The sequence below is a fragment of the Streptomyces sp. NPDC002793 genome (genome assembly GCF_040295485.1).
In the GTDB taxonomy this organism is placed as follows: Bacteria; Actinomycetota; Actinomycetes; order Streptomycetales; family Streptomycetaceae; genus Streptomyces.
In genome coordinates, this window is the sequence record NZ_JBEOVL010000006.1 from 57,672 (window position 1) to 115,342 (window position 57,671).

Sequence of the window (57,671 nt, forward strand, 5' to 3'; positions counted from 1 at the left end):
ACAGTCAAAAACTGTCAAATTCGTTCACACGAATTACACGTTCTGTTACGCGAGTGGGAAATCACCGACGGCGGCACACAGGGTGCCGCCGTCGATGACGCATTGAGCAGGTCCGGGCCGGGACCTGCTCAGAACAACGTGATCCGCTGCCCCACCCCGAGCTCCTCCGCCCTGCGGTGCACGGCGTCGATCAGACCGACGTCCAGGATGGACATGCCGAACGGGTTGCTCAGTACGTGCCCCTTCTCCGGTCGCACCGCCGGCACCTGGCCCAGCAGCACCTCGCCCAGCGTGCCCTCGACCGTCCGGCCCCGCCCGGAGCCTTCCGCGCCGGCTCTGACGAGCCTCCCCTCCGTCATGAGACGGCCCATGATCCGGCGCGGGTTCTCCTCGATGAGGGTCAGGTCGTCGCCGTACACCGCCTCCGCGCTCGCGTAGACCTCCTCGGTGAAGTCGTCGAGGGACACGTGCGCCAGGAAGGTGCCCGGCGTGATCCACGCGGCCGGGATGTACGGGCTGTCGCTGGTGGTGACCGTGACGACCACGGAGGTCGCCCCGACGGCACGCTCCGCGGAGTCGGAGACCGTGACCTTCAGCCCGGGGTGGCGGTCGGCCGCCCAGCGGACCAGCTCCTCGGCACGTTCCGCCGAGGAGTCGTGCACGACCACCCGGCGGGCGTCGGGGAACGCGCGGGTGAGCAGGTCGAGATGGGCGCGGGCCAGCGTGCCCGCGCCGATCAGGGTGAGGCCGTCCCACGCGGCCGGCCCGAGCGCACGGAGACTGGCCATCGTGTAGGCCGCCGTGCGGACGGCGCTGAGGTAACCGGCCTCCGCGATCAGCTTCGGGCGGGCCGTCTCCGGGTCGAAGACGAAGCTCAGACCCCCGGCGCGCTCCATGCCACGGGCCGGGTTGCTGACCGAGGCGTTGATCAGCTTCATCCCGTAGACGGATCCCTCGGGTCTGTGCAGGGCGCCCAGCATCGCGATGGCTCTGCTGTAGGCGTCCTCGCCGTTGCGCCAGGACAGATAGCCCTCGGCAGGTATCTCCGTCCTTCCGGTGGCCTGGTCACGCAGGACCTGGGTGATGACCTCCACCGGGTCGATGCCGTCGAGGCAGGCCAGTACGTCCTTGCGGTCCAGGAAGAGCAGGTTCTCCTGCGACATGGATGTCCCTCGTCTCGTGTCGGTGCGGGGCAGGCGGTCCGGGGCCGCGAGGCGCCCGCGACCAGGAGCCGGCGGGCACCGCGCCGGGCGGTGGTGGCCGACGCGCTCCCCGAGGCCCGGTGCGGTCCGGACGGGAGGCGGCGGAGCGCCGTGACCTGCCGGCCGTACGGTGACCGCCGGCTCGCCCACCCGACCCGGGCCGGAGTGCCCCGGGGCGCGGCGGCAGAGCCGTCAGCGCCGGACTATATCCGCGCCGACGGGGCCTCGGGGTGGCGCCGGACACGCGGTCAGCATTCGGTCAGCGGCCTGTCAACCCCGGCGGATTAGCTAGGTGCCGTGACCGGAAATGGGCTCGCCGGCCGGGACAGGCCGGCGCCCGGGCCGCGCGTACGCCCTCGCACCGGGCGCGCCCGACGCGTCAGGGCAGCGGGCCCGTCCGGCCGCAGCACTGGTGCCGGCGCGTGGACGGAGGCCGGACCGGCCGAGGCTGGAAGGAGCTGATCGGCGTGACCACACTCGTCGAGGTGTCAACGCACTGGCCTTCGCAGGTTCCCCTTGCGAGCCGCCAGGGCGCACTGGACCTGTCGGATGTCGAACTACGGCGCTACCACAGGGCGTTCGGACTCTCGGACATATGCCGGGACGAGACACGCTCCGAGACCGAACTGCTGACGTCCGCCGTGGAGAAGCTGAGCTCCCTGCGCGGCCGGGAGGACCAGGTCCGCTATCTCATCCGGGCGCGCACCCAGTGCGCCCCGGCCCCGTATCCGGACAGCGCGCTGCACGAGGTGCGCCGCGACTTCGGACTGAACCGCGCGTCGGCCTTCGCACTGACCGAACACGCCTGCGCCTCAGGGCTGTCCGCCGTGGACCTGGCCGGCATGATGCTGGCCGACGACCCGGACCCGGACGCCCTGGCCCTCATCCTGGTCGGCGAGCCGGCCCGTTCGCCGTACGCCCAGATCCTGCCGGGCATGGGCGCCACCGGAGAGGGCACCGCGGCCGTCCTCGTGTCCCACCACGGGACCCGCAACCGGGTGCTCGGCTTCGCCTGCCGGACCCTGTACACCGGCGACCCGAGCATGGTGATGTCGGCCGGGGCGCTGGACCGCTTCCGCTCGGTCTACGCCGACGCCGTGGTGGAGACCATCGCTCGCGCGGTGGCGGACGCCGGGACGGACATCGGCGACATCGCCCTGCTGCTGCCGCACAACGTCAACCGCATCGCCTGGGTGCGCATGGCCGACCGGATCGGCCTCCCGCTCGCCCGGATCTTCCTGGACAACGTGCCCAGGACCGGCCACTGCTTCGGGGCCGACCCCTTCCTCAACTTCGAGACGGCCCGGGCCCTCGGCCGGATCCAGCCGGGCGACCGCTGCCTGCTGGTCTCCGTGGGGCTCGGTGCCACCTACGCCGCGATGGTGGTGGAGCACTGACATGCCCGAGAACGGACACATGGACCAGCCCGGGGCGAGCGCCCGCGAGGAGGCCGCCCCGCCCGGCTTCGGAACGCGGCTCAAACACGCCGTCACCGGGGACCCGTCGACACCCCTGGTCTTCCTGGGCAACTTCGAGGTGGAGGAGCAGTGGGCCCGGGGGGAGGCCGGCCTTCCCAGGCTCTCCGCCGAGGGCGGCGTGGCGGTCGTCAACCGCATGGACGAGTTCGCGCTGCTGCTCGGCGGCCGGGACGACCACGTGATCCTCAAGTCCGCGCCGGACCCCGGCTACCTCCGCCACCTGGAACGGCTCGGCCTCGGACTGCCGACCGTCCACGTGGTGCGGAACCAGGTCCCGGCACACATCGTCACCCAGGACGCGCTGGCCGATCCCGGCCTTCTCGTGACCCTGCGCGAGCTCGGCACGCGGGGCGCACGCCTGCTGCCGCACGGCGCCTCCGCCCTGGAGGAGGAGCTCGCCGACCGGGCGGGCATCCCGCTCGCGGTGCCGGGAGCCGCCGTCAGCAAACCGGTCAACAGCAAGGTCTACAGCCGTCGGGCGGCCGACCTGCTGGGGCTGCGCCAGCCACGGGGCTGGGCCTGCGCCTCCCTGGACGAACTCGACGCGGCCGTGGAAGCGGCCACCGCCCTGCTCGACGAGGGCCGCACCCTCCTCGTCAAGGAGGCCTACGGCGTCTCCGGCAAGGGGATCGCCGAAGTCGCCGACAGCCGGCGGCTGGCCCGGCTGCGCACCCTGATCGACAGGTCCGCGCGGAAGTCCGGCACCGACCGGATCGCGTTCGTCGTCGAGGAGAAGGTGGCCAAGCGGGCCGACCTGAACTACCAGTTCACCCTGGGCCGGGACGGTGAGGTCCACCTCGACTTCGTCAAGGAGGCCCTGACCGAGGGCGGCGTGCACAAGGGACACCGTTTCCCGCCCGCGCTCTCCGAACGGCAGCTCGACGAGATCGGCACCGCGGCACGGCTGCTCGGCAAGCAGCTCGCCGCCGACGGCTTCTGGGGAGTGGTCGGGGTCGACGCGATGGTCGACCCCGAGGACGGCGTCTACCCGGTGATCGAGATCAACGCCCGCAACAACATGTCCACCTACCAGACCCGGCTCCAGGAACGCCTCGTCGGCCCCGGGCGGTGCGCACTCGCCCGGCACCATCCCCTCCTCCTCGACGCGGAGCTGGACTTCGCCGCCCTCAGCCGCTGCCTGGGCGACCTGCTGCTCGACCGGCCGGACGGCAGCGGCTTCGTCGTCAACAACTTCGCGACCGTCAACGCCGGTGCCACCGGCGGGGGTCCGTACCACGGCCGGCTCTACGGCCTCGTGGTGGCGGACTCGCCCGCCCGGCTGGCCGCGCTCGACGCCGCCGTCGAAGAACGTCTCCGCCGGTTCGGTCCGCCTCTTCCGGAAGGTATCCGCCATGACCGATGAGTTCGCCGTACAGGGGCTGGGCATCGGCGCCCTGGCCGAGCAGTTCGGCACCCCTCTCTTCCTCTACGACGGCGCCGCGCTCCGCCGACGCGCCGACGACCTGCGGGAACTGCTCCACCCGCGCCTGGAGGTGTTCTTCTCCCTCAAGGCGAACCCGAACATCTCCCTCTGCGCCCTGCTCCACTCCCAGGGCGTGCGCGCCGAGGTGTCCTCGATGACCGAGCTGCGCACCGCGGTGCGGGCCGGCGTGGAGCCGCGCGACATCGTCTTCCTGGGGCCGGGCAAGAGCCGCGCGGAGATCACCGCCTGCCTGGAGCTGGGCATCCACGCCGTCATCTGCGAGTCCTTCGGCGAGCTGGAACTGATCGAGGAGGTGGCCGCCGGGCTCGGCACCGTCGCCCCGGTGGCGCTGCGGGTGAACCCCGCGTTCGCGGTCAAGGGATCCGGGCTGACCATGGGCGGCAAGCCCCGCCAGTTCGGCATCGACGAGATCCAGCTGATGGAGCACGCACCGCTCGCCGGCCGCCACCGCCATCTGCGGCTGATGGGGGTCCAGGTCTACCTGGGGACGCGGATCCTGAGCGAGGAGACCATCGTCCGGAACACCGAACGGATCCTGGAACTGGCCCCGCGCATCGCCGGCCACCACGGCTTCGAGCTGGAGATGGTCGACATCGGCGGCGGCCTCGGCGTCGCGTACTTCGACGGCGAACGCGACCTCGACCTGCCCTTGCTGGCCAAGGACCTCAACCCGGTCCTGGACGCGTTCGGCGCCCGCAACCCCGACACCCGCCTGATCATGGAGCTCGGCCGGTACCTGGTGGCCGAGAGCGGGACGTACGTGGTGCGGGTGCGGTACGCCAAGACCTCGCTGGGCGAGAACTTCGCCGTGACGGACGGCGGCACCAACCACCACATGGCCGCCGTCGGCATCGGCTCCTTCGTGAAGCGCAACTACCCGATCCGTCTGCTGAGCCGTGGCGGGGCACCCGCCGACGAGACCTGGAACGTCACCGGGCCGCTCTGCACCCCCAACGACACCCTGTGCAAGCGGGCCGCGCTGCCGGCCCTGCGTGAGGGCGACCTGCTCGGTGTGGAGCGTTCCGGCGCCTACGGACCGAGTGCCTCCCCCGTGCTCTTCCTGGGCCACGGCCACCCCGCCGAGGTCCTGGTCGACGAGGGAAGGGCCCACCTGGTCCGTGAGCCGGACACCGCCGACGACCTCCTGCGCAAGCAGCGGCTGTACCGCCCGTCCGGTTCCGCGACCGGCTGAGCCCGCGGCCCGCACCCCCGCCCACCTCACCCGAACATCTGGAAAGGCCACTGCCATGACCGAGACAGCACAGACCCCGGCCGTCGACCGCGCCCGGATCGCCGCCGCCGTCACCGAAGCGCTCGGCGACGTACTGGAACGCGACCTGACCGGCCTGGCACCGGACACCGAACTCTTCGGCGAACTGGGGCTGGACTCGACCGGTGTGCTCGACCTGCTGCTGCGTCTGGAGGACCTGACCGGCTGCGAGTTCGACACGGACGAGCTGGAGATGGGCCACTTCGCCACCGTCGCCTCGCTGACGGACTTCGTCCTCGCCGAGACGGGATCATGACGCCGGCAGCCGTCGGCCCTGTCGTCACCGCCGTCGCCGCGTGCCGCCTCACCCCCGGGCACCGCCGCTTCGGCGAGCGGGTGGAGGACCTGGAGTACGCGCGGAGCCAGGCGGAGCAGGCAGGGGCGGCCCTGCGCCCCGGCCTCGCCGAGCAGCCGGCGGGCAACACCTTCGAGGACATGGGCGCCGCGCTGCTGGCCGCGTCGGCGAAGGCCTGGACGGCGGGTACCGCCGGGCACGTCCCACCGGCGGGGCCGGTCGACGTGGAACAACCGGTCGACCTGCTGGTCCTCGCCCACACGGCACCCGACTTCACCCCCACCACCCTGGCCGCCGCGGCCCTCGCCGAACGGCTCCCCGGGGAACCGACGGTCCTCGGCGTCACCGAGCAGGGCCGGAGCACGCCGTTCACGGCCCTGAGGCTCGTCACCAGCCACTGGCGGCGGCACGGCCACCGCAGGGCGATGGTCATGGTCTTCGACCAGTCGTTCACCCCGTACGCCAACGAGGTGCCCGACGTCTGGCGCGTCGACGGGGACGGGGCGGTCCTGCTGGTCCTGGAGGCGGGCCCGGACGACTCGTCCGGCTCCTACCGGGTCCGGCAGGAACACGGCGTGTCCCCGCAGCGCGCGGCCGGCCGGCTGCGCGCCCTGCTCACGGAGGCGGACCCGGAAGGCCGCGCGCGGGTGCTGGCGGGCTCCGGCATCGCGCCCGGCTGGATACCGGCCGGACGCGGCCCCGTCCGGCGCGGCCCGGAGGGCCGGCCGTCCACCGGGGTCCTCGGACTGCTGCCCGGCCTCCCCCGGGACGACGACGCGCGCGCGCTCCTGCTCGTGGAGTACGACAGCGAACTGGGTGATCTGTCGCTGTGCCGGATCGAAGGGCCCGGAGCATGACCACACCCGTGCGTGACGGAACGCCTCCGACGACGCCCGGAGCCCGCGTACGCGACCTCGCGCGCACCCAGGGGGCGGCCCCCGCGCTGCGCGAGCTCCTCGGACCGCCCGACCCGGCCGTTCCGCCCCACGCGCCGCACGGCTTCGCCGTCCTGCCTCAGGAACACGCCGAACTCGCGGGATACGCGGGGCGATCCGTCGAGGCCCTGCGCACCTACGCCCTGCCCGGCGGGCCGTTGACGCTCGTACGCGTGGACCGGGTCGGCCCCGGTGACCGGTGCGCCCCGCCGTTCGACGCGGCGGCGCTGCTCTGGCTGCGGCTCGGCCTGGCCGAGGCGTTGCGCCGCGCCTGCGTCGAGCACCTCCGCGACCGCCCGAGCGGTGACAGCACCGTGCTGCTCCAGCCGCTGGTGAAGGCCCAGCTCGCGGAGGCCACCGCGGCGCAGCTGGAGCTGGCCGCGTGGCTCGGGGAAGGCGCGGCGGACGACGTGCCGGCAGCGCGGCTGCGGGGGCCGCACGCCCAGGTGACCGAGAACGGGCGGGCCCTGCTCCGCCTGTTCGGCGCCCATGGGTTCCTGGCCGACGGCCCCGGCGGCGTGGCCCATCTGTCGGAACTGCTGGCCGACGTCCACCAGGACACGGAGGGAGCCCGGTGACCGCGTACGGACCGGACGAACGGCTGGCCGCCCTCGGCCACCAGGCACGCGAGTGGAGCGCCGGCTTCCGGGCCGGCGCCCTGGCCCTGGACGAGGACCCCGACCGCGTCGACGGCTTCCTCGACCTGCCGGGAGTGCGGTGTCTGAGCACCTTCGGCATCCCGCCCGAGTACGCCCCTCCGCTGGAGGTCGGACGGCACCGCTACAGCGGCACCACCGCGCTGGAGCGGGCCGTTCTCACGGAGAACCTGGCCCGGGGCGACATGGGCATGGTGCTGGCCGCGCCCGGTGTCTCGATGTCCGGGGTGCTCATGGAGCAGCTCGGCGACCACGAGCAACGGGACCGGTTCTACGGCACGGTGGCCGCCTCTCCCACCTGGACCTCCTTCGCGCTGACCGAACCCGACCGCGGTTCGGACGCCTCCGCGATCACCACGGCGCTGCGCCCGGGGAAGGACGGCGGGCTGCTCCTGACCGGGGCGAAGCGCTACATCGGCAACGCCTGCCGGGCACGCTACGTCTCGGTGCTCGCCCGCACCCGGCCGGGTCCGCTCGGGGTGACCGCCGTGCTGGTGGACACCGTGAGCCCCGGTTACCGGGCGGAGGCGCTGCCGACCCTGGGTCTGCGCGGCGCCGGGCTGTCCGCGGTCCGTCTGGAGGACGTGGAGGTGGAGCCGTGGCAGGTCCTCGGCCGGCACCTCTCGCCGGCCAGGCGGGGGATCTGGAGCTGCGTCCAGGTCTTCAACCGGCTACGGCCCACGGTCGCCGCGCTGGCGTTGGGGGTGGCCGCCGCCGCGCACGACTACGTGGTGCTCCGGCGCCCGGCCGCCACCGGTGCGGACCGTGACCGGATCGACGACCTGGGGACGCGGATCTCCGCCACCCGGGCCCTGGTGCACCGGGCGGCGGCGGACGTGGACGCCACGGGCCGGGGCAGGGTGGCCTCCGCGGCCAAGGCCCGCGCCTGCGCGCTGGCGGAGGAGACCACACTGGCCGCCTGCGATCTGCTCGGCCCCGCGGCCAGGGCGAACCATCCGGAGCTGGACAAGCTGGTCAGGGACGCCAGGGGAGCCGAGTTCATGGAAGGCACCCGGAACATCCAGCACCTGAACCTGTTCCCGGGACTGCTGGCGAACGAGCTGGAGAGCGACCTCCGGTGAAGCACGGGCGGGTGCCCCCCGGACACCCGCCCCTCCGGTCGTGCGCCCCGGACGGTCAGGCCCGTTCCAGGTAGGTGAGTACGGCCAGGACGCGCCGGTTCTCATCCTTCGACGGCGGCAGTTCGAGCTTGGCGAGGATGTTGTTGATGTGCTTCGCCACCACCTTCTCGGTGATGACCAGGGCCGCTGCGACGGAGGCGTTGGAGCGGCCCTCCGCCATGTACGAGAGCACTTCGCGTTCGCGGTCGGTCAGGCGGGCCAGGCGTTCGTTGCGGGCGTTGTGCGTCATCATGCCCGAGACGACCTTGGGGTCCATCACCGTGCCGCCGCCCGCCACCTGGCGCAGGGCCGAAGCGAACTGCCCCCCGTCGAACACGCGGTCCTTGAGGAGATAGCCGACCCCGCCGCGCCGGTCGGCCAACAGCTCGCGGGCGTACAGCTGGTCCACGTACTGGGAGAGGACGAGCGCCGGCTGGTGCCTGCGGGCACGGGCGTGCAGCACGGCGCGCAGTCCCTCGTCGGTGTGGGTGGGCGGCATCCGGATGTCCACGAGGGCGATGTCGGGGCGGTGTTCGTCGAGGGCTTCGACCAGGTCGGGGCCCGTGCTCACCGCCGCCACGATGTCGAACCCGTTGGCCTCCAGCAGCTGGGTCAGCCCAGCGCGGAGCAGGTACTGGTCCTCGGCCAACACCAGACGCATCGTCGGTCCCCCCGCATCCCCCGGCCCGGTCACCTCGCGGCCGGACACCGGTCGGAAGCTATCAACGGGGCCGGTCCGGTACAAGCCCGTTCCGTGGTAAGTGTCCGGTCATCCAGATGTCAGCGCTCCTTGTCAGGATCAAGCCGCCCTGTATCCGCCGTCATCTGGCAGGTGCGTCATCAACGTCATATCCCGACCCCATGAATTCAACTCCGGTGATCTCTTCATCGATCTCGAAGAGACCGTCGGCGCACGCCTGATGCTGAAATGCGAGGGATTCAACTTCGCGGGTTCCATCAAGCTGAAGGCCGCCCGGTCCATGGTCGACGCCGCCGAGCGGTCCGGCCTGCTGGGACCCGGTTCCACCCTGGTGGAGAGCTCGTCCGGAAATCTCGGCGTCGCCCTGAGCCTGGTGGCCGCCAGTCGCGGATACGGTTTCATCTGCGTCACGGACTCCCGCTGCACGCTGGGCGCCCGGCAGATGATGCAGGCGCTGGGCGGGCAGGTGCACATCGTCACCACGCCCGATCCGGTGCACGGTCTGCTCGGTGCCCGCATCCGCCACGTACGGGAGCTGTGCGCGTCCCGCAGCGACGTCCACTGGCTCAACCAGTACGCCAACCCCGCCAACTGGCAGGCCCACTACCAGTGGACCGGGCCCGAGATCCTCTCGGCGTTCCCCGCCCTCTCGGTGCTCTTCGTGGGTGCCGGGACCACCGGCACGCTGATGGGGTGCGCCCGGTACCTCAGGGAGTACCGTCCCTCGGTCCGGATCGTGGCGGTGGACGCCGTCGGATCCGTCACCTTCGGCAGGCCGCCCGGAGACCGGATGATCCCCGGGCTCGGCACCGGCGTACGGCCGGAACTGCTGGACGAGTCCTTCGTGGACGACGTGGTCATGGTGGCGGAGCCGGACACGATCCGCGCCTGCCGCCAAATGGCCGGCAGGGGCTTCCTGTTCGGCGGCTCCACGGGGACCGTCGTCAGCGGCGCCGTCTCCTGGCTCGCCCGGAACCCGCTCGGCCCGCTCGCCGACGCGGTGGCGATCTCCCCCGATCTCGGGGACCGCTACCTGGACACCGTCTACCAGGACCAGTGGGTGGCCGACATCTACGGACCCACCGTGCTGGAAGACGCGCCCACCGCCGTCGTCTGAACCCCGGCCGCCCGTACGGCGTGCGGCGCACCATCCGTCCTTCCCGACCGGAGCTCGCCTTGACTTCAGCCAGCAGCTTTCCCCTGACCGGCGCACAGACCGGCATCTGGTACGACGAACAGTTCACCGAGGGCCGTCTCGCCTACCAGATGGCGGACTACCTGGACATCTCAGGGCCCCTCGACGAGGGGCTCCTGGTGCGTGCACTGGAGATCGTCCTGGACGAGGCGGAATGCACACGGGCGCGCTTCGACGAGGTGGACGGCAGGCCCGTACAGCGGATCGTGCCCCTGGACGGGCTGCCGCTGGACACCTTCGACCTCATGCACCACCCGGACCCGTTCGCCGAGGCGCGACGGCTGATGGAGGAGGACCTGCGACGGCCGTTCGCGCTGCGCGGCGGCCTGCTGCTGAGGATGAGCCTCATCCGTGTGTCGGCCGGGCGTTCGCTCCTGTACCTGGCCATGCACCACCTGCTCTCCGACGGCTACAGCCGAGTGGCGGTGTACCAGCGGCTCAGCGCGGTCTACAGCGCCCTGGTCGACGACGAGCCGCCGCCCGGCCGGCCGCTGCCCCCGCTCGCCGTGCTGCTGGAGGAGGAGACCGCCTACCTGGAGTCCCGCGCCGTCGAGAAGGACGGGGTGTTCTGGCAGCGCCACACGGTCGACGCGCCCGCACCGGTCAGCCTGGCGTCCGGCGACCCCGTGCCGGGCACCGAACTGCGCCGGCACACCGTCGAACTGGACGCAGGTGCCGTCGAGCCGCTGCGGGCCGCCGCCGCCTCTGCCGGGGTCACCTGGCCCACCTTCGTCATCGCGGCGGCCGCCGCCTACACCGCGAAGTCCACCGGGTCGGACGACGCCCTGCTCACCCTGCCGGTCACCGCCCGGCTGACGGCCAGGGCCCGCTCGGTCCCGGGGATGGTGGCCAACTACCTTCCCTTCCCGGCGCGTCCGACGCCCGGGACCACCGTCGGTGAGCTGCTCTCCGACGTCTCCCGCACGCTGGCCCGGACACTGCGCCACCAGCGCTACCCGGCCGACCGCGTCCGGCGCCACATGGGACTGCGCAGCGACGACCGCCGGCCCTTCGGACCCTTCGTCAACGTCCTCCCGCAGGAACCCGAGCTGCGGCTCGGCCCCTGCGAGGCACGGCTGCGGAACATGTCCACCGGGATCGTCGACGACCTGATGATCACCGTCCTGGAGGGTTCGCACGGCACGGTCGAACTGCACCTGAACGGCAATCCCGCGCTCTACGAGGACGAGGAGGCCGCCGCCCACCTGCACCGCTTCGCCGCCTTCCTGTGCCGGCTCGGCGCGACCGACCCGCGTACGCCGCTCGGCAGGATCGGTCTGGTCACCGCCGACGAGCAGGCCCTCCTCGACCGTCTGGGCACCGGGCCCGTGCCGGCCGCCGGGGGCGCGGGGGACCTTCCGGTGGTGGCGCGCCTGCGGGAGTGGGCCTCGGCGACACCCGCCGCCACGGCCCTGCGCGACGACACCACCGAGGTGTCCTACTCCGCGCTGGCCGTGTGGAGCGACACCGTCGCCCGCGAGCTGCGGGCCGCCGGAGCGGGCCCCGACACACCGGTCGGCATCCTCGCCGAACCCGGGGCGCTGTTCACCGCCTCGGTGGTCGCCGTCCTCACGGCGGGCGCCGCCTGGGTCCCGCTGGACGTCCACGCCCCACCGGCACGCGCCACCGCGCTCGCCCACGAAGCCGGCCTGCGCCACCTGATCACCGACCCCGGGCACACGGAACGGGCGGCGGCGATCGCGGCGGAGACGCCCGAGCGGGACGGCGCCCCCGTCCGCGTACACCTCTGCACGGCTGAGGGGCTCACCGGCGGTGTGTGGCCGGTGGACGGCCTCGGCGCGGTGGACGAACAGCCGGACGACCTGGCCTACGTCATCTTCACCTCGGGCTCGACCGGCAAGCCCAAGGGCGCCATGGTGCACCGCGCCGGCATGAACAACCACCTCGTCGCGAAGGTGGAGGACTTCGGCCTGACGGCGGGCGACCGGCTGATCCACAACGCACCGGTCACCTTCGACGTGTCCGTCTGGCAGATGCTCGCCCCGCTCCTGACCGGCGGGACCGTGCGCTCCGTCTCGCGGGCGACCGCGGCGGACCCGGACGCGCTGATGGCCACCGTGACCCTGGAGGGGATCACGGTCCTGGAGGTCGTCCCCACCCTGCTGCGGGCCGCGCTCGACACGTGGGAGCTCGACGGGAAGGCACCGGACCCCGGCCCCCTGCGGCACCTCGTCGTCACCGGTGAGGCACTCCCGGTCGACCTGTGCCACCGCTGGTGGACGTTCTTCCCGGACATCCCTGTCACCAACGCCTACGGGCCCACCGAGTGCTCCGACGACGTCACCCACGCCCGGCTGCTCCCGGACGTCCCCATCGGCACGACCCGCACGCCCATCGGCGTCCCGCTGCGTGCCACCCGCCTCCACGTCCTCACCCGGGATCTGCTGCCCGCGGCGCCCGGTGTCCCGGGCGAGCTCTACGTGGCCGGCACCGGTGTGGGGCGCGGCTACCTCGGTCAGGCCGCCAGGACCGCCGCCACCTTCGTGGCCGACCCCTACGGCCCGCCCGGCACCCGGCTCTACCGCACCGGCGACCACGCACGGTGGCGCCCCGACGGCATGCTGGAGTTCATCGAGCGCCTGGACCACCAGGTCAAGGTCCGCGGCCACCGTGTCGAACTGGGTGAGATCGAGGCCGTCCTGCGCACCCTGCCCCAGGTGGCCGACGCCGCGGTGGTGGCCACGACCGGCGCGAGCGGCCACACCCGCCTGACCGGATTCCTCGTGACGGCCCCGGACGAAGTGCCCGCGATACGCTCCGCCCTGGCCGAGCTCCTGCCCGACTACATGGTCCCGGGCCGCTTCGTCCCGCTGCCCCGCTTCCCGCTCACGCCCCACGGCAAGGTCGACCGGGTGGCCCTGACGCGCACCTCGACCGCCCCGTCCGGGGCAACGGCCGACGCCGTGACCGCGACCGCTGCCACGGACGCCGCACCGGAGCGGCCGGCCGGCAGCCCCGAACACACCCTGACCGCCCTGTTCGCGGAGATCCTGGGCCTCACCGGCGTACGCCCCGACGACAGCTTCTTCGCGCTCGGCGGGGACTCCATCACCGCCATCCAGCTCGTCAGCCGGGCCCGCGCGCACGGCATCGGGCTCACCCCTCGGGACGTGTTCTCCCTCAAGACCCCGGCGGCCCTCGCCGGGCGGGCCTCGGTCACCCGTGACGAGCCGGTGGCCCCGGACGACGGCACCGGCGAGGTGGCGCCCACCCCGATCATCGCGCAGCTGTACGAGGACCTGGCGGGCCTGTCCGACGCGGTGGCCCGCGAGTACAGCCAGTTCGTCGTGGTGCGCGTCCCCGGGGAACTGGACGCGGACCGGCTCACCGTGATGCTCCAGGCACTCCTCGACCGGCACGACGTCCTCAGGACGCGCACCGGCGAACCGGCGCCGGGGGTGCGGACCCTGCGGGTCGCCGAGCCGGGTTCCGTGGACGCCCGGGAGCTGATCACCACCGTCGGCACGGACGACGGGACGGAGGAGGCGACGGCCGCCGCCGCCGAAGCCGCGCGCCGCCGCCTGCGGCCCGAGGACGGGATCCTGCTCCAGGCCGTGCTCCTCCCCGGGCGGCTGCTGCTGCTCGCCCACCACACCGTGGTGGACGGGGTCTCCTGGCGGATCGTCGTCGGGGACCTGGAGGCCGCGTGGACGGCCGTACGGGACGGACGCGCACCGGCACTCGCGCCCGTGCCCACCTCCTACCGCCGGTGGTCGACGATCCTGGCCGAACAGGCCCGCAGCCACCGCAGGCTGTCCGAACTCCCGTACTGGACCGCGCGCACGGCCGGTGTCCTCGCGGCCGGCGGCCGGCCCCTGGACCCGACCCACGACACCTACGGGCGGGCCGGCCGGCTGCGCCTGGAGCTGTCCGCCGAGGAGACCGCGACCCTGCTGACCGAGGTGCCCACCGCGTTCCACGGGGAGATCAACGACATCCTCCTCGGCACCCTCGCCCTCGCCCTCGCCGACCGCCGGACGGCCGCGGACACCTCGGCGGCCGTCATCGAGGTGGAGGGACACGGCCGCGAACAGATCGACGACCACGCCGATCTCTCCCGCACCGTCGGCTGGTTCACCACCGTCTTCCCGGTACGGATCGACCTCGACGGCCTCGACCGGGAGGAGGCACGGCGCGGCGGGCCGGCGCTCGCCGGTGTCGTCAAACGCGCCAAGGAGGAGCTGCGGGCCGTCCCCGACCGGGGCATCGGGCACGGCATGCTCCGGCACCTCGACCCGCGCTCCGCCCGGCTGCTGGCGGCGACGCCCGTCCCGCAGGTCGGCTTCAACTACCTGGGCCGGTTCCGGACCGGCGACTCCGGCGCCTCCTGGGCGCTGGAGGGCGGCGGCACGGTGGTCGGCACCGGTGTCCACCCGGCCATGCCCCTGCGCCACCCGCTGGCGGTCACCGCCGCCACCGAGGACCGGGACGGCCTGCCCCGGCTGGCCGCCGACTGGCTCTGGGCCGACGACCGGTTCACCGAGGCGGAGGTCCGCGAGGTGGCCGAGGGCTGGTTCGCGGCGCTGCGCGCGCTGCTCCGGCACTGCGCGCGACCGGGCGCGGGCGGGCTCACCCCCTCCGACGTACCGCTGGTGGCACTGGACCAGGACGAGATCGACGCCGTGGAGCGCGTCGCCGCCGAACAGGGCGACGGGCCGGTCACCGACGTCCTGCCGCTGGTGGCCCTGCAGCGCGGGCTGATGTTCCAGTCCGGTTCCGGCGACGCCGGCCCCGACCTGTACACCCTCCAGATCGGGGCCGATCTGGCCGGCCCGGTGGACGCCGGGCTGCTGGAGGACTGCCTCGCCGCCGTACTGCGCAGGCACCCCGTGCTGACCGCCGGGTTCCGGCTCTCCGGGCGCGGCCGGCCGCTCGCCGTACTCCACGGCGGGCTGCGCGTCCCGCTGGTCCGCGTCGACCTCTCCGGGCTCCCGGCGGAGGAGGCCCTGGCCGAAGTCGGCCGGGTCGCCGCCGAGAACAGGTGGCGGCGGTTCGACCTCTCCCGGCCCCCGCTGATGCGGTGGACGCTGGTCCGGCTGGCCGACGACCGGTTCCACCTGATCTGGACCCTGCACCACATCCTCGTCGACGGCTGGTCCATGCCGCTGCTCGTACGCGATCTGCTCGACTGCTACGCCGAAGGGGGACGCGACCCGTGGCCGCGCGCCGCGGTGCCCTTCCGCACCTACCTGGACCGGCTGGCCGGGCAGGACCACGAGGCCGCACGGCGGCACTGGCACGCGGCGCTCGACGGGGTACCGGGGCCGACCCTCCTGTGGCCCACGGCGGCCGGCCGGGCGCACACCGAACCCTCCTCGCTGCCGCTCCACCTCACCGGGACGGAGACCGACACGCTCACGGCGTTCGCCTCGGCACGGGACGTCACCGTGAACACCCTGGTCCAGGCTGCCTGGGCGATCCTGACGGGAGACCTGACCCGACGCGACGACGTGGTGTTCGGCGCCACGGTCTCGACCCGCCCCGCCGAACTGCCCGGCGTCGAGACGATCGTCGGACCGTTCCTCAACACGCTGCCGGTCCGGGTGGTCCTCCGCGCCGAGGAGTCCGTCGTGGTGTTCCTGCGACGGCTGCAGGACGAACAGACCCTGCTGCGTGAGTACGGACACGTGGGGCTGGGCGAGGCCATCGGCGGTAGTCCGGCGCTGGCCGGCACCGGCGAGCCGTTCGACACGGCCCTGGTGTTCGAGAACTTCCCGACGGGTGGGACGGCGGCGGAGGGACGAGGACCGCGGATCACCTCCGTCACCGCCCGCGACGCCCGGCACTACCCGCTCAGTCTGGTCGTACGGCCCGGGCGGCGGCTGGAGATCCGCTTCGACCACGCGCGGGACGTCCTCGGCGAGGAGGCGGTGGCCCTGGTCGCCGCCCGGTTCCGCACGGTGCTCACCTCGCTGGCAGCCGACCCCGAGGCGCCCGTGGCCCGGCTCCGCGCCGGCGAGGAGGAAGCCGCACGACTGGCCGGGGAGCTGGGCGTCACCCGTGCCGAACCGTCCGCCTCCACCGCACCGGGGCCGGTACGCGCCCCCGGTGCGCCGTCCCGCTCCGCCCGTCCGGACGCAGTCCTGGAGAACCGGATCCGCGCGCTCTTCGCCGAGGCGCTCGGCCACGACGCGGTCACCGGCACCGACAACTTCTTCGTCCTGGGCGGTGACTCGATCACCGCCATCCACCTCGCCAACCGCGCCCGGCAGCAGGGCATCGCCCTCACCCCCCGCGACATCTTCGAGCACCGGACCCCGGCCGCCCTCGCCGCGCTGCCCGCCGCAGGCCTCCCACCCGCCGACCCGGAGGACCCGCCGGCCCAGCCCGCCCTGCTGACGCTCGACGAGGACGAGATGGCCGAACTCGACACAGAGCTGGAGCCCCGATGACAACCGCCCCGAGGAAACCGAGCACGAGCGAGTTCCTGCCGCTCACTCCGCTGCAGCACAGCTTCCTCGTCCATGCCCAGGCCGGTCCTGACGTGGACGTCCACGTCCTGCAACTGGTGGCCGACCTGGCCGGCCCCCTGGACGCGGCGGCGCTGCGGGCCGCGGTGACCGGACTGACGGAACGTCATCCGGGTCTGCGCGCGTGCTTCCGTGACCGCCGCTCGGGCGAGCCCGTACAGATCCTGCCCGCGGCCGTCGACGTGCCGTGGGAGGAGATCGACCTCACCGGGGAGCCGGACGCCGGACACTCCCGGCTCCTGGACGGGATCACCGAGGAGGACCGCGTCCGGCCCTTCGACCTCGCCCGGCCGCCACTGCTGCGCTGCACCCTCGTACGGCTGCCGGACAGCCGCTTCCGGTTCCTGTTCACCGTGCACCACATCCTGGTGGACGGCTGGTCCATGCCGCTCCTGCTCGACGACCTCTTCGCCCGGTACGCCACCGGCGAGGCGCCGCCGGGTACGCCTCCGCGGTTCAGGGACCACCTCGCCTGGCTGGCCGCGCAGGACCTGGAAGCCGCCCGCGGAGCCTGGGCCTCCGCACTGGCCGGGATCACCGGCCCCACCGAGGTCGTGCCCCTCACCGGGGAGCGGCCGGCCCGACTGCCCGACACGGCCGTCGCGCTGCTCGACGGGGCCGCCGCCGAGCGGCTGGCGGCCTGGGCCAGGACGCACCGGCTGACCCCGGCGACCGTGGTCCAGGGCTGCTGGGGACTGCTGGTCGGTCAGGAGAGCGGACGCACCGACGTGGTGTTCGGCGTGGTGGACTCGGTGCGCGGCACCGGAGTGCCAGGCGCGGAATCCATGATCGGCATGCTCGCCAACACCGTCCCGGCCCGGCTCCGGCTCGATCCGGGGCGTCCGCTGTCCGCCGTGCTGGAGGACTTCCAGCGGGAGCAGGCCACACTGCTCCCGCACCGCCATCTGGGGCTGGCCGACATCCAGCGGGAAGCGGGGGCCGGCCGCCTCTTCGACACGGCCGTCATGTTCCAGAACTTCCCGCTCCCCGCCCCCGGCGCACTCGCCGAGGCCACCGGTGTCGACCTGTTGCGTGCCGGGATACGCAACGCCACCGAGTTCCCGCTGTCCCTGGTCGCCCTGCCCGGCCCGGCCCGACTGGAGTTGACCCTTCAGTACCGGGCGGACCTCGTCCTCCCGGCACGCGCCCGGGCCCTGCTGGCCCGTCTGGTCCGGCTCCTGGAGCGGATCGGGGAGAGCGACGGCGTCCCGCTGGCCCGCCTGGACCTGCTGACGCCCGACGAACGCGACCGGATCCTGGTGGACCCCAACCGCACCGAGCAGGAGGTCCCCGCCGGGCTGCTGCCCCGGTGGCTGGCCGAGCGGGCCGCCGCCGACCCGGACCGCCCCGCCGTGCGGTACGGACCGACCGTCCTGACCGCGCGCGAGGTGGAGGACCGTGCCAACCGGCTCGCCCGGCTGCTGCTGGCGCGCGGAGTGCGCCGCGGCGACCAGGTCGCGCTCCTGCTGGAACGTTCCGCCGACCTGGTCGTCGCCGCACTGGCCGTGCTCCGGGCCGGAGCCGCCTACGTACCGCTCGACCCCGACCATCCGGCCGGGCGGACCGCCCGGATCCTCCAGGACGCGGCGCCCTCGCTCCTCGTGGTCAGCGAGTCGACCACCGCGGCCCCCACCGGCACCGGGACCCCGCTCGTCCTCGACGCCCCGGACACCCGGGCCGCGCTGAGCCGGACCTCCCCCGCAGCCGTCGAGGACGCCGAACGCGGCGGCCCGCTCGATGCCGGTCTGCCCGCCTACACGATCTTCACCTCGGGCTCGACCGGCCGCCCCAAGGGCGTGGTGGTCTCCCACGGCGGCCTGGTGAACCTGCTGTCCGACATGGCGCGGCTGCACTCCCCCGGCCCCGGGGACACGTTCCTCGCCGTGACCACGTTCGGCTTCGACATCGCGATGGTCGAACTCTTCCTCCCGCTGCTCACCGGCATCCCGCTGGTGATCGCCGACCGCGCGACCGTACGCGACGCGCCCGCCCTGGCCCGGCTGGTCAGGGAGAGCGGCACCACCCTCATGCAGGCCACACCGAGTCACTGGCAGGCGCTGCTGGAGGCCGACCCGCAGGCCCTGGCCCGGGTCCGGGTCATCACCGGCGGCGAGGCCCTGCCCGAGCCGCTCGCCGTCGGCCTGCTGCGCGCGGCGAGTTCGGTCCTCAACCTCTACGGCCCCACCGAGACGACCATCTGGTCCACGGGCGCGCCGGTGACCGGGGACACCACCGGCGCCCCGCCGATCGGCCGGCCGATCGCCAACACCCGCGCCTACGTCCTGGACACCATGCTGCGCCCGGTGCCGGCCGGTGTGACGGGTGAGCTCTTCCTCGCCGGCAGCGGTCTGGCACACGGTTACCTCGACCGGCCGGGACAGACCGCCGAACGCTTCGTGGCCGACCCCTTCGGGCCGCCGGGGACCCGCATGTACCGCACCGGCGACCTCGCCCGCTGGGACGAACGAGGCCTGCTGCACTGCCTGGGCAGGGTCGACCACCAGGTGAAGATCCGTGGCCACCGCATCGAACTCGGCGAGATCGAGGCGGCACTCGTCGAGCAGCCGGAGATCACACGGGCCGCGGTGGTCTCACGGGACATCGCCGGAACAGGGCGCACCGGGGACCCCCGGCTGGTCGCCTATCTGGTGCTCGGCGACGAACCGGTGGGCGACACGGTGCTGCGCGAGCGGCTCGGCCGGGTCCTGGCGCCGTACATGATCCCCTCGTTCTTCGTCCGCCTCGACGCGTTGCCGCTCAACCCGAGCGGCAAGATCGACCGGGGCCGGCTGCCCTCCCCCGACGTTCTTCCGGAGGCCGTCGCCGTGGCCCGGGACCCGCGCGAGGAGATCCTCTGCGGCGTCTTCGCCGAGGTCCTTGGTCTGGCCGGTGCCGGACCCGACGACAGCTTCTTCGACCTCGGCGGGCACTCGCTGCTGGCCAACAGGCTCGTCGCGCGGGTCAGGGCGGTCCTGGGCACGGACCTCACGGTCCGGGACGTCTTCCAGCGGCCCACACCCGCGGCCCTGCTGCGCGGCCTGGGCACCGACGCACCGGCACCACCTCCGCCGGAGCGGGGCGAGCGGCCGTCCTTCGTACCGCTGACCCACACGCAGCGGCGGCTGTGGCTGCTGAACCGTCTCGACCCCGACGGCACGCAGTACAACCTCCCCTACACCGTCCGGCTGACGGGCGGTCTGGACGTGGCCGCGCTGCGCGCCGCGCTCGGTGACGTGACGGACCGGCACGAGATCCTGCGTACCGTCTGCCCGGTCCTGGGGGACGAACCCCAGCAGTTCGTCGTCCCGGCCGCCGACGCCCGGCCCGCGCTCCCGCCCGAGGAGGCCCCCGGTGACCCGGGCGCGCTGGCCGCCCTGCTGACCGCCGAGGCGGACCGCGCCTTCGACCTGACCGAGGACCTGCCGTTCCGGGCACGGCTGTTCGCCGTCTCCCCCGACGAGCACATCCTGCTGCTGGTGGTCCACCACATCGCCTTCGACGGCTGGTCGGCCGACGTACTGGCCCGCGATCTGTCCGCCGCCTACCGGGCCAGAGCCACGGGAGCGGAACCGGCGCTCCCCGAACTCCCGGTCCAGTACGCCGACCACGCACTCCACCAGCGGAACGCCCTGGGCGCGGCCGACGACCCCGGCAGTCCGCTCGGCCGGAACCTCTCCTACTGGACGTCCACACTGCGGGGCGCGCCACGGGAACTGCGGCTGCCGGCCGACCGCCCTCGTCCCGCGATCGCCGGACACCGGGGCGGCGACGTGCACTTCACCGTGCCCGGTCCGGTCCGCGACGCGCTGAGGGAACTGGCCCGCGACGCCGGAGCCACCTCGTTCATGGTGGTGCGCGCCGCCCTGGCCACCCTGCTGACCCGGCTCGGCGCCGGAACCGACATCCCGCTGGGCTCCCCGGTCGCGGGCCGGCGCGACGACGCCCTGCACGACCTGATCGGCTTCTTCGCCAACACCCTGGTCCTGCGCACCGACACCGGGGGCGACCCCACCTTCAGGCAGCTGCTCGGCCGGGTGCGGGAGACCGACCTCGACGCCCACGACCACCAGGACCTGCCGTACGACACCCTCGTCGACGCCCTCCAGCCGACACGCTCGCTGTCGCTCCAGCCGTTCTTCCAGGTGATGCTCGTCTACCAGAACACCGAGCAGCGTGAGCTGTCCCTACCGGGGGTGACGTCCACCTTCGTGGAGACCGGCAGCCCGACCGCCATGTTCGACCTCACCTTCGAGTTCTCCGACCGCCCCGCCCCGGCCCCCGGACGGTCCGGCACGCTGTCGGGACGCCTGGAGTACGCGGCCGACCTGTACGACCGGGAGACGGCGGAGACCCTGGTGGCCCGCCTCCTGCGGCTGCTCGCCGCCGCCGTGTCCGCCCCGGACACCCCGCTGAGCCGCCTGGACGTCCTGGCTCCGGACGAACGCGTCCGGATCCTCGACCACTTCGGCCGCGGCGACCTCACCCCTCCCGCGCCCACCACCACCCTGCCCGCCCTGTTCGAACACTGGGCCGACCTGCAGCCCGACAGCGCCGCCCTGGTCCGGGACGACGGCGAACTCACCTACGGCGAGCTGGACGACCGCGCCAACCGTCTCGCCAGGGAACTCGCCGCCCGGGGCGCGGGACCGGACCGCACCGTGGCACTGGTCCTGCCCCGCGGCCCCGAACTCCCTCTCGCCGTACTGGCGGTGCTCAAGACAGGCGCCGCGTACCTGCCCGTCGACCCGGCCCATCCGCCCGAGCGGATCGCGTACGTACTCGGCGACCTGGCCACCGAACTGCTCGTCACCTCCCGACGGGTCCTCGGCTCCGGCGCGCTGACCGGGGCGGGCGTGCCACGGGCAGGATGTGTCGTCCTGGACGACCCGGACACCGTCACCGCCCTGGCGGCGCGGCCCGCGCTGCGGCTCACCGACACCGACCGGGCCCGCCCGCTGACACCGCTCGACCCCGCCTACGTCATCCACACCTCCGGCTCCACCGGCCGTCCGAAGGGGGTGGTGGTGTCCCACGGCACCGCGGTCAACCTCGCCGACGACCACCGGCACCGCTTCGGCGCCGGGCCCGGAACCAGGGTGCTGCAGTTCTCGTCGTTCAGCTTCGACGCGGCGGTGTGGGAGCTGTGCGCCGCACTGATGACGGGCGGCGCTCTCGTCCAGGCCGGGGAGGAGCGGCGCATGGGTGGGCCCCTCGCCGACTTCCTGACGGAGCACCGGGTCAATCTGGCGGTCCTGCCGCCCGTGGTGATCACGGCGTTCCCCGCGGACTGCCGGCTGCCCGACGACCTGATCCTCGCCACGGCGGGCTCCGCATGCCCCGCGGAACTCGTCGAGCGCTGGGCCCCACGGCTGCGGCTGTTCAACCTCTACGGGCCCACCGAGGCCACCGTGTGCGTCACCGCCCAGGAGGTCCCAGCGGCGGCCGGAGGCCGGCCGCCGATCGGCCGGCCCATGGCCGCCCACCGCGTGTACGTCCTCGACGAGACGCTCTCCCCGGTCCCGGCCGGTGTCCCCGGCGAGCTGTACGTCGGCGGCGAAGGGCTGGCCCTCGGGTACGCGAACCGCCCGTCGCTGACCGCGGGCAGATTCGTCGCGGACCCCTTCGGGGAGCCGGGCAGCCGGATGTACCGCACCGGTGACCTGGTCCGCTGGCTCGCCGACGGCAGTCTCGACTACCTCGGCCGGACCGATCAGCAGGTGAAGATCCGGGGCTACCGCATCGAGCCCGGCGAGATCGAGAGCGTACTGACCGCCCACCAGGACGTGTCCCAGGCCGCGGTGGTGGTGCGTACCGAGCCGTCGGGAGGCGAGTCCCTGGCCGGTTACCTGGTGGCGGTCGAGAACCGGCGCGTCGACACCGCCGGGCTGCGGAACCTGCTGACGGGCCGGCTGCCGGACTACATGGTGCCCTCGGACCTCGTCGTGCTGGACTCGCTCCCGCTCACGGTGAACGGCAAGCTCGACACCACGGCCCTGCCCGCCCCGCAGCGGGCCGGCGGGCGGGGGCGGCTCCCGGTCACCGCCACGGAGAAGGCCGTGGCCCGGGCGTTCGGCGAGGTCCTCGGCGTCACGGACGTCGGCGCCGACGACGACTTCTTCGACCTCGGCGGCAACAGCATCGGCACCGTCCAGTTCGCAGCCAGGGCCGCGAAGGACGGCGTCGCCCTGGCAGCGGCCGACGTCTTCACCCGCCGGACCGTCGCCGCCCTGAGCACCCTCGCCGACGGCCGGGACACCGTCCGGCACCTCACCGGCCAGGTCTCCGGCGCGGGCCGGGGTCCGCAGGAGGACGTCTTCGCCACGCTGCTCCCGATCCGGGCCACGGGCATCCGGGACCCGCTCTTCTGCCTGCACGGCGGCCTCGGGCTGAGCCTGCCCTACCTGGGACTCGCCGCGCACATCGGCGAGGAACGGCCCCTCTACGGCCTCCAGGCACCGCAGGCGTCCGGCGGCGTCCCGTCGGACACCCTCGAAGCGCAGGCGGAGGGCTGCCTGGAACAGATCCGCGCGGTCCAGCCGGCCGGGCCCTACCACCTGATGGGCTGGTCCTACGGCGGCCTCCTCGCCCACCGGGTCGCGCTGCGCCTCAGGGAGGAGGGCGAGCGGGTGGCCTACCTGGCCTGCCTCGACGCCTTCCCGTACGACGCCGTGGCCGACGGGCCGCCGGCCGGACAGGAGGAACTGCTCTCCCGATTCCTGGAGTACGTCGGCCACGACGGCGGCCAGGGCGCCCCGCCCGGCACCCACGAGGTGGTGGCCGTACTGCGCCGGCAGGGCGGCGTCTTCGCCCGGCTCACCACGGCCGACGTGGAGAGGCTGATCGCGGTGATGGGCCACCACGCCGAGCTGGCCACCCGTTACGCACCCGGCCGGCTGGACGGTGACATGACCCTGTTCGTCGCCACGGCCGGTCCCGCGGCGCGGACCGCCGCCGCGGCCCACCGCTGGGCGCCCCACGTGTCGGGCCGGATCACCGTCCATGAGGTGCCGTACGTCCACGAGTACTTGATGCACCCCGAACCCCAGGCCGAGATCGGCCGTGTCCTCGACACCGAACTGCACAGGAGTGCCAGTTGAGTACAACCATCACGGGCCGCGCCCCCGTGTCCGCCGTACTGCCCCTCACGGAGATCGTCGTCCTCGCCGGGCGACGGCTGCGTCACCTGGGCCGCGCCCCCGGCCGTCTGGTGGGCGTGGCGCTCAACCCCCTGGTGATCCTCATCGCCGTGGGCTACCTGTTCAAGAACGCGATCGACGTGCCCCCGGGCGAGCGTTACCAGGACTACCTGATGGCCGGTACGGCGATGCAGGTCGGCCTCGCCTGCATCGGCCCCACCGCGGTCAGCGTCGCCCTCGACCTGCGCACCGGGCTGATGGACCGTTTCCGCTCCCTGCCGGTCTCCCGGCCCGCGGTCCTGGTGGCCCACGCGCTCGGCGACTGGCTCATCGGACTCGCGGTGCTCGTCCTGGTGGCGCTGGCCGGACTGGGCATCGGCTGGCGCCCGCAGGGTGGCCCGCTCTCCATCGCCGCCGGCTTCGGGGTGGCCGCCGCCTTCATCCTCGTCGCGGTCTGGGCCGGCATCGTGCTGGGTGTCCTGGTGCGCAACGCAGAGTCGATCGACTCGGTCGGTGCCCTGGTCCTGGTGGTGTGCACCTTCCTGTCGAACGCCGTCCTCCCGACCCGGAGCCTGCCCGGCTGGCTCCAGCCCGTCGTCGAGTGGAACCCGGTGAGCGCCTTCGCCGACAGCTGCCGCCACCTGTGGGGCACCCCGGCCCGGTCGGCGGGCGGTTTCCCCGTCGACCACCCGTATCTGACCGCCACGATGTGGGGCGCGGTGCTGCTGTCCGCCGCGGTCTGGATCGGGCTCCGCCGCTTCCGGGCGACCGCCGAGTAGCCCGGCAGCACCCAGGCCGCAACGGTGCCCGTGGCGTCACGGCGACAGGAGTGTCAGTGGTCGTTCCTAGGGTGAACCCATGACGTCGACCACTGCCGCAACCGTCCAGCGAGCTGGCTGACCCGGGATCTGGAGGCGTAGCACCCACTGCGGGGGACCGACCGTCGCGGCGGGCGTCTCGGACCGGCAGGGGTCAGCCCGCCGAACCCGCACCCTTCGCGCCGTCGCCTTCGGCGTCCGCGCGGGCGCTCTCCCACGCCCGCATCAGCATCTGCTCGTCCGCGTCCGGCGCGGAGTCCTCGGCGCGCTCCCACCCGGCACCCCGCACCTCGGTGTGCAGCTCCTCCATCCGCTGGTCGAGCTGGTCGGCGAGTGTCGCCGCTTCGGTCAGGCTGGCGACGATGTGGGCGGGCACGGAGCCGTCGTACGTGTAGTAGATCTTGTGCTCCAGGCTGGCCCAGAAGTCCATGGCGATCGTCCGGACCTGTACCTCGACGGTCACGGGAACGGGTCCCGTACTGAGGAACACCGGGATCTCGATCAGCGCGTGCAGGCTCTTGTAGCCGTTGGGCTTGGGGTGCGCGATGTAGTCCTTCACCAGGAGCACGCCCACGTCGGTCTGGGAGGTGAGTGCGTCGAGGACCCGGTAGGTGTCGGCGATGAAGCTGCAGGTGATGCGCACGCCCGCGATGTCATGGAGCCCCGCCCGGATCGCCTCGGGCGTCGGCTCGATGCCGAGGCGCGCGACCTTCCGCAGGATGCTCGCGGGGGACTTGACCCGGGAGCCGACGTGCTCGATCGGGTTGTACCGGTGCAGGTGCAGGAACTCCTTGCGCAGGATCGACACCTTGGTCAGCACTTCGTCGACGGCGAACTCGTGCTCCATCTGGATGCGCTGGAAGTCCTTGCGCATCCGGCGCGCGAACGCCAGGTCGGTCTCCTTCGGCGGCTCCCCACCTGCGGGGTGCGCGGATGCCTGCGCCGGGTCGGCCACGGTGGTGCTCCTCTCCCGGGCCGGGAAGCCTGATCCGGAGTCGGCGGGCGCGATGTGTGATCGCGTACGGGGTCCCATGCTCGCAGACGGTGACGGCGAACTCCTGCAGGAGGGCCCTCGGCGTCAGGGCCATCCACGGCCTCGCCGGGTCGCGGTACGTCCGTCGGGCGCAGGCCCTTGCGGCACCGGTACCGGACAGGCTCCTCAGCTTCAGCGGATGCCGTCGAAGTCCGCGCCCACGACGAGAGTGACGGTGCCGGACGCCGCGTGCGGGTCCGGTTCCGCCGTGACACCGGGCACCCGGGAAGCGAGCACCCCGGCCTGCTTCTCGAGGCCCAGGGGGTAGGTGACCGCGGTCTTCGCCGCGGCGGCCGGAGCGTTGCCGGTGCCGGTGATGCCGTAGCCCGCCGCCCTCAGCGTCTCGGCGACCTCCGCGGCCTGGCCGGGGACCCCGCTGCCGTTGAGGACCTGCACGTGCACCGTCGCGGCGTACACCGGCGCCTCGGAATCGGCCGCCAGCTTCTCCTTGTCGGCCTCCTGGTCCTTCGTCAGCGAGGTGAACAGGTCGGCTGCCTGCGGGTACTGCCACACCACGTTGGCCGTGTCGGACGGCACGTCCGCCACGCGTCCGTAGTTGGGCACGGTGAGGAAGGTCAGCCGGTCACTCGGGATGCTCTTGATCTCGTTCGCGAGACCGGTCAGCGGCTTGATCCCCGCCAGCCTCTCGTCAGTGGTCAGCGACTTGGTCACCGAGTCCAGGAAGTCGTACAGGGCCGTCGGATCGGTGAGCTTCTGCTGGGCCTTGGCGGCGAGGGCCTGCATGAACTCCTGCTGGCGGCCGATGCGCCCGAGATCCGAGCCGTCACCGACGCTGTAGCGGGTGCGGACGTATCCGAGGGCGTCCTCATCCTTGACGGTCTGGCACCCGGCCTCCATGTCGAGGTGTGCCTTCTCGTCGTGTATCGCCGTCTCGGGGCAGACCTCTATACCGTCGAGGGCGTTGACCATGCCCTTGAAACCCTGGAAGTCGACGGACATGAAGTGGTCGATGCGCAGGCCGGTGGACTGCTCCACCGCCTTGATCGTGCAGGCTGCGGCTCCCGAGACATCGCCGCTCGCACCGCCTGTGGCGAAGGCCGCATTGATCTTGGAGTAGCCCGGACCGGACGTCGTCCCGTTGCCCCGGTCGCAGGCCGGGAGGCTCACCCAGGAGTCCCGCGGCAAGGAGACCACGGTGGCCCATTCCCTGTCCGCAGACAGGTGCATGACCATCAGTGTGTCCGACTGCATGGTGTCCAGGTCCTTGCCGTACTTCGCGTTGTCACCGTCCCGTGAGTCCGATCCCACCACCAGGATGTTCTTCGAGCCCGGACTCAGGTTGACCGGCCGGTCGCCGCCGAGCTTGTCGTCCACGTCCGCGGAACCGATGTTCCCGTCCAGACCCTGGTAGACCCACGCCCCTGCCCCGGCCGTGGCCAGGAAGAGGACAGCCAGTGCCCCACCGGTCCACAGTGTTATTCGCCCGCGCCGGGTCAGCCGGGCGGAGCGCTCCTCGGCTTCGCGGCCCCGCCGCGTCGGTTTCGCCCGGCGGCCGTGTCGAGTCCTGTCCTGCGTACCCACCTGGCGTCCTCCGGGCCTTCGTGCTCGTTCATCCGCAACCGCGGCTGACGCGGCTCTGGAACTCTACAGCCGTGTAGAAACAGGCGGCCACGAGGCCGGAAAGCGCCTGCCGGCGTGCCCAGTTCACACCCCGACCAATTTCTACAGTGCTGTAGATTCGAGAGGGTGGCATACGAGGGCCCGCAGCGGAATCCCGTTCGCGGGTCAGGTCTCGAGAAGGGAATCGACATGGGTGTGAGCCTCGCCAAGGGTGGCAACGTCTCGCTGAGCAAGGAGGCGCCGGGGCTGTCCGCCGTCCTGGTCGGCCTGGGCTGGGACGTCCGCACGACGACCGGCACCGACTACGACCTCGACGCCAGTGCACTGATGGTCGACGAGGCCGGAAAGGTCGCCTCCGACCAGCACTTCATCTTCTTCAACAACCTGAAGAGCCCGGACGGCTCGGTCGAGCACACCGGCGACAACCTCACCGGCGAGGGCGAGGGGGACGACGAGGTGATCAAGGTGAACCTGGCCACCGTCCCCGCCGACGTGTCGAAGATCGTCTTTCCGGTCTCCATCCATGACGCCGAAGCCCGCAACCACAGCTTCGGCCAGGTCCGCAACGCGTTCATCCGCGTGGTCAACCAGGACGGCGGCACCGAGCTCGCTCGCTACGACCTGAGCGAGGACGCCGCCACCGAGACCGCCATGGTCTTCGGTGAGCTGTACCGCAACGGCGCCGAGTGGAAGTTCCGCGCCGTGGGCCAGGGCTACGCCAGCGGACTGTCAGGCATCGCAGCCGACTTCGGCGTCAACGTCTGACACCTGCGGGCACGGGGTACGGGCGAGCCCCGCATCTCCTTCGGCGCCGAGATCACCTTCGGCGCCGAGAAGCCCTTGCCCGCGTTCCGACAGACGTGACCGCAGCCGGCACACCCCCGAGCCGCCGCCATGACCCGACGAAAGGCAGCACAGCATGACCGTGAATCTGAGCAAGGGCCAGCAGATCAGCCTGAGCAAATCCGATGGAGGCGCGCTCACCGTCGTACGGATGGGACTGGGCTGGAAGGCCGCCCCGCGCAAGGGGTTCCTCGCCAGGCTCACCGCCCGGGAGATCGACCTGGACGCCTCGGCGGTGCTCTTCGCCGACAAGAAGCCGGCGGACGTCGTCTTCTTCCAGCACCTCGTCAGCGACGACGGCTCGGTCCGTCACACCGGTGACAACCGTGTCGGCGGCGCCGGTCAGGGCGGCGACGACGAGTCGATCATCGTGGACCTGCAGCGTGTCCCCGCGCAGGTCGACCAGATCGTCTTCACCGTGAACTCCTTCACCGGCCAGACCTTCGAGGAGGTCGACAACGCCTTCTGCCGCCTTCTCGACGAAACCACCGGCCAGGAGCTGGCCCGCTACACGCTCACGGGAGGAGGGCGCCACACCGCACAGGTCATGGCCAAGGTGCAACGGAGCGCCTCCGGATGGCAGATGGCAGCGATCGGCAGCCCCGCCGACGGGCGCACCTTCCAGGACCTCATGCCGTCGATCGCCACGCACCTCTAGGGCACACCCGCAGGGCCCCGCCCCGCGCCTGCACCACAGGAACATCCCAGGACCGCCGGGGCGCGGGATCCACCGTAGGCGGCATCAAGGCCCAACAGAGAACGCGGAACATCTCGTCGAGAACCTGCCGCGCCCACTGACGAGCCCCGCTCGGAGACCGGCGCCTTGCGGCTCCCATAGTCCGCCAGGTACTCGTCGAGGACCTTCCCTCGCAGCGCACACTCGACCGCCTCGGCGGTACACGCGGAGAATTCCCGCTCACCGACCCGCGCCCGGACCGCCTTCGCGGCGCCTCCCGGCAGTGCGGATGGCGCCGCTTGGCCTCATCCCGGGCTGCCCTCCCTCAAGGGAGATAGGCATGGCAAGTGGCCAACCGGATCGCCGCGGTCCTCAGCGCCTCCCACCGGACGTTGACCGGGTGGAGGGCCCGGTTGTGCTCGGCGCGGGCCTCATGGGTGTCCTTCAGGCGAGAGTCTCAGCGGTGGCTGTCAGCACCGCGCGGCCGAGGATGTGGCCGGCCATGGTGAAGCCGAGGGCGGCCGGGGTGGCGTCGGCGGGGACGCCGATGGTGTCGACGTCGAGGGCATGCACCACGGTGAAGTAGCGGTGCGGGCCGTGTCCGGCCGGCGGGGCAGCGCCGATGAATCGGGCCGCGCGGGCGTCGTTGGGCAGCTGGAACGCACCCCCGGGCAGGCCCGAACCGGTGTCGTTGCCGGCTCCTTCGGGCAACTCGGTGACGGTGGCGGGGATGTCGGCGACCGCCCAGTGCCAGAACCCGGACCCGGTGGGAGCGTCGGGGTCGTAGACCGTGACGGCGTAGCTCTTGGTGCCTTCCGGGGCGCCGCTCCAAGAAAGCTGCGGGGAGACGTCCTTCCCGCCGGGTACGCCGGACAGGCCGGAGTACTGCTCGATCGGCCAGGGGGCGCCGTCGGTGACGGTGGTGCTGACAACGGTGAAGGAGACCGCCTCGGGGAGACGGGCAAAGGGGTCGTTGGAACTCATGGTGTGGTCCCTCTCAGGTGTGCTGTGGGTGGTGGTGATGCGGCCGACGGCCGTGGCGGCGCCAGGAGGCGACGTGGTCACGCCTCCGCTCACCACCGAGATCGACCATAACACTGATAATCGATTATCTTCCAGATCGTCTATTGTGTAGTCATGACCCAGACGACTCACACCTCACCCTCGGCGGGGAAGCAGATGCTCTCCGAGCAGGTCTACACACACCTGCGGGCCGCGATCATGCGCGGGGACCACGCCCCCGGTGATGCCCTCAAGCCTCAGGACCTCGCGAAAGAGCAGGGCGTGAGCCTGGCCGTCGTGCGTGAGGCACTCGTGCGGCTGGTCGGCGAGGGCCTCGCCGACCGGCTGCCCAACCGCGGCTTCGCCGTCCCGGCCCACTCCGACCGCCGCTGGCAGGAGATCGCGGAGGCCCGTCGGACGATCGAACCGGTCATGCTGCGCATGTCCATCGAACGCGGCGATGTGGACTGGGAAGCCCGCGTACGTGCCTCCCACCACCGTCTGACCCGCACTCCGGCGTACGTACCGGAGGAGGGCGAGCACTACAGCAACGCATGGGCCGAAGCCCACCGCCTCTTCCACCGCACCCTGCTGGAGGGCTGCGGCAACCTCGTCCTGCTGGAGACCTTCGAACGGATGTGGACCGCGAGCGAACTGGCCCGCCGCTGGTCGGCGCACCGCAACCCCGACCGGGACGGCGCCCTGGAGCATCGCCGACTGGAGGAGGCGGCCCTCGCCCGCGACGCCGACACCGCAGTCGAGGTCCTGACCCGGCACCTCACCCAGACCGCGACCGGACTGACCGACTGCCCCCACCACGAACCCACGAACGAAGCCTGATGCGCCCTGCCTGCCTGGCCGCACGACCGCACCTGATCACCTGAAACGGAGCCACAGCATGACCATCTTCGAAGCGAGCACGGGCCGTCACTGCCTCAACGCCGTCAACCCTCTACACGCATCCGTGTACTTCGCGCCGGAGCCGCAGGACGAACTCGCGGCACTCGGGCTGGAGCGCGGAGCCATGGTCTACCTCGCGAGCCGCGCGGCACCGCTCGGGGCCGTCGACGCGGGCACTGTCACAGCGACGTTCTACAACTTCAACCACGAGCATGTGCAGCGGTACATCCCCGCCGCGTGGACCGTCACCACACCGGCGGAGGTGCTCACGGCACGACTGCGCGGCGCGGACCGGACGCTGCGGCGGCTGCTCGGGAAGGAGGCCCTCACCTCCACGGAAATGACCGAGGCGGCCGAACTGGCGATGCGCGCCACCGAAGCCTGCCGCCGGGAGGCACGGCCGCTGTACGCCGCCAACGCCGACCTCCCCGTACCCGAAGAACCGCACCTGGCCCTGTGGCACGCCGCGACACTGCTGCGCGAACACCGGGGTGATGGTCACCTCGCCGCCCTGGCGATCGCAGGCCTGTCCGGCATCGAGGCGTTGGTCCTGCACAACGCCACCGGCACGGCACCGACATCGGCACTGTTCATGCGGACCCGCGGGTGGTCCGCGCGGCAGTGGGACACCACCCGGGACCAGTTGCGCGAGCGCGGCCTGCTGGACGAGGCAGGCAATCTCACGCAGGCGGGCACGGCCCTGCGCGGCGAGACCGAGGTGCTCACCGACCGCCTCGATGCCGCCCCGTACGACCACCTCGGCCCGGCCGCCACCGCACGCCTCACCGAACTGGCCGGCGGCTTCTCCAAAACCCTCAGGGCAGCGGGCGCCTTCCCTGCGGTGCACTTCGGCAAGGGCTGAGGGCCGGGGCCCGGCGCCCTCGTAGTAGCCACGGCCAGGTGGCGTGCAGTGCGCTCACCGCGCGCCCGCGTCGTGCCCATGTCCGCCCCTCCCAGGTAGTACACCGCGGCGGTCGAGCGGTACCTCACCGGCGCGGGCATCGCGAAGTCCTCCGCGCGGATCTACCGGATCACGTTGACGACGTGGGGGTGGATCCTCGCCGGTGAACCGGAGCCGACCGGGCCCGCCCGCCGGGGCGCGGGCTGACGAGATGGACGCCGACACCGTCCACCGGGAGCTGTCCATCGCACGTAAGGCGATCGGCTGGTGGCAGCGCCTTCGCAGTGCCCTGACGCACGAGGCGGAGGACGGCACCTCCACCCCCGATGCTGCGGGCCCGCTCCCGCCACGCATCCGTCCGCCCCCTTGGCGAACCGTCGGCGCGTACGACGGAGGGTGATCACACGAAGCGGAATCCGTAGCGCAGAGCTCCCGCCTGCGAAACCGCAGTTCCGGAGAGGGACATCCCAGCACCATCCCAGCACGGGCGTTCCATCCCAGCACCATGCAGGCCGGGCGCCCTCATGCACTCCCACGCAGCTTGCGTGCCACCACTCCGGCTCGCACCCTTTGAGGGGTGGGACGCTTCGTCGAGGGGGTAGCCGCATGGCGTGACGCACCTGCCTGCAACGGCTCCACTCGCTGGGCAGCAGGCGCCCCTCGATGGACCCGAAAGAAGGGGTCCGCCTGGCCCTTTACGCTCAGGATCCACACCGTGCGGCGTTCCCGGTCAGTCGGCGGTGCCGGGCTCCACGACCCACTCGGCTTGCACCCGGCTCACCGAGGCGATCATGTCGAAGTCGCCCTCGTAGTGCAGGACCGTGGCCCCATGCCGTTCTGCGGTTGCCGCGATGAGGACGTCGGCCAGCGACAGCGCCCGGTGAAAGCCGGCGTTCAGCGCCAGCGCCTGGATCGCGAGCGCCTGCTCGAACTCCTCGTCGTTGCAGGGCAAGTAGTCGAAACCACGGAGCAGGGTACGCAGGCGCAGCGCCTCGGGCTTTCCACGCGCCGAGTACAGCACCTCGTACTCGGTCGGGGCGCACACTGCTAGGAGTCCATCGCGGTCCAGCGCATCCAGCCGCGCCCGCACTGCCAGTGTGCCCCGGCGGGCCAGCGCGGACTTGTCGATGAGGTAGCGCCCTTTCACGCCGCCGAAGCCCCGTCTTCGCGCTTGAGCGAGCCGTCCGGATTCCGCGGCCCCGTCTGCGACCGGATCTCCGCGAACACGTCATCAAACTCACCATCGTCAATGGCATCGAACAGCTCCCGGCGCAGCCGCAGCCTCACCCCCTCCTCCATGGCCGCCCGCACAGCGGCGGCCTTCGTCCTCGTCCCATATACCCGCATCGCCTGCTCGACGATCTCCTCGTCCAGATCGATCACAGTCCTGGCCATCAGTTGTCCCTCCACAGCTCGACGCTCCAACAACGATATCAATTGGGAGTAAGAAATGGCATCAAAATGCTGGAGCGCGGCGAGGGTGCCTCGATCAGAGCCGGGAGCCTGACCTGGACCGGTTGATCAGCATTCCGATCGGCGAGCAACCTGGACGAACTCCCTGACCTGGGACTCGGCGAACGAATCGACGCCGCATTGCCGGAGCGGCCACTCCGCAAGACGTTGGAAGCCGGCAAGAACGAACTCGGGCACGGCAGACTGCGCTCCCCGCGACGATCGGCTCGTAGCCTCGGGAGGCTCATCAGAGTGGAACCTGGCACCGGCGGCGCATCCGCGTCCCGGCGCAAACCCAGCACGGTACGGATGACCAGGGATGACGACAGATGACGAGGGTCAGCTACCCCAGCACCATCCCGGCACGGGAAAAACAAAGGGCCCGACTCCGAAGAGTCGAGCCCTGTATGACCTGCATGTTTGCCAGATCAGCGACGTGGTGATCTGGCACCCGCTGCACGTTGAAGCGGAACGTTCAAAGGATCTCCTACTCCCCAGTGTTCGCAAGGGGTCTGCCCTTCCGGATCGTTGCTGGGTCAGCACCAAGTCAGCACCGTGTCGATCAGTCAGCACGTCACGCAGCGAGCGCCGTCGCCTGCTCCGCTGTCTGACGGGGAATCGATGGGCGTAGCGCCTCCTGCATGACATCCCGGCAGCGGTCCCACGCCTCCGGCACGAGGTGCCCGTACGTGTCGACAGTCGTCTTGATGTTGCGGTGGCCGAGCCAGCGGCTCACCTCGTGAATCGGGACGCCGTTCGCGAGCGCCGTCGAGGCGAAGAAGTGCCGCAGGGAGTGCGGCGTGCACTTCGGCTTTCCGTCCGGCTTCACGACACCGGCCGCCTTCAGCGCCTTGCGCCAGTGGTAGCCGTACGTCGAAGCCGTGGGCATCTTGCCCTTGCCCCGCTCGCGCGGGGCGAAGAGCGCCTCCAGGCCGTCGACCTCGACCGTCCCCCAGCGCTTCAGGTGCAGCCCGATCTCCTGGTCGAGGAAGAGCGGGGTGGGCACGTCCCGGAACTCCTCCGCCGTGCGGTGCTTCAGCGGTACGAAGCGTGTGACGCAGTTGCCCTGGTTCGCCTTGGCGCTGATCTGCCGACGCAGCCGGAGGAAGCCGTCCCTCTGACAGTCAGCAGAGAAGCCGAGGGCCTCACTGATGCGCAGCCCCGCACCTGCCTGGAGCCACACCGTGAGCCGGTACTGCTCGGACATGGCGGCAGCGATGGCGTACACCTCGGCCAACGTCGGGATCTCGTCCGGGTCGACCGCAGCGCCCGCCGTCTTGAGCGGCGGCACCTCGTCACACGGGCTGCCCGGTATACGGCGCTCCTTCACGGCCGCCGTCAACATGCTGCGCAGGATGTTCATGCGGTCATTGACCGTCGCGGCCGTCAGCCCACGCGCCACCATGCCGGCCTGAAGCTTCTTCACATCCGTGACGGTGAGGCCGGCGAGGGTGCGGGAGCCCAGTGCGGGGATCAGGTGGTTAGAGAGGATGCCCTGGTAGTTGCGGTGCGGCGCGTGGACTCGTTCACGGGGTGCTGCTCCAACCACTCCTCGGCCCACTTACGGAGCGAGACCCGGCCGAGCTGGTGGTCGATGTAGACACCCTCGCGCTTGTCGTTCTTTGCCTTGATGCCGAAGTCCTCGGCCTCCCGCTTGGTCGGGAACGACTTCTCCCGCTGCCGAGCACCACGCCCACCGGGCTCTCGGTACCGGACGGTCCACCGGTGCACGCAGCACGCCTGGTTGCGGCAGTCACACTTCTTCAGAACCTTGGCCAACGTCCATCCCTCTCAGAATCTCGATCGCCTTGCCGGTGAGCCGCCCGCCCGCCTTGCCCTCGACCTTGGTCAGGAACCCTCTCTGCCGGGCGGTGCGCAGGTGGCCCTTCAACGTGGCCTGCTTACTCCCGGTCCACACCTCCAGATCGTGGATGGGGGCCCTTCGCCCGACATCGACGCTCCGCACGTACAGAGCGGAGAGCACCGCCAGGTACTCGTCGGAGAGCCCACGGGGCAGACCTGCGAGTTGTTCCCGAAACCTCTCCACTGCCGTCTTTGCTGCGACAGCGGTCTCTGCGACCGAGGCCACATCCGCGGCGAAAGCAGCGGTGTCGATCTGCCGGAGCACCGTGGTGGAGACACCGCGGGCGATCTCCTGCGGGTCGCCGTCCTCGTGCGGCTCGATCCGGATCTCCTGCGGCCCGCCCGAGGAACCGGCCAGCGGGCGCCACAAGGTCACCTTCCACGAGCCGATACGCAGCGTCTGCTCGATCCCCTCACGCGTAGGAGGTCCATCGTCTTGGCCGTGAATGATCGCCATGCGACAGAACGTACGAGGCAGCACCTCACTCGTCAAGTCCAGACGTGACAGATCCGGTCTTGACAGAGCCAGACTGAATCAACGGGATGACGGTCAGTCGATCCCGCCTACCCGAGGAGAGCGCCTTTGGAGCCGAACCGAATGATGAGCGTCAATGACCTGGCCGACTACCTGGCAATGAAGCCCGCGTGGGTCTACAACAACCACCGCGCGCTCGGCATCCCGTCGCGCAAGATCGGCGGACACCTCCGATTCCGCAGGTCGGAAGTCGACCGCTGGATCGACCGGAACTGTCCCGCCGCCGCCTGACCTGCCCGAGCACTGCCCCGTACTCCCGAGAGAGAGGAGCACATGACCCCCGCCTCGACGGGGACCCCGGCGCCCTCGCGCCACCACCGAAAGGACCGACCAACACCCGTGGGAGCCATCACCACCAAGGGGCGCAAGCTCCACGAGATCGAGCACGTCCCGTACGAGCAGGCATTCCTCATCGGCGACCTGCTCACCACCAACATCACCATGCTCGCCGGCGAACCCAAGGCCGGAAAGACGCTCCTGACCGCCGGGATGTCCGTCGCCCTCCTGAACGGGGCCGACGAGTTCCTCGGCCTGCCCGTCCTGCGGCCCTGCCGCCACATCGTCTTCGGCCTCACCGACGACGGCGCCGAGGGGGAACTCCGCGAGCGCCTTCACGGGGCGGTCCCCGAGGACTCCGTCACCGTCTTCCCCGTGGAGGACACCGCCCAGACCGGCTACTGGCAGGGCGTCCACGACGACCTCGTAGCGCTCGGAGCCGACCTCTTCGTCCTCGACAACGTGCTCGGAGCCCTCGGCGACGGCGAGGACGTCGCCTCCTCCGTGACGGCCCGGAACACCATCGACAAGCTCAAGCCGATCAGCCGGTCCGGCATCCCCGTACTCGCCGTCACCCACACCCCGAAGGGCAACGGCGAGGGACTCACCACCGCCTCCGCCCCGATCGGCGGACGCGCGATGGCCGGAGGCGTCCGCGGTGTCATCGCCCTCCGCAAGTCCAAGAAGGGCCGGAGCATCCAGACCGCGATCAACCGGGCACGGGAAGACCTTGACCTGCGCGTCGACGTACGCCCGGCCAGCGAGTCCAGCGAAGTCCCCGTCTGGCAACGAGTGGAATCGGAACTCAAGGCCGTCAGCCTGCCCACGCCGAAGCCCTGGGACGAGGACCTCATCACGCGGATCATCGAGGAACAGCCGGAAGAGGAGTCGGCGCTCGCGCTGTCCAAGCGCTACGCGCCCATCGTCGACAGAAAGCCCGAGACCGTACGGCCGAAGCTCAGGGACGCCCTGGAGCGTGTCGACGGGCGCTGGGTCAGAAGGTTCGCCGACACCGCCTGAGCCCTGGTGGTGGTGACGCCTCCCCCTTACAGGACGTGTCACCACCAGCTACCTCGCTCCGCTCGGCAAGCCTCGCTCCTCGCTTCACTTACGTAAGTACGTCAGGTCTCTGGACTCTGGCGGCCTCCGGCCGACCAGCACGCAGACCGCTGGCGAACTGCAAAGCCCGAAGTCGTTCAGCGGCGAGGGAACAACCAGAAGGAGCGGCCCCCCTCTGGGGGCCGACATGGCGAAGCCACTTACGTACTTGCAGGCAGTGGCGAAGAAGTCAGGCAAGATTTTGCGAGAAGTCGGCGGCGGAGCCGCCGTCGGCATGAAGAACTTGAAGTCCAAGGCTCACCTCTCGTACAGCCCTTCGCCGTCGCTTGTTTCTGGGCCGCCGTGGCGGCCCCCCTCGGCCTTACGCTTGGGCCTTCCTCGTGCTCCTCATCGCCGTTGCGTGCGACCTGCTACGCCCAGTCATCATCGCCTCTGGGGTCGATGGCGACGCGGAGGTCTGCACCGATTGTGTGCCCCGGATGTGATCGAGTCCGACGAGGTCAACTGCGGCGACCCGGAGCGGACCCAGCGCCCGGCCGGGCCGAGAGCCGGGCATCGTCAAAGACAGCAAGCCTCTGACGGGCCGCGTAGCGTCCGGCAACGCCGAAGACGCCCTACTCTCGACCCCTACCGTAGGGCCATGGACAAGTTCGACACGAGCCTTCGATTCGCCCTCCAGGCCACCGGCGCCGAGCTGGCCGAGGAGCCGCCGGTTCCTGACACTCCGCTCGCCCGCGTGCTGGCGTTCGCCGCCGAGCATGACGAGGACGCCGTGACCGAGGAGCACATCGAGCTGGCCAAACAGGGTCGAATGTAGCTCTCGCCTCTCGCCTCTCGCCTCGCGGTGGGGGAGGATGATCCCGTTCCTGCACTCGAACGAGGCCTCAGGGTACGGGAGTTGAGGTTGTGAATGTGTTGCTCGGCGTGCCGAGTGCGCCGTACCGTGACCGCGTGGCAACCTTCAACCAGCACAATCAGACTGTCGGCGTTCAGCACAACGCCGAGAACATGATCGTCGGATCGTCGGCGTCGATGGCCGACATCGCTGCTGGGCTGGACGCCGTTCTGGCGCAGGCTCACCAGACGGAGCCGCCCCTTCCTCCCGAGGTACAGGCGGAGCTGGAAGCCGCGCGTGTTGCAGCAGAGTCTGGCGACGCCGCTGAGACGGGAGGGCGGCTGCGGCGAGTGCTTGAGATGGGCAGCCTGGCCACTGGCATCGGAGCGCAGGTCGCCGCCATGCTTGGGGGGCTTGGTGGGTGAGTTCGATCAACAGAGTCAGCAGGTAGGGGTTCAGTTCAATGCCGCTCGCCAGACGGTGGAAGAAGCGGTATTCGGTAACAAGTACTCGATCACTGTCGAGCACCAGGCCGACTCGCCAGAGCGACGCGCCGCCAGAGAGATGTACGTGAGCATGGTACGAATTTCCGAATGCACCTTGAAGACGTGGAACTACGCAGTCACCGTTGGCGACCGTGACCCCAACGAGCTGCTGCAACTTCGGCACTACATGAGCGCGCACAGCAGCCATTTGGAAGATCAGCTCCTCCATTACCGAGCCGCAGCCCCGTCATCGACAGAAGAGGCTGGGGCCAGAATCATGCACGATCGGTTCGTCGAAGCGGTGAATGACATCCTTTCGCTGGCAGCCAGATGGGCCGTCGAGAGCCTTCAGGCTCCGAGAGACCTGCTCGCGGAAGAACTCTGGCCGGAGGTCGAGGGGGCGGCACAGACCATGGAGATGATGAGGGAGCAGTTCCTGCTCAAGGTCGTGAGGCCTTGGCCACCTCCGAAGGTGTCGTGAGGTCTCGGCCGACCTTGAACGCCCTTGAAACCGTGGCGCGACCTTGGCCGGTAAGACCCGGCGGTGCGGAGAACGCCTTCAGGGGGTCATCCCCCACCCCCGTCTCGCCCTCGCGTACGGCACCGCACACCCGGACAGCACAGCGCCCCCGCCAGCCACGATGAGACCGACGAGGGCTTTGGACCGGCGCGATCCGGCTTTGTTGATCGCTGCCCCTCGGCGCGCCGAAACGTCACCTCAAGGGCGACCAGGCCCGACGGTGACACCGGTCAGGCAACGTGCGGATCCGCCCCGCGCAAGATGCAGAGATCGTCGCCGAAGACCGCGGAGATCTGGATGCTGCCGCCCAGCGCCTCCACGTAGCGCGCAATCGCCTCGACCGTGGACACCTCGCCCCGCTCGATCTGCGACACCCGGCTCTTGGTCACGCCCATCCGCTCGGCCAGCTCGGCCTGGGTCAGCGCCAGCGCCGCGCGACGGTCGGCCAGCCGGTGGCCGTCGATGTACGCCTGGTTCCGCTTCCGGGCCCAGGCGACCGCCTCCTCGCCACCGGCCTCGGCCACCACCTCGGCCCGGACATCACTCCACTTCCGGTAACCCGTCATCGCTTCTCCCCTTCCTCTGCTTCCCGCTCCTTCAGGTACTCCGCGTACAGTTCCTCCGCCCGCGGGATGGCCTGCTTGTACCAGCCGGACCAGTTCCCCGACTTGTCGCCACCGAGCAGCAGGATCGCCGACCTCCACGGATCGAACGCGAAGATGATCCGGATCTCCGACCGCCCCGCCGATCCGGGTCTCAGCTCCTTCAGGTTGTGCACCACGGAGCCCTCCAACCGGTCGACGAGCGGTCTCCCCATCCCCGGCCCGCCGTCGGCCAAGCGGTCAATGGCGTCGACGACCTGCGCTTCGGATCCCGCTTCCAGCCCATGGATCCAGGTCAGGCACTCATCCGTTACACGGATCTCCCACTCCTCCACACCTGAAGTGTAGCGAATCCTCTACTTCGCGGGGCGCGATCACCGAGCGGCTCGACCGGCATCGCGACTCAGCTCGTCGCCTCACCAGAAGGACCTCACGCCTCTCGCATCCCAGGTCAGCGCAGCTCAGACCCTGTCGTCAGGGTCAGCACCAAGTCAGCACGCTCCCCAGAAAAGGCCGGAATCCGCAGGAGAAAACAGGAAAGGGCCAGACCCGAAGACCTGGCCCCTGACCTGGGGTTCCCTACCTTGACCGGCCACTTCGGCCGGTCAAGGAATCAGGCGTCACACGTTGAAGCGGAACGTCTGCGGTCTGATCCTGACCTGCGGCGGAGCACTGTCCAGGGCTCTTACCTGGGGTTTCCTCGTTGGCATACGTTGGCTCCCGACGGCCGTTTACGGGTGTCCTGCGGACTGGCTGCGGACTGGCCGGGGATCCCGAGGCAGAGAAATCCATGGCACACCGGCGGGACCTGGAACGAGACTGCGCGGGTGAGCGACTCCTACCCCTGTCCCTGCTGCGGGCACCGCGTGTTCGACGACGTGCCCGGCTCGTACGAGATCTGTCCCATCTGTTTCTGGGAGGACGACGGACTCCAATTCCGCTTGCCGACCATGGCAGGCGGGGCGAACAAGGTCTCCCTGATCGAGGCCCAGCGCAACTACCAGGACTTCGGCGCCTGCGACGAGCACGGTCGACGGTTCGTCCGCCCGCCGGCCGAGGATGAGCCGCTCGACCCCGCCTGGCGCCCTATCGACCTGACACGCGACTCCTTCGAGGACTGGGCAGCCGAGGACCGCGCCCCGTGGCCCGAGGACCTCTCGGTGCTCTGCTGGTGGCTCCCCACTTTCTGGCGCCGGGACCACCCATGACCACCCACATCGCGAGACTCATCCAGCAGCTCGACGACTCGACCGGCCCGTCGTACGACGCTCGCGCGGAACTGATCTACATCGGCTCCGACGCCATCCCCGCCATCATCGACGGACTGCCCTCCCTCGACCGCTTCGGCCAGCTGACCGCCATCGAGGTCTTCGAAGAGGTGGCGGACCCACGCTGCGGCCCCGCCCTGATCGCCCTCCTGGGCAGCGACGACTCCACCGTCCGGGAATGGGCGGCGATGGCCCTGGCGAGCCTGAAGATCGACGGCGCGGTTGAGCCCGTGCGTCACGCCTATCGCGCCTGCCTGGAACGGGCGACGCCACCGGACTGGAGTGAGCCGGAAGGCATCCGCTGGGCCCTGACCGAACTCAGCGCACGCAGCCCTGTCGTCCCGCCGCTCACCGCGCGCCTACGAGCCACCGCTGCGGACGACGCCCTGGGCTGGCGCTCGGCCCGCTTCGCCGAGATCATCAACGACCTGGCCGACCACGCCCAGGTGATCCTCTACTCCCAGTTCTGGCGAGTGGACGCCGACCGCACGTACGGCGTCCCCGGCCCCGGCCTGGACTGGGAACTCGACTGGACCGCGCCCTGGGAGCACCTGGTCGAAGAGTCCCGCGCGTGGTCCCTGCTGGAAGCCTTCGAAGCCCCCGTCGGCGACAACATTTTCGTCGCCCCCACTTGGATCGACCGGACCGACCTGCACCCGGAGAGGTGACCGATGCCGTCCCAGCACCCCTAGTGATCGGCTACAGCCATGTGATCGAGCGCTACGTGACGAGGAAGGGCTCAGACCACCCGCGCTACCACGAACCGACCTCCGCCAAAGAATGGACGGGGAACAACGGAGAGCGAAAGAGGCAACAGGCAACGACGCCGAACCCCGATTCTCCGGGCGCGCGTCGTGCCAGACTCACTCTCGGATGCGAAACGAAACGACGCCGTCACAGCGGGTGTTCACCGTCGGGTTTCGTGTCGCTCGGTGGTCGTCGGATGACGGCTCCCCGTGAGGGCGGACGGCTCTCGCGGGCACTGTTCAAGGGGAGGTTGACGATGAGCACGACTTTACGTTTCGGCCCGGAACTTCGCCGATTACGAGTGGAGGCGGGGCTGACTCTGACCGAGTTCTCCGTGGCGCTCAACTACGACAAGGGACACCTCAGCAAGGTCGAGCGCGGGGAGCGTTCCGCTTCACCCGAACTGGCCCGGCGGTGCGACGCCTTCCTCGGCGCGGACGGCGAGTTACAGCGCCTGGTCACCCGTCCCGAGACGGACGCGGGCTCGAGCACCGCTGAATCCCCCGCCAGTCCGAGGCGCTGGCTCGTTGGACGCCGGGCGGTCCTCTCGGCGGGTACGGGAGCGCTGATCGACCTCGGACTGAAACTCGGCGGTCAGGCGCTGTCCTCCACCGACGACCCTCTCCTGCCCTCCTTCCGTATGCAGTTCGACCAGCTGCGGAAGCTCGGCCAGTCCACCCCGCCCAGGGTCCTACTGCCCCTGCTGGAAACGCAGACCCGCATGATCGCCGGGCTGGCTGCCGACGCCCGGTCCGTTTCTCGGGCCCCTGCGCTCCTGCTCGCCTCGCGGTTTGCGGAGTTCACCGGCTGGATGGCCCAGGAGGCCGGGGACAGCGACGCGGCACTCGGCTGGACGGGCGAGGCCGCCGAACTGGCGCGCGCCGGGGGTGACCCGTACCTCGGTTCCTACGCACTGGTGCGACGCGCCCTGGTCACGATGTACGGCGGGGACGCCACTGGCACCGTCGCCCTGGCCCGCCGCGCCCAGAGCAGCGAACTCCCGCCGCGCATCCGGGGACTCGCGGCCCAACGGGAGGCCCAGGGGCACGCGCTCGTCGGCAACGAAGTCGACTGCCTCCGCAGCCTCGACAGGGCGCGGGAACTGCTCGCCAGCGACGACGCCCGCAACGGCGCCGAGCCCGTGATCGGCACCTCCCATGTGAGCGATCCGGCGGCGATGTCGACCGGCTGGTGCCTGCACGACCTCGGCCGCCCCAAGTCCGCCGCCGAGGTACTCGACAGGGAGTACCGCCGCCTCCCGCCGCACGCGCTACGCACCCGCGCTCGGTACGGCTTCCGCCGGTCCTTGGCCCATGCCGCTTCCGGGGAGGTCGAGCACGCGTGCGCGATCGCCGGGGATCTCCTGGGAATGATGCCGGCCGTTCCGTCGGCGACGGTGAACAGCGACGTTCGGCGTCTCGCACGGGAACTCTCCCGGTTCCGGAGCAGCCGCGCCGTACGTGATCTGCAGCCCGCGCTGGCACGCGTACTCGCCCCTGCGCACGACTGACAGCCGTTTCACGACCGACACAGACGTAAGGCTGCCCGGCTCGCCGGTCTGCCACTACCCGGTCTCTCCGGCCCTCCGGATCCGACGATCCCCGGCGGGACCCTCTGATGACCGCTCGACACGTCGCATCGCCCTCCGACTTCTTCGGGCTGCCCGCGACCAGTGACGCACCAGGCTGCGCCCCTCCATCCGCACGCCCACCGTGGATGCGCCATGCCGTCACGGGCGGGACCTCACTGCCCGGGCGAACCGGAGCCCCGGTTCACAGCCCCGTGCCCGTTCACCCCGTCTTCCCCTCATGAAGGGAACCTTCATGCCCGACGTCTTCGTCAACTACCGCACAGGCGATGAGGAGACCGCAGCGACCATGATCGCTCGGGAACTCGCCCGCCGGTTCGGTGACGAGCGAATCTTCTTCGCCAGCAATTCGATCGAGCCCGGACGCCGTTTCCCGGTAGAACTGGTCAGGGCGGTGGAGGAGTGCGAGGCTCTCCTCGCCGTGATCGGTCCGCGCTGGGCGGAGGTGCGGGGCGCCGACGGCCGCCCCGCCTTCGAAGCCGAGCAAGACTGGACCCGTCGCGAGATCCAGACCGCGCTCGACCGCGGGGTCCTGGTGATCCCCGTGCTCGTCGGAAAGGCCACGAGGATCGACCGCGCCGTCCTTCCGGACGTTCTGCTGGAGCTGGCGGACTGCCAGTACAGGCGGTTCGACCACCGCAACGCCGAATCGGACCTGACGGCGCTCGGCGACACTCTCGCCCGGCTCCTGCCCGAGCTGGGTGCGGTGGACCAGGACGCCCGTGCGGTGCGGGACCGGATGGAGGCGAAGTCCCGCGAGAAGCTGGAACGGGACACCGGGCACACCAGGATGCGGACGCGTGACGTCGAGCAGCGCGTGCGCGGCGGCATCGGAAATCTCAACGGAGACCTGTCCGGCACCTTCGTCAACGAGCCGCAGGGGCCTGTGAACACCGGTCGGGGTCATCAGTACAACGCACCTCACTTCGAGGGTGACAACACCGGGGTCCAGTTCACGGCGGGCGACAACAGCGGTACGGTCCACCAGCGCTTCGAGCGCGAGCGCCGGCACTCGGACGACGGACGATGACCGAGCAGGACCGCGTCACCGTCAACGATCCGCGCGGCCCGGTGAACAACGGCGAGGGGCACCAGTACGTCTTCTACGGTGTCAGCGCGGACTGGATGATCCGCAAAGGGGTCGAGTCCCTCCGGATCACCCGCGAGGACCGGGTGCGTCTGGCCGATCGGTTCGTTCCACCGGTGGGCTACCGCGTTGCCGCCGACCATCTGGAGAAGCCCGGATCGGTGGTGCTGCTGGAAGGGCCACCCGGCAGCGGCCGCCGCGCCGCAGCGATCATGCTGCTGCACGGGTTCGGGGAGGACCGGGGCGCCGCCGAGGAGGGGGTCCGGTTCGAGGAGCTTCCCATCACAGGCAAGGACGAGAGTCCTCTGGTTCCCGGCATGGGGGACCGTTTCCTCCTCGATCTCTCCGGAATCGCTGATGAGGAAATGTACGACAAGGCCCAGCGCCGCCTGGCCGTGCGCCGGTCACAGGTTCAGGAGGCGGGGGCCCACATGGTCGTCATCCTGCCGTCGGGCATGGAGCACGCCCACCCGCCGGACCTGGAATCGCACACGGTGAGGCTGGGACGCCCCAGGGGCATCGCCGTCATCACCCGGTACCTCCGCATGGACCGGATGCTCTTCCGCCCCGCGGACCTGGGGAGCACCGACCTCCAGCACCTGTGCGACCGCTCCCCCATGCGGGAACTGGCGCGGCTCGCGGGACTGGCGACGGCCGCTCGCGACAGCGGCCGGTTCGGCGCCGACTTCGCGGGATGGCTCGACCAGGCGATGCACGCGGTGACCGACCGTGCCGGCGAGGTGGGTCGACAGGTGGCCGCGGTCCGCACCACACCCGAGCGGGCCCTGCTGCTCGCGACGGCGATGTTCGAGGAGGCCCGCGCCGACACCGTCTACGAGGCGTGGCACAGTCTGATGAAGACGGTGAGGCACGAGGAGGAGGCGACGACCGAGCTCGCGCGGACGGATTTCGGAGAGCGGTTGGTGGGACTCGGGATCGAGCGGGATCCGGACGGACGGCTCCGCTTCGAACGGCTGGTCTACGCCGACGCGGTACGGACGTACTTCTGGGCGAACTTCCCCGGGGTACGCGACGACCTCAGGGACTGGATCGGCAGCGCCGCCGGGCTGCGCGGTCTGACCACCGACGACCGGGTGAACATCGTCATCCGCTTCGGCGAGCGAGCCCTGGCCGTCGGGCGGCCCGACCACCTCTTCGACCTCGTGGAGCGCTGGGCGGACCGCACGACCGGAACGCCCTGCGACCTGCAAGCCGTGGCGGCCCTCGAACTCGGTCTCGGCCACGAGAGGTTCGGGGGATGGTTCCGCAAGCGGATGTACGAGTGCGTCGTGAGATCCGGCTCCTTGTCGGACGGTCTCGCCCGTGTCCTGACCACAGCCTGCATCCAGAGCCTCAGCGCGACTCACCCGGATCAGGCAGTGGTACGGCTGCACTACCTCGCCGTAGGAGAGGGGGAGGCGGCGCGCGAGGCCCGGGAAGCGCTTCTCGACCTCGTCGGCCGCGACCGCCGGCTCTACCGACTGTTGATCGACCGCTTGCGAGACCGGGCGCGTCGGGAGCCGCACGGGGCAGAGCCCCATCTCCAGCTGCTCATGGTGCTGTTGAGGAGCGACCGGGCGCCTGACCCGCCGACGTGGCCGGACCTGTTCCTCGGCTGGGAGGCGGTGTTCTCCCAGCCGCCGACGGAGCTCTGGAACCCGCTGGTGAGCCGCTGGCTGAACACCGTGGCGGGCGACAGCACGCAGAAGATGGCGCTGGACGTGATGGTTGGAGCGACGCGCGGCCGCGCGGCCGCCCTCCACCGTCTCTACACCATCACCTGCGGCTGGGCTGGGTCCGCGCGCCACCCGTCCCGGGCAGCGGTCGCCGCCCTTTTCTGGCAGTACATCGACCACGTGCAGTACGGCCGCACGGAGCGTGCGGACGCCGGACCACGGACCACGGAAGAGGCACGATGAGACACCGTCTTCCCCGCTTGTTGTTCGTCGCTTTCTGCGGCCTCGCACCGGCTGTGCTCGGAAACCTCCTGCACTGGTCGGCGTGGCTGTGGGGCTTCATGTCCATGGTCACGGCCTCGGGCTCCCTACTGCTCGTGATGACGGTCCTCAGCAGTGGCCGGGCGGCGGCCGACTCGTACGAGTCCAGGGAACCCGAGCCGCCCGCAGCGCCGGTGGAGCAGCCGTACCAGGAGACACGGGTGATCGACGCGGTGCTGCCGAGCGCGACGGACGGCTACGACTTCCTCTTCTCCGCCACCGTGTGGTGGAAACCTGTTCCCGACCACGCCGGCCGATCCGACGACGCCTCCCCGGCCCTCGCCGCCGCCTCGGTCGTCAGCCGGGCCCGGGAGGCCGTCCGCCACGAGGAGCCCGGCCGGGCGAGCTTCGCGCAGTATCTCCTGGACGGGGAGTTGGGCGTCCCGCTCCCGGACCGGAACGAACGGGTGAAGGCTCTGGCGGCCGATGTGACCCTGGCCCTCGCTCCCGCCGACCGCGAGCGCCTGCGGAAGCTGAACGATCTTCGCAAGGACGAGGAGATCTGGGAGTACGAGCGCCAGCACGAGCGCAACAAGCGGCGCTACCTCGGCGACGACGTGCTCAAGAGTGCGGGCAGCGCGGTGGTGTGGTGGCTGGCCCGCCACGAGAACGAGATCGAGAAGGCGGTCCACATGATCGGCCCGCTCGCCCAGATCGCGGCGGCGGCCAACGACGAGGAAGTGCCCGAGCTCTTCCGCCACCTGCTCGTTCCGCCCGTGGGCGCGCGGAGCGAGGCGACCGTCGGGGGACCGCTGTGGGACGAGAGTGGCCTCGGAGGGGAGATGTTCGGCCGCGAGGAGGAAGTGGGGGTCCCGGATCGGCTGCGTCTGTTGCTGACCGCTGCGGGCCTCAAGCCGGACATGGACGGGTACACGGTTTTCGTACACCGTGTGATGCGATTCCTGAAGGCGGAGGGGCTGGACGAGGCCGCCGACGAGATCAGGCGGGCCTTTGGCCTGGCCCCCCACGAGGGGCCAGAGGGCGACCCTTCTGACGAGGGGGACACCACGGGGCCCTGGCCGCCCCGCTCCCCAGCACATGAAGGCCCGCCGTTCACCCACACGGCTGCGCACCCGGATGCCGACGGGGGCGCGGGCACGTTCACGCCCTGGACGGCGGAGAGCAGCGCAAACGACAGGAACAGAGACCAGTGGGAGACCGGCGAGGACGATCTGACGTCCCCACACCTGTGGGGCCCCTCGCACAGCCCGCACCGGCCCGCCGAACCCCGCACACGGGACGAGGACGGGAACTGATCCGATAGAGGGTCGACTCTCCGAGGTTCCCCTTCGCCGCACACCGCCGCAGGGGATCCCTTCCCGTCCCGAGACAAGACAGGTCGGAAGGAGCCCGGCCTCGAAAGACCAGGCTCCTTCCGATCTCCACATTTGCTAGATCATCCACGTGGTGGTGTCATCCACTAGACGTTCAAGCCCAGCGCCTGACCAGGCACTTCGCTGTTTGGTTGCGTTGGCCTGCAACGGTCGCTTTGCGAGCATCCTGCGGACTGTGGAGGCAGCGGGCATCACATCGTCACCGGTTCGGCGGAACGCTTTCAGTGAGCTCTTGGTACGCGTCCATGACGTCGCCCACGTGCAGCGTAGTGACCTCGTCTTGAGACGGGACCCCGGAGCTGCCATGCAAGTCGAACACACGCAGGTCCCGCACTGCGGCAGCCTTCCTAGCGAGTTCGCGCGCGAAACGACCATTGCCAAGCCGATCGATCAAGCCATCGGTGACGGCAAGGTCACATGACGTGCGCAGCGCAACCACTGCCTCCTCAGTAAGGACGTCGCCTTGGGCTCCCAGGAATGACTCCGCGATCAATACCAGCTCGTCAGCCGAATAGGCGGGGAAATCCACCCGAGTGTTGAAGCGGGAGGCAAGACCCGGATTAGTGGACAGGAGCTCGGCGATCTCGTTCGAATATCCGGCAAGAACCACAACCAGGCGGTGCCTGTCATCCTCGGCCCGCTTGAGAAGCACCTGTAGGGCTTCCTTACCGAAGGCGTCACCACCGGAGTACCCGGTGTTGGACAGTGCGTACGCCTCGTCGATGAAGAGAACGCCGTCCAGGGCCTCATCGATGATCTTTGATGTCTTGATCGCCGTCTCTCCGAGGTGCTGTCCCACGAGGTCAACGCGCTGGGCCTCGACGACGTGGCCTCGGGCCAGCAAGCCAAGCCCTGCGAAGATCTTGCCTACGACGCGGGCCACCGTGGTCTTGCCTGTGCCGGGCGGCCCGGCAAATACCAAGTGCTGTGGAGCTGGCGCCGCAGCCAGACCCTGACCTCTTCGCACCGCCGCCATCCTCAGCTGTGCCGACATGCTCCGCACCTGGCGTTTCACCGGGGTCAGGCCGACCATCTCGTCCAGTTCGGCCATAGCCTCGTCCAGCAATGCCGAACGTTCCTCGTCGCTCAGGGTGGCACCGGAGGAGTGCTCACGCCGTTCCTGCGCAACCCCAGCGGCCTGGGCGGGCACGCGCGCAGCAGGCGAGGCCACGACCTTCGCCCGCTGGGCCACATCGCCCAAGGTCGGGCTGTACCGGAAGGCTGTCTGGAATTGCTTCAGAGCTTCCTCAGCCCGGCCGAGCTGCTCATACGCACGGCCACGCAGGTAAGCCACCTCCCCGAGATAGCCGGCATTGTCAGCCAGCGCTTGCGGGAGCGGGTTCAACACGTTGAGTGCCTCATGGGATACGCCTTGGGCGATGAGACTGGCCGCCACGCAGAGCTGCGACTCGTCCCGCAGGAAGGAGTTTCGGATTCCCTCGGCAAAGGTCAGAAGAAGTGGCCAGTCCTTCTTCAGGACGGCGTAGCGTGCGCAGACAAAGCGGGTCTCGTCACAGTCGAGCACGGCGTGGGAGAGCATGTTCCATGCTTGATCGAGTAGGCCGTCGTCCAAGAACTTCGCCGCCCTCGCGAGCCACAGATCGCGGGGCGTCTCTAAACGGAAGTTCACATAGCCCCCGATCTGGAACCGCGAGGACAACGGGGTCTGAAGCTTCGTGCGCATGGCGCCGAAGGACTGGGCTTGACCGTGCATGGCCTCGATCGCCTGGCCCTGGAGCTGTCCCGTCGCATGCAGTCCCAGCCAAGCGTCAGCGGCAAGCGGGTTGTACTCGACGGCCGCGCGAAAGGATTCAGCCGCAGCGGCCCGATTACCCATCCTCAGCTGCGCAACCCCTTGGAGCCACGCTTGCTCGCAATTCTTGATCGAACGCCGTGATACGGACTGCCCCTGCACCCAGGTCTCCACTGCTGTCGTTGGTTGATTCAAGATTCGCCCGTCTTGGACAGGCGGACTAGTTCCACCCGTCAAGTGATACCTGAGAGTTGCCACCCAAGTACTGATGCAGAGCGCTGGCGGTGGTGTCCACGAAGTTCTCGGGGATGGCGTCGGCGTCAACCCAGCGGACCTGGGAGTGCTTGCGGGGTTCGCGGTTTTCGGGTTCGCCGGTCCATTCGTGGGCAGCGAACACGACGGTGAGGAAGCCGTTGGGGGCTTCGACGCCCCAGGCGCCGTGGATGATGTGGGCGACCTTGAGGGACTCGGGCCTCACGGTGAGGCCGGTCTCCTCGTAAAGCTCGCGGACCGCGGTCTCGGTGATGGGCTCGCCCGGTTCACTCTTGCCTACGGGGAGGTCCCACTGGCCCTGGGCGAACTTGGCGTTCTCGCTGCGCTGGAGGAGCACGACGCGGTTGGTGGCCTTGTCATGGACGATGACGGCCGCGACCAGCAGGGTCATCGATTCGAGCGCCGGCTTGAGGGCTTGGGAGCGGTCGTCGGTCTGCTGAGCCACGGGGGTTCCCTTCGTCAGGCGGGTTGTTGGGCATGTTAGGCGAGGGCCTCGCGAGCGCGGCGAGCGAGATCGGCGGCACCGGGTACCTTGCGCCGCTGGTAGACCGCGAGCGTGGAGCGGATCGAGGTGATCGCCTTGCGGGTGCGGTCGGAGGTCATGCCCTCCATGAGGACCAGGGCCTGGGTCCAGGCCGCGACAGCTTCGTCGGCACGGGCTTGGGCGGCGAGGCTGTCGCCGAGGTCGGCGTGGGTGAGGGCGTGGACTCGCTTGTACTTCTCCGGGTCCCAGCGGGTGAGCGCGTCGCGGTGCTGCTGTTCCGTACCGATGTGGTCGGCGAGGTCGGTCAGCGTGCGGGCGGTGTGGCTGGACACGGTGCCGGCTGCTGGGCCGCTGACGCGGGAGAAGCTGGGCTGGGGCCCGTCTTCGCGCAGGAGTGCGTCTTCGGCGGCGAGGAGAGCACGGGCTGCCAACGGGTTCTCGCCAACGGCTGCATAAGCGCGGGCGTGCGTGATGTGGAGGAGCGCTTCCGTCTGGCCGTCTACGTGGCCGAGGCCGCGGGTGAGGGCTCCCTTAACGAGGTCCACGCAGTGGTGGGGTTGCTTGAGGCTGAGGGACTGGTGGGCGAGGGCGCGCATCATCCAGGCGGCATGGCCGTGGGGGTCGGCTTCGCAGGCGAGCTGGTAGCCGACCTGGTAGTAGCGCTGGGCAGCGCCTTCGTGTCCAAGGTCGTGGTGCTTCCACCCTGCGAGGTAGGCGAGTTCGGCGACGGCGCCGAAGGCGGCCTGGCGTAAGGCTTCTGTGGGGAAGCGGCCGCGCAGCATGGGGGCTGCCGTGTCGGCGAGGTACGCGGTGACCGTGGTCAGGCCGTGCCCGCCACCGAGCCGTTCGTCGGCGGCGCTGAAGGCTGCCGTGATCTGTCGTACGACGTCGATGTCGTCGCTGCCGACGAGGGAGCGGGCAGTGCGGGCGCGGAGCATCCGCGAGGTGGCTTCGTGGTCGTGCAGGAGCGGCATGGCCACGCCGGCCGTGGTGAAGGCGGCGATGGCGAGGAAGCGGCGGCGCTCGACGTCCGCGCGACCGAGGTCGGTGGCCGCGGTGACGGGGTCGGTGTCCGGTGGCGACTCCGTGTCGGGTGAGTGGAGGCCGAGCTCGGTTCGGGTGACGACGCGTCCCAGCCGCCGGGAGAGGGCTTCGGCGAGGTACTGGCCTGCCTGGCCGGTCGGTGTGCGGGCACCGACCACCCAGTGGGAGATGGCCGACTTGTTGGTCTGGAGCAGTTCGCCGTTCTCGGCGGCGATGCGGCGTAGGTCCTTGGCGAGTGCCTCGTACGTGCACCCGGCGGCGTTGATCGTGTCGCGCAGGCGGGAGTTGGCGCTGGTCGGTGCCGGCACGATCGCCTCCGCTCCGGATCCGTAAACCGTGTATACCGCTTGGCCTCGCTCACACCGTACCCACTCTGCGTAGCGGACGGTTCACTTATCGACAGCCGCCCCACTCACGGCATCGCGGGCCGGGCGGCCCCCAAGTTCCGTACGCCCTAACGGGCTCGGGCATTCCTGTGCCCCGGGCCCGGACGATCAGAGACGGAGACACGGTGACCACCATCGACACCGCGACCATCACGGTCGAGCTGCCCGACGCCTTCGACCCGCGCTGGAACCGCCTGCCTGGCATCCAGGTGGACGGCCGGCGCATCATCATCAACCCGGCCGAGTACTTCTTCCGCTTCGAGTCCAGCACCTGGCTCGTCGCCGACTGGGACTTGGTGAAGGCCCAGCTCCTCGACGTGGACGAGACGACCGAGAGCGCGGTCGAGCAGCTCGCGCTCGACTTCATCAAGAACCACGGCGAGTCCAACTCCGACGCGGCCCGCGTGCTGGCGACGGCGTACGGGGTGTACACGTACCTCTTCCGCGAGGAACACCTGGCCGGCCTCGGCCTCCCGCAGGTCACCGCCGACCACCTGCGCATGCTGCGCGAGGCAGCGACGTTGATGGCGCTCAACAAGGTCGAGCTGGACGGGCACATCTCCAACGTCGGCCCGTGCTGGTTCTTCCCCGCCGCCACTTCCGTCGTCTTCGACCTGGACGACGAGACAGGCGGAATGCTGGACGAGGTCTACCACGGCGGCTGGTTCAACGAGCACCGCCGGATCGAGTCCATCAAAGCCCACGCCGCGCTCGGCGGCCGACTGGTGCACGGCTGCCAGTCCGTGCCGGACCAGTCCGGCGGCGTCGTCGCACCCTACGGTGCCTCGATGGCCAACTTCCGTGACGATCTGGCCGAGTTCAAGGCGGGCTGGATCGAGCAGGTCTACGCCCACCGCGTGACCCCAGCCGAGTAACCCTGCCCCCAGTACGGCTCCGGGGCGGGCCAGCTCGCGCGCGCCCGCCCCGGAGCCCACCAGTCCCCTGGAGACCCCCATGGCCCAGAGCCTGTCCGCCACCCTGCTGAACGACCTGTGCGCTCTCATCGGCAAGCCCCTCCCCGAACGTACCGAGATTCGCGTCTGGGGCATGTCCGGCGTCGAACGCGTCACCTTCCCTGACAGCACCACGGCCGTCTTCAAATACGCCAAGGAACCCTTCGACCGCGAGGCCCAGGCCCTGCGATTGGCCTACCAGCGACGGCTCCCGGTCCCCGCCCTCCACGCCACCGCCATGCAGGACAAGTGGCTCGGGATGCTCATGGACGACCTCGGCACCCCCGTACGGGACGCCGACGACCTCGACGGCGTCGCCGCCGCCGTGATGCTCCATGCCGCCCGCCCGGCGGGCGGTCTGCCCCTCCTCGACGGTGCCGGCCTCGCAGCCCTGCCCGGCCGAGCCCTCGATCACCTCCAGCGGCTGCGAAAAGCCGACCGATGGACGGACTGCGACGACATCGAGACCGCGCTGGGGAAGATCTCCGCCGCGGCCGAGGCCCGCGTCCAGGGTGCGACGCTCGACCCGTTCGGCTGGGTGCACTCCGAGTTCCACCCCACGAGCGTCCACATCGGGGAGAACGGTTGGCATCTCCTCGACTTCGCACGCGCCTTCACCGGGCCCGGCCTGATCGACCTTGCCTCGTACCACGGCGCCACCGACGTGCCGAGCCCCTTCCGACTGCGGGTGCTCCTAGAGCAATACGTCACCGCAGGCGGTCATGAAGACGCTCTCGCCGCCCGGGGCGGCCTGACCGCCGAGGCATGGGCCCTGGGCTGGCATCGGATGTGGGCCGTGGAGTGGTTCATGGAGCAGGCCATCCGCTGGATCGACGACCCGGCCAAGGACCCCGCGTACATCCCCGTTGTCCGCCGCCACCTGAACGACGTGATCCAACTCCTGGAGGTCTAGGTGCTCGCCCAGATTTCCCCCTGGTACGCCCACGCAGCCCAGCGCACAGCCGCTGCTCCCGCGCACGCCCTCAGCGCACCGGCCCGGATGGAATGGAGCACCCACGCGGGCATCGGTCCCGGCGCCGAGATCCTGGGCCGGGACCTGTGCGGCAAACGCGTCCTGGAGCTGGGCTGCGGCCCCGGCCACAACGTGGCCCACCTCGCGAAGCACCACCAGGCCCGCGTCACCGGTGTGGACCTGGTCGGCCTCCAGGTACGCCGCGCGCGCTCCCACTATGGCCACATCGACGGCGCCACGTTCGCCGCCGGCCACGCACTGCACCACCTGCAGGCCACTGGCCGGACCTTCGACGCGATCTACTCCGTCTTCGGTGCCGTCGGCCTCGTCGCCCCCGAGCTCCTCCTCACCGCCGTTTCCCGACGCCTGAAGCCTGGCGGTGTCCTGGCCTTCTCCGTCCCTCACCCGGCACGGGCCGGAAGACATCCATCCACGGACGACCGTCCGCGCGAGGACTACGTCACCATGCCCGACCGGACCCGACTGCCCCTCACTCGATGGGAGTTCGACGCCCGCCGCTGGGGAGCCCACCTCTCCAGGGCGGGCCTGGGCGTCACCTCGACGGTGGAGCTGCGGCACCCGCGCCGTGACCCGTGGCCCACCACCCTCCTGATCACCGCCCGTAAACGCTGACCGACGGAGGCACCGATGACCCTGCCCTACCTGCTTCTCGACATCGACGGCGTCCTCATACCGTTCCCGGCCGCCGACGGGAGCACCCCGCCCACCCACGTCCGCCACACCGTCCTGCCCACCGGCCGGCACCCCGACGACCCTGTCGCCATCTGGCTCGACCCTCGGCAGAGCAGCATTCTCACCGACCTCCTGACCAGCGGACTCGTCACCCCGGTGTGGTGCACGAGCTGGCGCAAGGACGCCAACACGATCATCGGCCCTCTCCTGGGACTGCCCGACTTCCCTTACCTCGACCTGCCTCGTCCCCAGATCACCACCAGTCACCCCGACGGCTACCTCTGGAAACGAGACCACGTCGACGTCTGGCTGGCAGACACCCCCGCCGTCTGGATCGACGACGACTTCACCAGCCTCGACCATGAATGGGCAGCAGAGCGCACCGCCAAGGGGACGCCGACCCTCCTCGTTCAGCCAGACCCACACCTCGGGCTGCAGCCCGAGCACCTGACCGAGCTCACGACATGGGTCTCGTAGTTACCCACAGCCCGCGCCGTCTGACGACTGATCCCCTCGCTGCCACGAGCAGCGAGGGCACCAGCGTGTTGCTCGAGCGTCTGCCGTCTGCGGTCTTTGGCGGGGATCGGCACCGCTGATGTCGGAGTCGGCTGGAACACTGCGGCCGTGATCAACGAAACAACCCCGGACCTTCCTGATACTCCCGCCGGTTCCCTGCCACCCACAGCACAGGCTGAACTCCCCGACATCGCCTGGGAGGAGCTGCCGCACGTCTGTACGGGTCAGCACAGTGTGCGTGACACACCGGACATCCTCGGCGCTGTGCTCGCCACCGACCCGGCCCGCCGGGTGCGGGCTGTGGAGGACCTGTATCGGCTGCTCCTCAATCGGCAGCAAATTTTTCCGGCGACCGCTCCGGCGGCCTTGGTCCTCGCTCGTCTTCTTGACAATGCGCGCACCCTCGCCGAAGACCGGTGGGAGCGCAGGGTCGGCCGCCGGTCGCTTCGCGCCGAACTGCTGAACTGGCTTGCTTCGTTCGCCGACATCGCCCGCCTGGACGTCGAAGACGGCGTCGGCACGGCGCAAGATCTGGCTGCCGCCCGTGCGGCAAGGCCAATACTCCACGACCGCATCGCGGATTTCTGCGACGACGACGATCCACTGGTGAGGGAGGCCGCGCTTGCGGCTACAGCCCTGCTCCTGGCCGACCCCGCCCTCACCTCGTCCGTACCCCGATACGCCCCCGCCATCCGCGAGGTCCTTGCCGTGAGCGCGGACTCGTACTACCGGTGGATCGCCCGGGAACGGCTGGCCGCCTGGGGAGAGGATGTCACCGGTCTCGTCACTGCGGAGGAGGAGCGCCGCGCAGCCCTGGACCGGGCAGGCGAGTTGGCGGAGGACCCATTCGGCCGAGACCAGGAGCAGGCGATCCGCTGGCTGGAAGAGCAACCCGGGGACACCGCGGCTCCGGAACGATTCGGTCACCGGCGAGAGGACTGGACCGCGCCCATACCGGCCGCCCCGCACGAGCCGACACCCGAGCCGCCCGTGGCCGTCCCGGGGAGCGAGGCAGGGTACCGCGGCCCGTGGCGGATTGCCCGGGAGAAGGAGCGCGCCGAGTGGACGTTCACGCCATACGTAGGAGTCGGCCCCCTGCACTTTGGGATGACTTTGGAGGAGATCACCCACGTCCTCGGCGAAGGACCTGCTGTCGTGTCCTACTCCCACCACGGTGAGGACCAGCAACTCAACTACGCAGACTTCACCGAGAACGGGATCAAGGCCCTCTTCCATGACGACCACCTGGGGTGCGTCGCCGCCGACGCCCTCACCGGCCCCCAGGTGAGGCTGGACGCTACCCCGCTGACCGGTTGCGTCCCTTCTGACGTGGAGAACTGGCTGGTCCACCGCACAACACGGCTTGGCAGCCTGGCATACAGCGTCGCTGGCGATCCGGTCTTCGCCGACCTCGGTCTAGCAATCCGCTCCCAGCCAGCCGACGAGGTCGTCCTGACCCGCCCCCTCTTCCTGCTCTACGACTGGCTCGACCTGTGGCACGCACTGCCCAGTGAGGAGTGGAACTGCTCTTGAAGGGTGGTTCGCCGGTCGACCTCACCTGAGTGCGAGGCCGACCGGTACAACGTTCCGCCTAATCGAGCGATAGCGGGGTCAACGGTGTCGACTGCGCCCTTCGAGACTCATAGCCACTGGTGCGGCCGGAGGGTGTGGGACAGGGGGCATGGGCGATGTTCCGCTGATGATGCTTCGACTGTGAGCTGCTTGCGTCCTCCTGTTCGGCTGAGCGGTGATGCGCCAGGCGAGAACCTCGGCCGGGTGCTCGGCGCTGTCGAGCTCCCGCTGGGCGCCCGCCTCGGCCAGGAGGCGTCGGGGGTTGTGACCGGCGGTCTCGGCGTGGGCGAGGGTTGTGGTCATGGCGGTCCACGTGGGGTCGGCGAGGATCCGGTCGGCGTGGTTGGGGAGGGCCGCACGAACGTCCTGCTCGTAGCGGCTGGCGGTCGCGGCTCGTGGTGCGCGGCGGGCCAAGTCCGCCAAGACGGGTGCGGCTGCCTGCTGATAGCCCGCCTGGAGGTGGCGGAAGGCTTTTTCGGCCGCTGCGGCCTGTTGTTCGTGGCCGCGCTGCTCGTGCCACTTGGCGGCGGCGCGGGCCAGGTACACGGTGGCGAAGAGCAGAGCGATGGCGAGTCCGCCGGGTTCGTTGGAGGCGTAGGCGAGTTCCTTGGCGGCCTGGCGCAGGGTGGTGGCCGCGTCGTGGTCAGCGCGCGCGGCGGAGCGGCGGGCGCGGTTGAACGCCGAGGCGGCTGCGCGTAGCTCTGCGCGGTGCGGGCCGGGTGAGGCGCTGGCGATGTTGTAGAGGGCGTCGCCGAAGGCGGCGAGGTGGGCCTGGGCGGCGGCATGGTCGTTGGAGTCGAGGGCGAAGTGCGCCGTCTGAATCGCGGTGATGGTGTGCTGCCACGGCTCGGCGGGATCTGCCGCGAACCTGGGGCGGTCGGTTACCTCCTGGTCGGGGAGGCGTTCGCGGAGGCGGTTGATGGAGAGGTCGGGGGCGAGTTTCGAGCCGCCGTACCAGATGGGTTCACCGGCGCTGTTGGTGTCGCCGGGCGCAGCGAGGCTGTAGCCGATCACGTCGCCGCTCTCGGGGCCGAGGCGTGTCTTTACCTTGATGCCGAGGGACTGCAGCACGGTGAAGTAGTCGGCCTCGGTGTGTACGGCGGCGGCGACCGCGTACGCCCGCTCGCGCAGCCAGTGCCGTGCCGTCACCGACTGGCCCTGGCGCTCGGCCTTGGCGCGTTCGGCACCGGTGGGGGTTCGGGGCGCGGTGAGGTCGCCGGACTTCAGGCGGCGCAGACCGAACTCAGCTTCGATCCGACGGCACTCGGCCTGAGCCCGTCGGCCGTCCTGGTGGGTGCGTGGGCGGCGTCCGTCGGCGCGGACGGTGGTGGCCATGATGTGGATGTGGTCGTCGGCGTGGCGTACCGCGATCCATCGGCATGCCCTCTCGTCGCCGTCGGGGGCGATGCCCGTGGCGTGCACGACGCGGCGGGCGACCTCGGCCCACTCGGTGTCTGTGAGGTAGCGGTCGCCGGGGGCGGTGCGGACTGGGCAGTGCCAGACGTGCTGCGGTGGCTTCTTGCCGCCCAGCTCACGGGTGCGGAGGTCGACGTGGTGGTCGAGTCGCCTGGCGAGCTGGGAGTAGGTGGCTGCCGGGTCGCGGCCGGGGTCCGGGGCGCCGGTCATGTCCCATGCGGCGACGATGTGGGGGTTGGTGTGCTCGTCGCGGCGCCCAGGGCCGAAGAGGTAGGCGATCAGT

At 70.7% G+C, this 57,671-nt stretch carries 48 protein-coding genes and 1 pseudogene (1 of these 49 only partly in view); 32 read left to right on the forward strand and 17 right to left on the reverse strand.

The annotated features are described in order from the left end of the window. Positions 1-128 precede the first annotated feature (128 nt). Positions 129-1,163: an ornithine cyclodeaminase gene (locus ABT001_RS07680; protein WP_351273810.1), complete on the reverse strand. Its 1,035-nt coding sequence runs from the start codon at positions 1,161-1,163 to the stop codon at positions 129-131. A 506-nt stretch (positions 1,164-1,669) separates the two neighbouring features. On the opposite strand from ABT001_RS07680, the gene ABT001_RS07685 reads away from it, so the two are divergent. The 7 genes from ABT001_RS07685 to ABT001_RS07715 are packed head-to-tail and all read left to right on the forward strand — an operon-like array spanning position 1,670 to position 8,362. After that, complete coding sequence (locus ABT001_RS07685) at positions 1,670-2,599, forward strand: 3-oxoacyl-[acyl-carrier-protein] synthase III C-terminal domain-containing protein (RefSeq protein WP_351273813.1); 930 nt, start codon at positions 1,670-1,672, stop codon at positions 2,597-2,599. A 1-nt stretch (position 2,600) separates the two neighbouring features. Next, positions 2,601-4,043, forward strand: a complete 1,443-nt coding sequence (locus ABT001_RS07690) for a preATP grasp domain-containing protein (RefSeq protein ID WP_351273816.1) — start codon at positions 2,601-2,603, stop codon at positions 4,041-4,043. Next, positions 4,033-5,316: a type III PLP-dependent enzyme gene (locus tag ABT001_RS07695; protein ID WP_351273819.1), complete on the forward strand. Its 1,284-nt coding sequence runs from the start codon at positions 4,033-4,035 to the stop codon at positions 5,314-5,316. Before ABT001_RS07690 ends, ABT001_RS07695 begins: the two co-directional genes overlap by 11 nt. 55 nt (positions 5,317-5,371) lie before the next feature. After that, the gene (locus ABT001_RS07700) at positions 5,372-5,650 is read left to right on the forward strand and encodes an acyl carrier protein (protein ID WP_351273822.1); all 279 of its coding nucleotides are present in this window, start codon (positions 5,372-5,374) and stop codon (positions 5,648-5,650) included. After that, positions 5,647-6,546: a hypothetical protein gene (locus ABT001_RS07705; protein ID WP_351273825.1), complete on the forward strand. Its 900-nt coding sequence runs from the start codon at positions 5,647-5,649 to the stop codon at positions 6,544-6,546. Before ABT001_RS07700 ends, ABT001_RS07705 begins: the two co-directional genes overlap by 4 nt. Further along, positions 6,543-7,202 carry an acyl-CoA dehydrogenase family protein gene (locus ABT001_RS07710; RefSeq protein WP_351273828.1) on the forward strand — a complete coding sequence of 220 codons (660 nt, stop codon included), beginning with the start codon at positions 6,543-6,545 and terminating at the stop codon, positions 7,200-7,202. Before ABT001_RS07705 ends, ABT001_RS07710 begins: the two co-directional genes overlap by 4 nt. Further along, entirely contained in the window at positions 7,199-8,362 is a 1,164-nt protein-coding gene (locus tag ABT001_RS07715) for an acyl-CoA dehydrogenase family protein (RefSeq protein ID WP_351273831.1), read from the forward strand. Before ABT001_RS07710 ends, ABT001_RS07715 begins: the two co-directional genes overlap by 4 nt. Before the next feature lie 55 nt (positions 8,363-8,417). Here the strand turns inward: ABT001_RS07715 and ABT001_RS07720 are convergent, their stop codons facing one another. Beyond that, a complete protein-coding gene (locus tag ABT001_RS07720) occupies positions 8,418-9,062 on the reverse strand; it encodes a LuxR C-terminal-related transcriptional regulator (RefSeq protein WP_351273834.1) in 645 nt (214 codons plus the stop codon). Positions 9,063-9,240: 178 nt separating this feature from the next. Here ABT001_RS07720 and sbnA point away from each other — a divergent pair, with 178 nt between their 5' ends. The 4 genes from sbnA to ABT001_RS07740 are packed head-to-tail and all read left to right on the forward strand — an operon-like array spanning position 9,241 to position 24,702. Then, complete coding sequence (sbnA, locus tag ABT001_RS07725) at positions 9,241-10,218, forward strand: 2,3-diaminopropionate biosynthesis protein SbnA (RefSeq protein ID WP_351274297.1); 978 nt, start codon at positions 9,241-9,243, stop codon at positions 10,216-10,218. Positions 10,219-10,277: 59 nt separating this feature from the next. Then, complete coding sequence (locus ABT001_RS07730; protein WP_351273837.1) at positions 10,278-16,709, forward strand: non-ribosomal peptide synthetase; 6,432 nt, start codon at positions 10,278-10,280, stop codon at positions 16,707-16,709. Next, positions 16,706-23,884, forward strand: a complete 7,179-nt coding sequence (locus tag ABT001_RS07735; RefSeq protein ID WP_351273840.1) for a non-ribosomal peptide synthetase — start codon at positions 16,706-16,708, stop codon at positions 23,882-23,884. Before ABT001_RS07730 ends, ABT001_RS07735 begins: the two co-directional genes overlap by 4 nt. Continuing rightward, positions 23,881-24,702 (forward strand): ABC transporter permease, encoded by an 822-nt coding sequence (locus tag ABT001_RS07740; protein ID WP_351273843.1) that lies wholly within the window; start codon positions 23,881-23,883, stop codon positions 24,700-24,702. Before ABT001_RS07735 ends, ABT001_RS07740 begins: the two co-directional genes overlap by 4 nt. A gap of 193 nt (positions 24,703-24,895) precedes the next feature. Here ABT001_RS07740 and ABT001_RS07745 read toward each other — a convergent pair whose 3' ends face one another. Continuing rightward, the gene (locus ABT001_RS07745) at positions 24,896-25,696 is read right to left on the reverse strand and encodes a GTP pyrophosphokinase (protein ID WP_351273846.1); all 801 of its coding nucleotides are present in this window, start codon (positions 25,694-25,696) and stop codon (positions 24,896-24,898) included. Positions 25,697-25,906: 210 nt separating this feature from the next. Continuing rightward, positions 25,907-27,316 carry an LCP family protein gene (locus tag ABT001_RS07750; protein WP_502967439.1) on the reverse strand — a complete coding sequence of 470 codons (1,410 nt, stop codon included), beginning with the start codon at positions 27,314-27,316 and terminating at the stop codon, positions 25,907-25,909. 228 nt (positions 27,317-27,544) lie between these two features. Between ABT001_RS07750 and ABT001_RS07755 the strand changes: the two genes are divergently transcribed. Together ABT001_RS07755 and ABT001_RS07760 are read left to right on the forward strand one after the other, a co-directional pair. Then, on the forward strand, positions 27,545-28,120 hold the full coding sequence (locus ABT001_RS07755) for a TerD family protein (RefSeq protein ID WP_351273849.1): 576 nt from the start codon (positions 27,545-27,547) through the stop codon (positions 28,118-28,120). A 154-nt stretch (positions 28,121-28,274) separates the two neighbouring features. Further along, positions 28,275-28,856: a TerD family protein gene (locus tag ABT001_RS07760; protein WP_351273852.1), complete on the forward strand. Its 582-nt coding sequence runs from the start codon at positions 28,275-28,277 to the stop codon at positions 28,854-28,856. Between the two features lie 106 nt (positions 28,857-28,962). Here the strand turns inward: ABT001_RS07760 and ABT001_RS07765 are convergent. Beyond that, positions 28,963-29,158: pseudogene (locus ABT001_RS07765) on the reverse strand (hypothetical protein); the annotation flags it as partial. A 160-nt stretch (positions 29,159-29,318) separates the two neighbouring features. Continuing rightward, the gene (locus ABT001_RS07770) at positions 29,319-29,858 is read right to left on the reverse strand and encodes a YbhB/YbcL family Raf kinase inhibitor-like protein (RefSeq protein ID WP_351273855.1); all 540 of its coding nucleotides are present in this window, start codon (positions 29,856-29,858) and stop codon (positions 29,319-29,321) included. 153 nt (positions 29,859-30,011) lie between these two features. On the opposite strand from ABT001_RS07770, the gene ABT001_RS07775 reads away from it, so the two are divergent. From ABT001_RS07775 to ABT001_RS07785, 3 genes are all read left to right on the forward strand, one after another. Continuing rightward, the gene (locus ABT001_RS07775) at positions 30,012-30,716 is read left to right on the forward strand and encodes a GntR family transcriptional regulator (RefSeq protein WP_351273857.1); all 705 of its coding nucleotides are present in this window, start codon (positions 30,012-30,014) and stop codon (positions 30,714-30,716) included. Between the two features lie 58 nt (positions 30,717-30,774). Continuing rightward, the gene (locus ABT001_RS07780) at positions 30,775-31,638 is read left to right on the forward strand and encodes an SCO6745 family protein (RefSeq protein WP_351273859.1); all 864 of its coding nucleotides are present in this window, start codon (positions 30,775-30,777) and stop codon (positions 31,636-31,638) included. A 202-nt stretch (positions 31,639-31,840) separates the two neighbouring features. After that, the gene (locus tag ABT001_RS07785) at positions 31,841-32,077 is read left to right on the forward strand and encodes a hypothetical protein (RefSeq protein WP_351273862.1); all 237 of its coding nucleotides are present in this window, start codon (positions 31,841-31,843) and stop codon (positions 32,075-32,077) included. Between the two features lie 330 nt (positions 32,078-32,407). On the opposite strand, the gene ABT001_RS07790 is transcribed toward ABT001_RS07785, so the two are convergent. From ABT001_RS07790 to ABT001_RS07810, 5 genes are all read right to left on the reverse strand, one after another. Further along, positions 32,408-32,824 (reverse strand): PIN domain nuclease, encoded by a 417-nt coding sequence (locus ABT001_RS07790; RefSeq protein WP_351273865.1) that lies wholly within the window; start codon positions 32,822-32,824, stop codon positions 32,408-32,410. After that, positions 32,821-33,072: a type II toxin-antitoxin system VapB family antitoxin gene (locus ABT001_RS07795; protein ID WP_351273867.1), complete on the reverse strand. Its 252-nt coding sequence runs from the start codon at positions 33,070-33,072 to the stop codon at positions 32,821-32,823. Before ABT001_RS07795 ends, ABT001_RS07790 begins: the two co-directional genes overlap by 4 nt. Before the next feature lie 631 nt (positions 33,073-33,703). Further along, positions 33,704-34,555, reverse strand: a complete 852-nt coding sequence (locus ABT001_RS07800; RefSeq protein WP_351273870.1) for a tyrosine-type recombinase/integrase — start codon at positions 34,553-34,555, stop codon at positions 33,704-33,706. Between the two features lie 47 nt (positions 34,556-34,602). Further along, positions 34,603-34,908: a hypothetical protein gene (locus tag ABT001_RS07805; RefSeq protein ID WP_351273873.1), complete on the reverse strand. Its 306-nt coding sequence runs from the start codon at positions 34,906-34,908 to the stop codon at positions 34,603-34,605. Further along, positions 34,883-35,449: a hypothetical protein gene (locus ABT001_RS07810; protein WP_351273876.1), complete on the reverse strand. Its 567-nt coding sequence runs from the start codon at positions 35,447-35,449 to the stop codon at positions 34,883-34,885. Before ABT001_RS07810 ends, ABT001_RS07805 begins: the two co-directional genes overlap by 26 nt. Positions 35,450-35,575: 126 nt before the next feature. Here ABT001_RS07810 and ABT001_RS07815 point away from each other — a divergent pair, with 126 nt between their 5' ends. The 5 genes from ABT001_RS07815 (at position 35,576) to ABT001_RS07835 (ending at position 38,663) form a co-directional block, all read left to right on the forward strand. Further along, positions 35,576-35,758: a helix-turn-helix domain-containing protein gene (locus ABT001_RS07815; protein ID WP_351273879.1), complete on the forward strand. Its 183-nt coding sequence runs from the start codon at positions 35,576-35,578 to the stop codon at positions 35,756-35,758. Positions 35,759-35,866: 108 nt separating this feature from the next. Continuing rightward, the gene (locus ABT001_RS07820) at positions 35,867-36,823 is read left to right on the forward strand and encodes an AAA family ATPase (RefSeq protein ID WP_351273881.1); all 957 of its coding nucleotides are present in this window, start codon (positions 35,867-35,869) and stop codon (positions 36,821-36,823) included. Between the two features lie 679 nt (positions 36,824-37,502). Next, the gene (locus ABT001_RS07825; RefSeq protein WP_351273883.1) at positions 37,503-37,679 is read left to right on the forward strand and encodes a hypothetical protein; all 177 of its coding nucleotides are present in this window, start codon (positions 37,503-37,505) and stop codon (positions 37,677-37,679) included. Between the two features lie 134 nt (positions 37,680-37,813). After that, entirely contained in the window at positions 37,814-38,122 is a 309-nt protein-coding gene (locus ABT001_RS07830) for a hypothetical protein (RefSeq protein WP_351273886.1), read from the forward strand. Next, positions 38,115-38,663, forward strand: a complete 549-nt coding sequence (locus tag ABT001_RS07835; protein WP_351273889.1) for a hypothetical protein — start codon at positions 38,115-38,117, stop codon at positions 38,661-38,663. The genes ABT001_RS07830 and ABT001_RS07835 overlap by 8 nt, the downstream gene beginning before the upstream one ends. Positions 38,664-38,932: 269 nt before the next feature. On the opposite strand, the gene ABT001_RS07840 is transcribed toward ABT001_RS07835, so the two are convergent. Beyond that, positions 38,933-39,268 carry a helix-turn-helix domain-containing protein gene (locus ABT001_RS07840; protein WP_351273892.1) on the reverse strand — a complete coding sequence of 112 codons (336 nt, stop codon included), beginning with the start codon at positions 39,266-39,268 and terminating at the stop codon, positions 38,933-38,935. Next, positions 39,265-39,639, reverse strand: a complete 375-nt coding sequence (locus ABT001_RS07845) for a type II toxin-antitoxin system RelE/ParE family toxin (protein WP_351273895.1) — start codon at positions 39,637-39,639, stop codon at positions 39,265-39,267. The genes ABT001_RS07840 and ABT001_RS07845 overlap by 4 nt, the downstream gene beginning before the upstream one ends. A gap of 492 nt (positions 39,640-40,131) precedes the next feature. Between ABT001_RS07845 and ABT001_RS07850 the strand changes: the two genes are divergently transcribed. From ABT001_RS07850 to ABT001_RS07875, 6 genes are all read left to right on the forward strand, one after another. Next, entirely contained in the window at positions 40,132-40,512 is a 381-nt protein-coding gene (locus ABT001_RS07850; protein WP_351273898.1) for a CPCC family cysteine-rich protein, read from the forward strand. Then, positions 40,509-41,240: a HEAT repeat domain-containing protein gene (locus ABT001_RS07855; protein ID WP_351273900.1), complete on the forward strand. Its 732-nt coding sequence runs from the start codon at positions 40,509-40,511 to the stop codon at positions 41,238-41,240. Before ABT001_RS07850 ends, ABT001_RS07855 begins: the two co-directional genes overlap by 4 nt. Before the next feature lie 335 nt (positions 41,241-41,575). Beyond that, on the forward strand, positions 41,576-42,829 hold the full coding sequence (locus tag ABT001_RS07860; RefSeq protein ID WP_351273903.1) for a helix-turn-helix domain-containing protein: 1,254 nt from the start codon (positions 41,576-41,578) through the stop codon (positions 42,827-42,829). Positions 42,830-43,142: 313 nt separating this feature from the next. After that, positions 43,143-43,937 carry a toll/interleukin-1 receptor domain-containing protein gene (locus ABT001_RS07865; protein WP_351273906.1) on the forward strand — a complete coding sequence of 265 codons (795 nt, stop codon included), beginning with the start codon at positions 43,143-43,145 and terminating at the stop codon, positions 43,935-43,937. Continuing rightward, a complete protein-coding gene (locus tag ABT001_RS07870; protein ID WP_351273909.1) occupies positions 43,934-45,913 on the forward strand; it encodes a hypothetical protein in 1,980 nt (659 codons plus the stop codon). The genes ABT001_RS07865 and ABT001_RS07870 overlap by 4 nt, the downstream gene beginning before the upstream one ends. Then, positions 45,910-47,247: a hypothetical protein gene (locus ABT001_RS07875; protein WP_351273912.1), complete on the forward strand. Its 1,338-nt coding sequence runs from the start codon at positions 45,910-45,912 to the stop codon at positions 47,245-47,247. The genes ABT001_RS07870 and ABT001_RS07875 overlap by 4 nt, the downstream gene beginning before the upstream one ends. A 277-nt stretch (positions 47,248-47,524) precedes the next feature. On the opposite strand, the gene ABT001_RS07880 is transcribed toward ABT001_RS07875, so the two are convergent. From ABT001_RS07880 to ABT001_RS07890, 3 genes are all read right to left on the reverse strand, one after another. Then, positions 47,525-49,210 (reverse strand): AAA family ATPase, encoded by a 1,686-nt coding sequence (locus tag ABT001_RS07880; protein ID WP_502967441.1) that lies wholly within the window; start codon positions 49,208-49,210, stop codon positions 47,525-47,527. Positions 49,211-49,298: 88 nt separating this feature from the next. Further along, positions 49,299-49,796 (reverse strand): NUDIX domain-containing protein, encoded by a 498-nt coding sequence (locus ABT001_RS07885; RefSeq protein ID WP_351273918.1) that lies wholly within the window; start codon positions 49,794-49,796, stop codon positions 49,299-49,301. Between the two features lie 35 nt (positions 49,797-49,831). Next, a complete protein-coding gene (locus tag ABT001_RS07890; RefSeq protein ID WP_351273921.1) occupies positions 49,832-51,187 on the reverse strand; it encodes an NsdA family TPR-like regulatory protein in 1,356 nt (451 codons plus the stop codon). 203 nt (positions 51,188-51,390) lie between these two features. Between ABT001_RS07890 and ABT001_RS07895 the strand changes: the two genes are divergently transcribed. The 5 genes from ABT001_RS07895 (at position 51,391) to ABT001_RS07915 (ending at position 55,933) form a co-directional block, all read left to right on the forward strand. Further along, positions 51,391-52,140, forward strand: coding sequence for a hypothetical protein (locus ABT001_RS07895; protein ID WP_329420032.1), 750 nt, complete (start codon positions 51,391-51,393; stop codon positions 52,138-52,140). A gap of 79 nt (positions 52,141-52,219) precedes the next feature. Then, positions 52,220-53,131, forward strand: a complete 912-nt coding sequence (locus tag ABT001_RS07900) for a phosphotransferase family protein (RefSeq protein ID WP_351273925.1) — start codon at positions 52,220-52,222, stop codon at positions 53,129-53,131. Then, entirely contained in the window at positions 53,132-53,824 is a 693-nt protein-coding gene (locus ABT001_RS07905; RefSeq protein ID WP_351273928.1) for an SAM-dependent methyltransferase, read from the forward strand. It begins immediately after the preceding gene. A 15-nt stretch (positions 53,825-53,839) separates the two neighbouring features. Beyond that, positions 53,840-54,361 (forward strand): HAD domain-containing protein, encoded by a 522-nt coding sequence (locus ABT001_RS07910; protein WP_322983850.1) that lies wholly within the window; start codon positions 53,840-53,842, stop codon positions 54,359-54,361. A 303-nt stretch (positions 54,362-54,664) separates the two neighbouring features. Beyond that, the gene (locus ABT001_RS07915) at positions 54,665-55,933 is read left to right on the forward strand and encodes a hypothetical protein (protein WP_351273931.1); all 1,269 of its coding nucleotides are present in this window, start codon (positions 54,665-54,667) and stop codon (positions 55,931-55,933) included. A 78-nt stretch (positions 55,934-56,011) separates the two neighbouring features. On the opposite strand, the gene ABT001_RS07920 is transcribed toward ABT001_RS07915, so the two are convergent. Beyond that, positions 56,012-57,671, reverse strand: partial view of a relaxase/mobilization nuclease domain-containing protein gene (locus ABT001_RS07920; protein WP_351273934.1) — the 3' portion only. 38 nt of this gene lie beyond the right edge of the window; 1,660 of the gene's 1,698 nt are visible here — the last part of the coding sequence; its start codon lies off the right edge, out of view; the stop codon is at positions 56,012-56,014.

Coding starts and splice junctions, on each gene's coding strand:
- ABT001_RS07680 (WP_351273810.1), bottom strand. CDS start 1,163: ATGTCGCAGGAGAACCTGCTCTTCCTGGACCGCAAGGACGTACTGGCC.
- ABT001_RS07690 (WP_351273816.1), top strand. CDS start 2,601: ATGCCCGAGAACGGACACATGGACCAGCCCGGGGCGAGCGCCCGCGAG.
- ABT001_RS07695 (WP_351273819.1), top strand. CDS start 4,033: ATGACCGATGAGTTCGCCGTACAGGGGCTGGGCATCGGCGCCCTGGCC.
- ABT001_RS07700 (WP_351273822.1), top strand. CDS start 5,372: ATGACCGAGACAGCACAGACCCCGGCCGTCGACCGCGCCCGGATCGCC.
- ABT001_RS07705 (WP_351273825.1), top strand. CDS start 5,647: ATGACGCCGGCAGCCGTCGGCCCTGTCGTCACCGCCGTCGCCGCGTGC.
- ABT001_RS07710 (WP_351273828.1), top strand. CDS start 6,543: ATGACCACACCCGTGCGTGACGGAACGCCTCCGACGACGCCCGGAGCC.
- ABT001_RS07720 (WP_351273834.1), bottom strand. CDS start 9,062: ATGCGTCTGGTGTTGGCCGAGGACCAGTACCTGCTCCGCGCTGGGCTG.
- ABT001_RS07735 (WP_351273840.1), top strand. CDS start 16,706: ATGACAACCGCCCCGAGGAAACCGAGCACGAGCGAGTTCCTGCCGCTC.
- ABT001_RS07755 (WP_351273849.1), top strand. CDS start 27,545: ATGGGTGTGAGCCTCGCCAAGGGTGGCAACGTCTCGCTGAGCAAGGAG.
- ABT001_RS07760 (WP_351273852.1), top strand. CDS start 28,275: ATGACCGTGAATCTGAGCAAGGGCCAGCAGATCAGCCTGAGCAAATCC.
- ABT001_RS07770 (WP_351273855.1), bottom strand. CDS start 29,858: ATGAGTTCCAACGACCCCTTTGCCCGTCTCCCCGAGGCGGTCTCCTTC.
- ABT001_RS07775 (WP_351273857.1), top strand. CDS start 30,012: ATGACCCAGACGACTCACACCTCACCCTCGGCGGGGAAGCAGATGCTC.
- ABT001_RS07780 (WP_351273859.1), top strand. CDS start 30,775: ATGACCATCTTCGAAGCGAGCACGGGCCGTCACTGCCTCAACGCCGTC.
- ABT001_RS07795 (WP_351273867.1), bottom strand. CDS start 33,072: ATGGCCAGGACTGTGATCGATCTGGACGAGGAGATCGTCGAGCAGGCG.
- ABT001_RS07810 (WP_351273876.1), bottom strand. CDS start 35,449: ATGGCGATCATTCACGGCCAAGACGATGGACCTCCTACGCGTGAGGGG.
- ABT001_RS07825 (WP_351273883.1), top strand. CDS start 37,503: ATGGACAAGTTCGACACGAGCCTTCGATTCGCCCTCCAGGCCACCGGC.
- ABT001_RS07840 (WP_351273892.1), bottom strand. CDS start 39,268: ATGACGGGTTACCGGAAGTGGAGTGATGTCCGGGCCGAGGTGGTGGCC.
- ABT001_RS07855 (WP_351273900.1), top strand. CDS start 40,509: ATGACCACCCACATCGCGAGACTCATCCAGCAGCTCGACGACTCGACC.
- ABT001_RS07860 (WP_351273903.1), top strand. CDS start 41,576: ATGAGCACGACTTTACGTTTCGGCCCGGAACTTCGCCGATTACGAGTG.
- ABT001_RS07865 (WP_351273906.1), top strand. CDS start 43,143: ATGCCCGACGTCTTCGTCAACTACCGCACAGGCGATGAGGAGACCGCA.
- ABT001_RS07870 (WP_351273909.1), top strand. CDS start 43,934: ATGACCGAGCAGGACCGCGTCACCGTCAACGATCCGCGCGGCCCGGTG.
- ABT001_RS07875 (WP_351273912.1), top strand. CDS start 45,910: ATGAGACACCGTCTTCCCCGCTTGTTGTTCGTCGCTTTCTGCGGCCTC.
- ABT001_RS07900 (WP_351273925.1), top strand. CDS start 52,220: ATGGCCCAGAGCCTGTCCGCCACCCTGCTGAACGACCTGTGCGCTCTC.
- ABT001_RS07910 (WP_322983850.1), top strand. CDS start 53,840: ATGACCCTGCCCTACCTGCTTCTCGACATCGACGGCGTCCTCATACCG.